This is a genomic window from Microcoleus sp. Z1_B2, assembly GCF_036700325.1.
Classification (GTDB): domain Bacteria; phylum Cyanobacteriota; class Cyanobacteriia; order Cyanobacteriales; family Microcoleaceae; genus Microcoleus.
The window spans coordinates 52,416-110,086 of the sequence record NZ_JAUBOQ010000001.1; the positions used below are offsets into that span (position 1 = coordinate 52,416).

Annotated in this window: 42 protein-coding genes and 1 tRNA gene (1 of these 43 only partly in view); 18 read left to right on the forward strand and 25 right to left on the reverse strand. The window is 45.7% G+C overall.

Annotation, left to right across the window (positions count from 1 at the left end; genetic code table 11):
- Positions 1-175 precede the first annotated feature (175 nt).
- On the forward strand, positions 176-478 hold the full coding sequence (rpsN, locus tag QT984_RS00210) for a 30S ribosomal protein S14 (protein WP_006633844.1): 303 nt from the start codon (positions 176-178) through the stop codon (positions 476-478).
- Positions 479-677: 199 nt separating this feature from the next.
- On the opposite strand, the gene QT984_RS00215 is transcribed toward rpsN, so the two are convergent.
- Positions 678-1,007, reverse strand: a complete 330-nt coding sequence (locus tag QT984_RS00215; protein ID WP_190740107.1) for a hypothetical protein — start codon at positions 1,005-1,007, stop codon at positions 678-680.
- Positions 1,008-1,053: 46 nt separating this feature from the next.
- Here QT984_RS00215 and aat point away from each other — a divergent pair, with 46 nt between their 5' ends.
- The 3 genes from aat to leuS all read left to right on the forward strand — a co-directional run bounded on the left by aat (position 1,054) and on the right by leuS (position 5,352).
- On the forward strand, positions 1,054-1,650 hold the full coding sequence (gene aat / locus QT984_RS00220) for a leucyl/phenylalanyl-tRNA--protein transferase (RefSeq protein WP_445242611.1): 597 nt from the start codon (positions 1,054-1,056) through the stop codon (positions 1,648-1,650).
- A gap of 97 nt (positions 1,651-1,747) precedes the next feature.
- Positions 1,748-2,428 (forward strand): Uma2 family endonuclease, encoded by a 681-nt coding sequence (locus QT984_RS00225; protein ID WP_333272435.1) that lies wholly within the window; start codon positions 1,748-1,750, stop codon positions 2,426-2,428.
- A 368-nt stretch (positions 2,429-2,796) separates the two neighbouring features.
- Entirely contained in the window at positions 2,797-5,352 is a 2,556-nt protein-coding gene (leuS, locus tag QT984_RS00230; protein ID WP_333372712.1) for a leucine--tRNA ligase, read from the forward strand.
- 82 nt (positions 5,353-5,434) lie between these two features.
- Here leuS and QT984_RS00235 read toward each other — a convergent pair whose 3' ends face one another.
- Complete coding sequence (locus QT984_RS00235) at positions 5,435-6,238, reverse strand: helix-turn-helix domain-containing protein (protein ID WP_333055626.1); 804 nt, start codon at positions 6,236-6,238, stop codon at positions 5,435-5,437.
- 171 nt (positions 6,239-6,409) lie between these two features.
- Here QT984_RS00235 and QT984_RS00240 point away from each other — a divergent pair, with 171 nt between their 5' ends.
- On the forward strand, positions 6,410-7,414 hold the full coding sequence (locus QT984_RS00240; protein ID WP_333055627.1) for a site-specific DNA-methyltransferase: 1,005 nt from the start codon (positions 6,410-6,412) through the stop codon (positions 7,412-7,414).
- A gap of 101 nt (positions 7,415-7,515) precedes the next feature.
- Here the strand turns inward: QT984_RS00240 and QT984_RS00245 are convergent, their stop codons facing one another.
- Positions 7,516-8,325: an SAM-dependent chlorinase/fluorinase gene (locus QT984_RS00245; RefSeq protein ID WP_333372716.1), complete on the reverse strand. Its 810-nt coding sequence runs from the start codon at positions 8,323-8,325 to the stop codon at positions 7,516-7,518.
- A gap of 18 nt (positions 8,326-8,343) precedes the next feature.
- On the opposite strand from QT984_RS00245, the gene QT984_RS00250 reads away from it, so the two are divergent.
- On the forward strand, positions 8,344-9,192 hold the full coding sequence (locus tag QT984_RS00250; RefSeq protein ID WP_333055629.1) for a DUF3598 family protein: 849 nt from the start codon (positions 8,344-8,346) through the stop codon (positions 9,190-9,192).
- A gap of 200 nt (positions 9,193-9,392) precedes the next feature.
- Here QT984_RS00250 and QT984_RS00255 read toward each other — a convergent pair whose 3' ends face one another.
- The 3 genes from QT984_RS00255 to QT984_RS00265 form a co-directional block, all read right to left on the reverse strand.
- Positions 9,393-10,070 carry a GIY-YIG nuclease family protein gene (locus tag QT984_RS00255; protein ID WP_333055630.1) on the reverse strand — a complete coding sequence of 226 codons (678 nt, stop codon included), beginning with the start codon at positions 10,068-10,070 and terminating at the stop codon, positions 9,393-9,395.
- Between the two features lie 142 nt (positions 10,071-10,212).
- Positions 10,213-11,076 carry an aldo/keto reductase gene (locus QT984_RS00260; RefSeq protein WP_333055631.1) on the reverse strand — a complete coding sequence of 288 codons (864 nt, stop codon included), beginning with the start codon at positions 11,074-11,076 and terminating at the stop codon, positions 10,213-10,215.
- A 224-nt stretch (positions 11,077-11,300) separates the two neighbouring features.
- Entirely contained in the window at positions 11,301-12,095 is a 795-nt protein-coding gene (locus tag QT984_RS00265) for an ABC transporter permease (protein ID WP_445242994.1), read from the reverse strand.
- A 447-nt stretch (positions 12,096-12,542) separates the two neighbouring features.
- On the opposite strand from QT984_RS00265, the gene QT984_RS00270 reads away from it, so the two are divergent.
- Positions 12,543-13,616 carry a radical SAM protein gene (locus QT984_RS00270; protein WP_333055632.1) on the forward strand — a complete coding sequence of 358 codons (1,074 nt, stop codon included), beginning with the start codon at positions 12,543-12,545 and terminating at the stop codon, positions 13,614-13,616.
- 470 nt (positions 13,617-14,086) lie between these two features.
- Here the strand turns inward: QT984_RS00270 and QT984_RS00275 are convergent, their stop codons facing one another.
- The gene (locus QT984_RS00275) at positions 14,087-14,419 is read right to left on the reverse strand and encodes a hypothetical protein (RefSeq protein WP_333055633.1); all 333 of its coding nucleotides are present in this window, start codon (positions 14,417-14,419) and stop codon (positions 14,087-14,089) included.
- Positions 14,420-14,508: 89 nt separating this feature from the next.
- Here QT984_RS00275 and QT984_RS00280 point away from each other — a divergent pair, with 89 nt between their 5' ends.
- Positions 14,509-14,703 carry a hypothetical protein gene (locus tag QT984_RS00280; RefSeq protein WP_333055634.1) on the forward strand — a complete coding sequence of 65 codons (195 nt, stop codon included), beginning with the start codon at positions 14,509-14,511 and terminating at the stop codon, positions 14,701-14,703.
- Positions 14,688-15,020 (forward strand): type II toxin-antitoxin system PemK/MazF family toxin, encoded by a 333-nt coding sequence (locus QT984_RS00285; protein WP_333055635.1) that lies wholly within the window; start codon positions 14,688-14,690, stop codon positions 15,018-15,020. Before QT984_RS00280 ends, QT984_RS00285 begins: the two co-directional genes overlap by 16 nt.
- 43 nt (positions 15,021-15,063) lie before the next feature.
- On the opposite strand, the gene QT984_RS00290 is transcribed toward QT984_RS00285, so the two are convergent.
- The 4 genes from QT984_RS00290 to QT984_RS00305 all read right to left on the reverse strand — a co-directional run bounded on the left by QT984_RS00290 (position 15,064) and on the right by QT984_RS00305 (position 23,822).
- Positions 15,064-15,225, reverse strand: a complete 162-nt coding sequence (locus QT984_RS00290) for a hypothetical protein (protein WP_333055636.1) — start codon at positions 15,223-15,225, stop codon at positions 15,064-15,066.
- A gap of 54 nt (positions 15,226-15,279) precedes the next feature.
- A complete protein-coding gene (locus tag QT984_RS00295) occupies positions 15,280-16,869 on the reverse strand; it encodes a glycoside hydrolase family 57 protein (protein WP_333036521.1) in 1,590 nt (529 codons plus the stop codon).
- A 103-nt stretch (positions 16,870-16,972) separates the two neighbouring features.
- The gene (locus QT984_RS00300) at positions 16,973-20,185 is read right to left on the reverse strand and encodes an EAL domain-containing protein (protein ID WP_333312917.1); all 3,213 of its coding nucleotides are present in this window, start codon (positions 20,183-20,185) and stop codon (positions 16,973-16,975) included.
- Positions 20,186-20,546: 361 nt separating this feature from the next.
- Positions 20,547-23,822, reverse strand: coding sequence for a PAS domain S-box protein (locus tag QT984_RS00305; protein ID WP_333055638.1), 3,276 nt, complete (start codon positions 23,820-23,822; stop codon positions 20,547-20,549).
- Between the two features lie 542 nt (positions 23,823-24,364).
- On the opposite strand from QT984_RS00305, the gene gatB reads away from it, so the two are divergent.
- The 5 genes from gatB to QT984_RS00330 all read left to right on the forward strand — a co-directional run bounded on the left by gatB (position 24,365) and on the right by QT984_RS00330 (position 30,353).
- On the forward strand, positions 24,365-25,867 hold the full coding sequence (gene gatB / locus QT984_RS00310; RefSeq protein WP_333055640.1) for an Asp-tRNA(Asn)/Glu-tRNA(Gln) amidotransferase subunit GatB: 1,503 nt from the start codon (positions 24,365-24,367) through the stop codon (positions 25,865-25,867).
- 440 nt (positions 25,868-26,307) lie between these two features.
- Positions 26,308-27,474: a pentapeptide repeat-containing protein gene (locus tag QT984_RS00315; RefSeq protein ID WP_333274446.1), complete on the forward strand. Its 1,167-nt coding sequence runs from the start codon at positions 26,308-26,310 to the stop codon at positions 27,472-27,474.
- Positions 27,475-27,513: 39 nt separating this feature from the next.
- Positions 27,514-28,101 (forward strand): Uma2 family endonuclease, encoded by a 588-nt coding sequence (locus QT984_RS00320; protein ID WP_333055642.1) that lies wholly within the window; start codon positions 27,514-27,516, stop codon positions 28,099-28,101.
- A 273-nt stretch (positions 28,102-28,374) separates the two neighbouring features.
- A complete protein-coding gene (locus QT984_RS00325) occupies positions 28,375-29,013 on the forward strand; it encodes a Uma2 family endonuclease (protein ID WP_333055643.1) in 639 nt (212 codons plus the stop codon).
- A gap of 107 nt (positions 29,014-29,120) precedes the next feature.
- Positions 29,121-30,353 carry a pentapeptide repeat-containing protein gene (locus QT984_RS00330; protein WP_333207866.1) on the forward strand — a complete coding sequence of 411 codons (1,233 nt, stop codon included), beginning with the start codon at positions 29,121-29,123 and terminating at the stop codon, positions 30,351-30,353.
- A 165-nt stretch (positions 30,354-30,518) separates the two neighbouring features.
- Here the strand turns inward: QT984_RS00330 and QT984_RS00335 are convergent, their stop codons facing one another.
- The 13 genes from QT984_RS00335 to QT984_RS00395 all read right to left on the reverse strand — a co-directional run bounded on the left by QT984_RS00335 (position 30,519) and on the right by QT984_RS00395 (position 48,925).
- The gene (locus QT984_RS00335) at positions 30,519-30,899 is read right to left on the reverse strand and encodes a response regulator (protein ID WP_333372840.1); all 381 of its coding nucleotides are present in this window, start codon (positions 30,897-30,899) and stop codon (positions 30,519-30,521) included.
- A 127-nt stretch (positions 30,900-31,026) separates the two neighbouring features.
- The gene (locus QT984_RS00340; RefSeq protein WP_333055645.1) at positions 31,027-31,461 is read right to left on the reverse strand and encodes a hypothetical protein; all 435 of its coding nucleotides are present in this window, start codon (positions 31,459-31,461) and stop codon (positions 31,027-31,029) included.
- Between the two features lie 116 nt (positions 31,462-31,577).
- Positions 31,578-31,958 (reverse strand): response regulator, encoded by a 381-nt coding sequence (locus QT984_RS00345; RefSeq protein WP_333055646.1) that lies wholly within the window; start codon positions 31,956-31,958, stop codon positions 31,578-31,580.
- Between the two features lie 57 nt (positions 31,959-32,015).
- Positions 32,016-35,450 carry a PAS domain S-box protein gene (locus tag QT984_RS00350; protein WP_333055647.1) on the reverse strand — a complete coding sequence of 1,145 codons (3,435 nt, stop codon included), beginning with the start codon at positions 35,448-35,450 and terminating at the stop codon, positions 32,016-32,018.
- A gap of 146 nt (positions 35,451-35,596) precedes the next feature.
- Positions 35,597-37,525, reverse strand: a complete 1,929-nt coding sequence (locus tag QT984_RS00355; RefSeq protein WP_333055648.1) for a response regulator — start codon at positions 37,523-37,525, stop codon at positions 35,597-35,599.
- A gap of 352 nt (positions 37,526-37,877) precedes the next feature.
- A complete protein-coding gene (locus tag QT984_RS00360) occupies positions 37,878-38,027 on the reverse strand; it encodes a hypothetical protein (protein WP_333055649.1) in 150 nt (49 codons plus the stop codon).
- Complete coding sequence (dpdE, locus tag QT984_RS00365) at positions 38,017-41,358, reverse strand: protein DpdE (RefSeq protein WP_333372722.1); 3,342 nt, start codon at positions 41,356-41,358, stop codon at positions 38,017-38,019. The genes QT984_RS00360 and dpdE overlap by 11 nt, the downstream gene beginning before the upstream one ends.
- 457 nt (positions 41,359-41,815) lie before the next feature.
- The gene (locus tag QT984_RS00370; protein ID WP_333055651.1) at positions 41,816-42,472 is read right to left on the reverse strand and encodes a glutathione S-transferase; all 657 of its coding nucleotides are present in this window, start codon (positions 42,470-42,472) and stop codon (positions 41,816-41,818) included.
- 227 nt (positions 42,473-42,699) lie between these two features.
- On the reverse strand, positions 42,700-43,647 hold the full coding sequence (gene trhO / locus QT984_RS00375) for an oxygen-dependent tRNA uridine(34) hydroxylase TrhO (protein ID WP_333207872.1): 948 nt from the start codon (positions 43,645-43,647) through the stop codon (positions 42,700-42,702).
- 54 nt (positions 43,648-43,701) lie between these two features.
- Positions 43,702-43,773 (reverse strand) — tRNA-Gly (locus QT984_RS00380).
- 382 nt (positions 43,774-44,155) lie between these two features.
- The gene (locus QT984_RS00385) at positions 44,156-47,677 is read right to left on the reverse strand and encodes a calcium-binding protein (RefSeq protein ID WP_333372725.1); all 3,522 of its coding nucleotides are present in this window, start codon (positions 47,675-47,677) and stop codon (positions 44,156-44,158) included.
- A 254-nt stretch (positions 47,678-47,931) separates the two neighbouring features.
- Positions 47,932-48,099: a hypothetical protein gene (locus QT984_RS00390; protein WP_333312923.1), complete on the reverse strand. Its 168-nt coding sequence runs from the start codon at positions 48,097-48,099 to the stop codon at positions 47,932-47,934.
- A 607-nt stretch (positions 48,100-48,706) separates the two neighbouring features.
- Complete coding sequence (locus tag QT984_RS00395; RefSeq protein ID WP_333231637.1) at positions 48,707-48,925, reverse strand: hypothetical protein; 219 nt, start codon at positions 48,923-48,925, stop codon at positions 48,707-48,709.
- Positions 48,926-49,991: 1,066 nt separating this feature from the next.
- Between QT984_RS00395 and QT984_RS00400 the strand changes: the two genes are divergently transcribed.
- The gene (locus QT984_RS00400) at positions 49,992-53,729 is read left to right on the forward strand and encodes a chemotaxis protein CheB (protein ID WP_333372728.1); all 3,738 of its coding nucleotides are present in this window, start codon (positions 49,992-49,994) and stop codon (positions 53,727-53,729) included.
- A gap of 230 nt (positions 53,730-53,959) precedes the next feature.
- Here QT984_RS00400 and QT984_RS00405 read toward each other — a convergent pair whose 3' ends face one another.
- Complete coding sequence (locus QT984_RS00405) at positions 53,960-55,747, reverse strand: efflux RND transporter periplasmic adaptor subunit (RefSeq protein WP_333372732.1); 1,788 nt, start codon at positions 55,745-55,747, stop codon at positions 53,960-53,962.
- A 172-nt stretch (positions 55,748-55,919) separates the two neighbouring features.
- On the opposite strand from QT984_RS00405, the gene QT984_RS00410 reads away from it, so the two are divergent.
- The 3 genes from QT984_RS00410 to QT984_RS00420 all read left to right on the forward strand — a co-directional run.
- Positions 55,920-56,051: a hypothetical protein gene (locus QT984_RS00410; protein ID WP_333055657.1), complete on the forward strand. Its 132-nt coding sequence runs from the start codon at positions 55,920-55,922 to the stop codon at positions 56,049-56,051.
- Positions 56,052-56,166: 115 nt separating this feature from the next.
- On the forward strand, positions 56,167-57,300 hold the full coding sequence (locus QT984_RS00415; RefSeq protein WP_333055658.1) for an AI-2E family transporter: 1,134 nt from the start codon (positions 56,167-56,169) through the stop codon (positions 57,298-57,300).
- A 162-nt stretch (positions 57,301-57,462) separates the two neighbouring features.
- A protein-coding gene (locus tag QT984_RS00420; RefSeq protein ID WP_333055659.1) for an ABC transporter permease crosses the window boundary here: on the forward strand, positions 57,463-57,671 show its 5' portion. The gene runs 859 nt beyond the window's last position; 209 of the gene's 1,068 nt are visible here — the first part of the coding sequence; its start codon is at positions 57,463-57,465; its stop codon lies off the right edge, out of view.

The window sequence follows — 57,671 nt, forward strand, 5'->3', positions numbered from 1 at the left end:
TTGTGGAACAGGCATCTTGCCTGTTGCTAAAAATGTAGAGTTATTGTGGAACAGGCATCTTGCCTGTTGCTAAAAATCTTGTTGACAAAAGAAATAATTCAAATAAAAGCGATCCGAAATCACCAAAATATAGTAAAATAGTAGATTGTGATTAATCTAAGGATATCAACAGATTATGGCTAAGAAGAGCATGGTCGAGCGCGAGAAAAAGCGCCAGAGACTCGTAGACAAGTACGCCGACAAGCGGGAAGACCTGAAAGACCAGTTTGACCAAGCTAACAATCAGATGGACAAAATGGCGATTCACCGCCAACTACAACAGCTACCCCGCAGCAGTTCGCGGACTCGCTTGCGGAACCGCTGCTGGGCAACTGGACGGCCCAGAGGTTACTATCGTGACTTCGGACTGTCTCGCAACATGATGCGAGAAATGGCTCACGAAGGTCTTTTGCCCGGTGTTGTGAAGTCTAGCTGGTAGCAGGAAGAAAGAAGGCACGACACGGATGATGACACGGATATACGGATGATGTTTTTCTGAAATTGTCGTGTTTCTGGAGATTTATTCTAAAGAAAAAGGAAGAAGGAAGAAGGAAAAAAACTTATAAATAATCGGCAAGATTATGTTTGGGGTTGATTCTTGTTTCAGACTTATGAGTTAAATTTTCCTCCTTCTTGCTTCACTGGCCACAGCATTTATCGATGCCGAGACTTTCGAGTAACAAGTCGCTGACGGCGTTGGCGATCGCAAATTCGCCGTAGAAGCTTTTAGAAAAATCATAGGCCTGCATTTCGGTGACGATCGCAATTACGAGGCTGCCCACGTCATTTTCGCCTTCCATGCGCTGGCGGACATAGATTTGGGCAGCTCTTTTAGCTATTTGCTGGTTGGCTGCTTCTGGGATAAACTCGGAGTCTAGCCATGCCAGCAGCGTTTGTTGGAGCCATTGGCCTTCTTGTTCGGGGTTTTTGGCGGGCGGTAAGGTAATAGGTTCAATGGTTTCAGACATAATTATTCCTAATTGCTAATGTTGACTTTGAAAAGTTAACTGAGAAATGACAACTGATAAATATATGCAATATGATATACCGACAATTATACAAGGATACGCGCAAGGCTATTTCTTGATGGCAAATGACGGCGAGGAGAGTTTGGGGTGGTATTCCAGCCGACAGCGGGCGCTGATTCCCCTGGATGAAAGATTTACCTATCCGAAATCCCTGCGTCGCCAAATCAATCAAAATCGATTTTCGGTGGCTGTGAACCGCGATTTTGGGGCGGTGGTTGAGGGTTGTGCCGATCGCGAAACGACTTGGATTTCTAAGGAGCTCAAGAAGATTTACTGGGGTTTGTATGAGGCCGGTTGGGCTTACAGCTTCGAGACTTGGTGCGGCGACGAATTGGCGGGCGGTATTCTCGGATTGTCGATCGGCGGTGCGTTTATTGGGGAGTCGATGTTTTACCGAATTCCCGAAGGTTCTAAGGTGGCGATGGTGAAGTTGGTGGAGAGATTGCGCGATCGATCTTATCTACTTTTCGACGCTCAAATGAACAACCCGCACTTGGAAAGATTCGGAGCTTATACTGTTAAGGAAAAACTGTACAACACTCTTTTGCAAGCAGCTTTGAAGCGCCGCTGCACGCTATTTTGAATATGTCATGCGGGAAAATGCAGTGCCGTTTCCGACCCCAGTAGCTGCTTCAAACAATAGTATAATTCAGCTCAGATACTTCTCGGAGACAACCACAATGCAAGTCACAACCGAAGAAATTATTTATCCATCCAGCGACGGTCAGCCGATGGCAGATAGCACAATTCAATACAAATTAATTGTCACAATCAAAGAAGGTTGCGAATCGCTGTTTAAGAATGACCCAAACGTTTTTGTAGCAGCCGATTTACTCTGGTATCCGGTTGAGGGCAGACCCGATATTTCTCAAGCACCTGATACGATGGTGGTGTTTGGCAGACCAAAGGGCGAGCGGCCTTCTTACATACAATATCGAGAGGACAATATTGCTCCTCAAGTCGTCTTTGAGATTCGCTCCCATAACGACCGCCAAACCAAAATGAATAAGAAACTTTCATTTTACCAGCGTCATGGAGTTGAGGAGTATTACGTTTACGATCCCGAAAGAAATGAATTAGAAGGCTGGCAAAGAATTGAGGGAATCTTAGAAGTAATTGAACCGATGGAGGGATGGATAAGTCCAAGATTGGGTGTGCGATTTGAGTTGGTAGAAGATAGGTTGGAAATTTATAGACCTGATGGCGAACAGTTTCTTTCCTATGCGGAATTAGAAGAACAGCGGGGATTATATCGCCAGCGTTTACAACAAGAATCTCAAAGAGCCGAACAAGAATCTCAAAGAGCCGAACGTTTAGCCGCCAAACTGCGGGAAATGAACATCGATCCAGATAGCATTTAAGCCGGAATAAATGCTAAGAAACCCGATTTCTCAAACAAATCGGGTTTCTGAGGATTGCGGTTATTTATTCTTTTAGTCCAGGACTAATCAAGACAAAAGAAACCGGGTTTTTTGCGGTTTTGCAGACGGTAACGCGTCTTCTCAGGTAAAAACCCGGTTTCTGACCGCCCGTGCGTAAGGCTTATTCTTTTCAGGGCGAACCGGGATATTTGGTCGATCGCCCCCCAGCTCAAATTACCTATACTACAATATATAATACAGATATTCGAGCCAAAATCCTTGGCGCTCAGAAAAATCAGAATCGAAGCCCCTTGAATGTGTAAAAATACTGAAGCAAACATTACTAAAGCCTACACGGAGCAATTGTTGTGGATTCCAGATATAACCCCCAATCCATAGAAGAAAAATGGCAGCAGACATGGGCTGAGCAAAACTTAGACCAGATGCCAGAAGATACCCAAAAGCCTAAATTTTATGCCTTATCCATGTTCCCCTACCCGTCGGGAAACCTGCACATGGGCCACGTCCGCAACTACACAATTATTGATGTAATTGCCAGACTCAAGCGAATGCAAGGTTATCGGGTATTGAATCCGATGGGATGGGACGCTTTTGGTTTACCCGCAGAAAATGCCGCCATCGAGCGCGGAATTCCCCCGGCAAAATGGACGTATGAAAATATTGCCCAAATGAAAGGCTTATTTCGCCGTCTCGGCATCTCCTTTGATTGGACAAAAGAAGTTACAACTTGTTCTCCCGATTATTATCGGTGGACTCAATGGATTTTCTTACAATTTTTAGAAGCAGGATTAGCATATCAAAAAGAAGCGGCAGTTAATTGGGACCCCATAGATCAAACAGTCTTAGCAAACGAACAAGTAGATAACGAAGGTCGTTCCTGGCGTTCCGGTGCCAAAGTCGAGCGCAAATTATTGCGGCAGTGGTTCCTCAAAATTACCGATTACGCCGAACAGTTATTAAACGACTTAGACAAATTGCCAGATTGGCCCGAAAGAGTCAAATTAATGCAAGCCAACTGGATCGGCAAATCAGTCGGCGCTTACTTAGAATTTCCGATTGTCGGCATGGATGAAAAAATCGCCGTTTTCACCACACGTCCCGATACAGTTTACGGCGTCAGTTACGTTGTTTTAGCGCCGGAACATCCACTAACTCAGCGCGTGACAACCGCAGACAGAAAAGCGGCCGTAGAAACCTTCATCAAAGAAGTCGCCGCCCAAAGCGAGATCGATCGCACAGCCGAAGACAAACCCAAGCGCGGCATCCCCACAGGCGGCAAAGCAATCAATCCTTTCAACGGCGAAGAAATTCCCATTTGGATAGCCGATTATGTGCTGTACGAATACGGCACCGGCGCAGTCATGGGAGTACCAGCCCACGACACGCGAGATTTCAAATTTGCCAATCAATATCAACTGCCAATTAAAGTAGTAATTGTGGATGATGATGAGCTGCCCTTGACCGAAGCTTACACCGAACCAGGAATTATGATTAATTCCGAAAGCTTCAACGGCATGGATTCAATTAAAGGCAAAGCAGCGATTATTCACCATGCCGAAAATTCCGGTTATGGCAAAGCCCGCATCCAATACCGATTGAGAGATTGGTTAATTTCTAGACAGCGTTATTGGGGCGCTCCAATTCCCGTAATTCACTGTCCCACCTGCGGAACAGTCCCCGTACCCGCATCGGATTTGCCAGTATTGTTGCCGGAAAATGTACAATTTACTGGCAAAGGTTCGCCCTTGGCAAAGATGGAAGAATGGGTAAACGTTCCTTGTCCGAGTTGCGGCACTGCGGCGAAGCGGGAAACAGATACGATGGATACTTTTATCGATTCTTCGTGGTATTTCTTGCGCTATCCCGATGCTCAAAATCAAGAGCAAATCTTCGATACTGCGAAGACAAATGATTGGATGCCAGTAGACCAATATGTCGGCGGCATCGAACACGCAATCTTGCACTTGCTGTATTCGCGGTTCTTTACCAAGGTTTTGCGCGATCGGGGTTTGATCAATTGTGACGAACCATTTAAACGCCTGTTAACTCAGGGCATGGTGCAAGCAATGGCCTATAAAAATCCTGTTACTGGCAAATACGTTCCCCCAGCAGATATAGACCCCGCCAATCCCAAAGATCCTCAAACTGGCGAAGCTTTGGAAGTCTTCTACGAGAAGATGTCCAAATCAAAATACAATGGCGTTGACCCCTTGCAAGTTATGGGCAAATATGGGGTAGATACAGCGCGGATGTTTATTTTATTCAAAGCGCCCCCAGAGAAGGATTTGGAGTGGGACGACGCTGATGTGGAAGGGCAATTTCGCTTTTTAAATCGCGTTTGGCGCGTGGTTACAGAGTTTGGTTCACCCCCCCCAGCCCCCCCTTGCGAAGGGGGGGAGAAAGAGGTTTTAAGTAAACCTGAGAAGGATTTGCGGCGGGCGATTCACACTGCAATTAAGGAAGTGAGCGACGATTTGGAGGGCGATTATCAGTTCAATACTGCTGTTTCGGAAATGATGAAACTCAGCAATGCTTTGAATGATGCTAAATGTAAAGATTCGCCAATTTATGCAGAAGGAATTAACACTTTGATTCGCTTGTTAGCGCCTTTTGCGCCGCATATTGCTGATGAATTGTGGCACAATACTGGTAACAGTGAATCGGTGCATACGCAAACTTGGCCGACTGTCGATCCATCTGCATTAGTTACCGATGAAATTACGCTGGTAATTCAAGTTATGGGCAAGACTCGCGGCACAATTCAAGTGCCTTCAGGTGCGGATAAAGCTGCTTTGGAAAAGTTTGCTCGCGAGTCGGAATTGGCTAAGCGTCACCTGGAAGGTAAGGAGATTAAAAAGGTAATTGTGGTGCCTGGAAAGTTGGTGAATTTCGTGGTAGCTTGAGTGTAAAAGTCGCTACCTGTAGGCAACGTATCGTTTCTAGACAAACACAACCTAATCCCCTTTAAACACTATCGGGCAACTATTATTTACTGTAAGAGTAGACAAGTTGCCCTTTTTTTACTAGCTTTAAGGGAATTTTAGGATTGTTTAGCGGCTCGTTTCTTAGCCTCACCTTTTCTTCCCATTCTTTAAATTTAGGTTCCAGCATTTCCGGTGTAAGTTTATAAATCTCTTTGAGAGTTATGCCTTCATACAGTCCAATATACCAAGCTTCTACTCTGCGATACTTGTTAAGTATAATTTCATTCAAATGATGGTGAGTAGTGACCCCACCGCTTCTATTGAGAGCAATATTTATTGTTTTAAGTTCGTATTCTTTTCCTTCAGCATCAATAGCATCGTTTCCTTCACGTCCAGGTGATATCCGCAACCCTAAAAGGATTAATAACTGTAAAGTCTTTCCCCCGTTATCTTGAAAAATATCCGCAATACCATATTCACTAGCCAGATTTTGCAATTCTTGGATGCTTTTCATAGCATTTTCTAGCCGTTTAGCATCTGAAATGCGTTCTGCTTCCGTGGTAACAGCCTCTTCAACAGGCTCTACAACTGACGGAGAAACTGGTTCAGCTATTAGGGTGCTAATGAGAGCTGTACTCTCGCCGCTTTGGCTAAAACTGATTAAATAAGTAGCGGGTACATCGAGCGCTTCAGCTAGAGCGAAAATAACTTCAAAGGATGGCGATCTTTCACCGCGTTCCAATAAGCTGATATAGTCAGTAGTCTTGTCTATGAGTTCTGCTAACTCGTCCTGTGTCATCCTTTTTTCTCTGCGTAACTGACTTACCTTGGCCGCAAATTGTTGTCTGGCTTCTTTGTAATTCATACCCCTCACAATTCATAAAAACGAACTGAAAGTTCGTTTTTTGAATGGTACGAAGAATTTACACACAAAACAACGTACTGAAAGTACGGATTTAGTAAGACTGAGAGTACGGATTTTGATATAATGACAGTAGGCTGTGTCTGTTGTACCTTAAACTAATCTAAATTAAGCATGAGTAACATTTTGCCCGCCCCAATTTACACCACCCAATACGGTCAATCTTATTTGGGAGATTCTCTTCATCTCCTGAATAGTCTTGCTAGCAATTCTGTAGATTTGGTGATTACATCCCCTCCTTTTGCATTGCAACGCCAAAAGAGTTATGGAAATGAAGATCAAGATTTATATGTTGATTGGCTGCTGGGCTTTGCTCCTGAAATTAAAAGAGTTCTTAAGGATACTGGAAGTTTTGTTATAGACCTTGGAGGTGCTTATCAGAAAGGAATACCTGTACGGTCGCTGTATAATTACCGGGTACTTATTAGATTATGTGACGAATATGAATTTAAACTTGCTCAGGAATTTTTCTGGTTTAATCCTTCAAAACTTCCATCTCCTATAGAGTGGGTGAATAAAAAGAAAATCCGGGCAAAAGATTCTGTGAATACTGTTTGGTGGCTTTCCAAAACCAATCAACCTCAAGCGAATATTACTAAAGTCAAAGTAGAGTATTCTGAGAGAATGAAAAAACTTTTGAAAAATGCTGATGAATTTTACACGCCCAAAGAACGTCCTTCCGGTCACAATATTAGCGATCGATTTTCCAAAGATAATGGAGGTGCTATTCCATCTAATTTGCTAGAAATTTCTAATTCGGAAAGTAATTCTCAATACTTGCGTTGGTGCAAAGAGTTTAATGTTAAGGCGCATCCGGCACGTTTTCCCCAAAGATTACCGTCATTTTTTATAAATTTTCTTACTGAACCGGGAGACTTGGTAGTAGATATTTTTTCGGGTTCTAATACTACGGGTTATGCAGCAGAACAATTATCAAGAAACTGGATAAGCTGTGAAAAAGAAAAACAATATGTTGCTGCATCAATATTTAGATTTTTGCCTCAAGAATCTTTTGGGGAAGCGGATACAATATACAACCAATTGTTAACTGAGGAAGCATCAGGAGTGATTTTACCTCAAAATAGGCTCCTTTTTGAAGTTAATAATTATTGTTGTTAATTTGGCTAAATAGTCAAATTCTTATTCAGATATTAAACAGTATATTGAAATCGCTTCTACACGAACCAATTTCCAGCAGAGAGAAACTGAAAAAGATGGTTTTAATTGTTTGTGTCAAAAAGCAATTGCACGATCGCTCCGCATTCCAATTTTAATACTGATTGAGCGCTGCCGCCATTAACGGCAATTTCTACCCAACCGTCAGAACCAGTTATGGCAATTAAATCGCCCGGTTCGCTGTCGCTGTAGGTTTTACCGCTGGGGATGCGAATTGCATCAGAACTATTGCTAATTGTCAATGACCAATTGTTACCTATAATGCAATTATTCGGGATATTAGTAATTAGGTTGCCGAAGCGATCGACATATTGAATGCAGCCTTCTATACCTGTGGCTGTAACGGCACAATTTGGTATCTCTAACTGCACTAAACTCGCAGGGTCGATCGCCTCTCCCAAGTCTTCCAAAGCCACCCCGTTGGCCAAGTGAGCGCCCGCTGCTGCAAAAATATCGCGACCGTGAAAAGTGCTGCTGGGTTGAGGCGATCGCCAGTATTTGGGGTTGGTGAGCTCGACAGATGCGATCGCACTTTCCCGACTCAACACCCCGCTAAACAACCCGTTATCCGGCCCGACAAGCCAGCAATTAGCACATTTAATCGCAACCGGGCGTCTCTTGCTTCCCACACCCGGATCGACGACAGCAACGTGTACGGTTTCCGGCGGAAAATAAGCAAAAGCAGTCATCAAACAAAACCTCGCGGCCGCAATATTTTGAGATGGTATTTGGTGCGTAATGTCAATAACTTTGAGTTGGGGGTTAATTTGGGCGATCGTACCTTTCATCACTCCCACATAAACATCGCTTAATCCAAAATCCGTCAGTAGAGTTATAATTCTATTTTTAGACATATATCCAAAGGTAAGAATATGGTAGCGCAGTGGGAAAACTTTCTGCAAAACTTGGGAGAATGGCACGGTTCCTTCACTCAGCTATCAACGCGAGGAGAGGTACTTCAAGATACTCCTAGCATTATTTCTCTCGAAGGTTTCAATGACAACAAAAATGTGCGATTGAAACTCCGTCGGTTTTCCCCAAATCCCAGCGGTGTCGGCGAACCGGAAGTGAACGAACTTGTTCGAGAATATCAGGGTTTGGGACGGGATATCTTGTTTTTTGAGAATGGAGCTTTTTGTCAGGGAACTATTCAACTAGCGCCTTATTCTGAGTGCGGTGCCGAGTTTGGTTTTATCTACAATTATCGCCGGTTGCGCTTCGTTCAGCTCTACAATACCGACGGCTATTTATCAACACTTACCTTAATTCGGGAAAAGCAGCTTGATAAAAATGTCCCCGAACGTCCGCCTTTAACTGTTGAGGCTTTGCTGGGAGAGTGGCAGGGCGAGGCCGTGACAATGTATCCAGATTCGCGTTCTCCTGATTCCTATTCTACCAATTTACAATTGCATTTGGAAAGTGGCGATCGCCTAATTCAAAAAATTACTTTTGGCAGTAATGGTACTGTTATCAGTTCTAGCGCCAGCATTGACGGTTCTGTATTAAATTTTAACGAAGGTGCTTCGTCGGTGCAAGTTGTGCTGCTTCCTGACGGCGGTTCTTGCACTCTCCCTGTCAAGATTGAATCCAGAAAACCTATATTTTTCGAGGCTGGTTGGTTGGTAGAAACTGACTTGCGGTTTCGGATGATTCGCAGTTACGATGAGCGGGGTGAATGGGTAAGTTTGACTTTAGTTACTGAACGAAAAGTTAGTCATTAATTTTGTAGGGGCGGGTTCACCAACAATTTTTAATTCCCTCCCAAATATTAATAAACCCGGCCCCACCCAACCAATAAATTCTGATTGCGGAAAAGGTTTGTCGGTATCTCGGATGGGTGGGGCGGGTTGCTTAATTCTGCTATTTGATGATATAAACTTTGGCGAACCCGCCCCTACCAATCTGGGTATTTTCGCGAATGTTATTCGCCGGACTTTGTTTCCTGGGTTTGCGAGTGAATCACCGCACTCCAATCATCATTGTTAACAGCCGCTTCCAAATCCTTAGCCTGTTCGCCGTCATTTTTGGCTGCTGTTTCTAACTCTTTGGTAAGAGTGGAATCTGCCATTGCTTTCCGCAATTTCAGTTTCTTTTCCTCATAAGCTTTTTGTTCCTCAGCAGACATAGCAGCGCGCGCTGCTTGGCCTACCGTAGCCGCCCACATTTCGCTTTCAGCACCGTTTCCAGGTGGAAGGCTGCCAATTTCTGCTATCCAAGCATCCCGCAAACTTTCCATTTCTTCCCGCTTCGGGAATTTGAAAGTTTGCACGCGCAGGAAAGCGCAATTTTCGACGCCGTTTTGGGCGATGTGACCGTTGATTGAAAGCAGGATATTTCGCGAATAACCGATAAACTGAGTATTGCGGGAAATATCCATTACAGCGTAAACGCCGGCGACTTTCGCGTTAGTTGCCAAATCGCGCCACGTATCGATCGACATTACTTGCGTGCCGTCATTTTCTAATTCAGAAATAGCAGCGGCTGCGCTGTGTTCTGAGTCGGAACTGTATAAAAAGTTGTGCAGTCCTTCATGGGCGACAGGTACGTTTTGATGTTCAATTGCTACGTCTCGATCGGCATTCACTTGATTAGCTTCCATTAAATTCAATTCCTCAAAAAATGTCAACTTTACTCATTAAATCCCACTTTCAGGGGCGGGTTTTTCAACCCACCCCACAATTAAGTTCTCTTTGTGGAACAGGCATCTTGCCTGTTCTATTGTTTTTTTTGCCCTTACCTACTTAACTTACGGCAATTTGTTGCAATTCCTCGTCAGTCAATTTAACTTCGAGCGCCTGCACAGAGTCCTCAATACTCGATACTTTGGTCGCACCGGGAATCGGAACTATGCAGGGCGATTTTGCCATCAACCAAGCTAATACTATACAGTAAACAGAAACGTTTTTTTCTGCGGCTAATTTGGCGATCGCGGGCATATCTTGCAAGCTTGTGGCGCGGCGGCTTCCTCCTAAAGGACTCCAGGGAAAAAATGTCAGTTTTTCTGTTTCGCAATATTCCAGAACGCCGTCTGATTCGGGCTGTCTGTGCCAAGGATTATATTGATTCTGCACGGAGACAATTTCTACTGTATCGCGGGCACGTTTGATCTGCTCTACAGAAAAGTTGGAAACTCCAATAAATCGAATCATTCCTGCTTCTACTGCTTCTTTTGCAGGTGCTAGGGCTTCCTCGATGGTATAAGCGGGATCGGGTGAGTGATATTGCCAAAGGTCGATCGGTTCCTTGCCGCCCAATGCTTCAAAACTTTCGCGAATTGTCTTGCGTAAATGGTGGGGGTTGCCGTTCCGCGTCCAAGCACCTTGAGGCCGCATTAAGCCGCCTTTAGTGGCAACAGTAACGGCCCTAACATCTCCGCTATACTGTTCCAAAGCTTTGGCAATCAGGTGCTCGTTGTGGTGTTTGTCGGATTGATCTTGGCAGTAGGAATCTGCGGTGTCAATAAGGGTGACACCCAAATCGAGGGCGCGGTGGATTACCGCAATTGATTGATCTTCGGGCGGCCTGCCGCTTAAGGACATTGGCATACCTCCAAGACCGATCGCGCTGATAGTAAAATTACTGTTGCCCAGTTTTTTTCTTTTCATTGGTTTCCCTTCGTTTGCGTGGTTTAGTTCCAGTTTACATTTCCAGGATAAGTTGAAATCTTACATTTATTTAACTATCTAAGTAAATAGAAACAAATATTTTTTAGATAAGCTGTTTTGCCTGGAAAATTTATATTTCAATTCCCTATTCCCCCGTGTCAAATCCTCTCCCTCTCAAACCTAATAGACACTCTAGATGTGCTGCTGCTTACCTACCAGCTTAACTAGCTGGAAGCGCTGGTGTAAAAGCGGAGTGCAAATTGCCAGAAGTAGCGGGAGAACAATAACAGCCCGATCGCCAATATTCCCGCCCCTGCGATCCAAACGATTTCACCTCTCCCCAGCATGGCTTCTGCTGGCACAGTCGTCAAGAAGGCAACGGGAACTACGAAAGTGAAGAAAAATCGATAAGCAGCAGGATAAGCTGCCATGGGAAATCTACCCGCTTCTAACAATCCTTCGAGAACTTCGGTAACATTGTAAATTTTCACAAACCAAATGCTGGTTGCCCCTAACATAAACCATATACTGTAAAGAGTAATAGTTCCGAAGAACAGCGGTATTGCTGTTAAAAAATAGTTGCCGATTGCTACTCCCAATTTGTTGGCAGCATACAGCAACAATACAGTGCCCAAGATTAAATCTGGGATTCCCCAAGGCGAAACTGTGTTTGCAGATAGCCAGAATTGGGAACTGATGGGTTTGAGGAGTACGAAATCGAGAGTACCTTGCTGGACTCGATCGACAATACGGCTGAGATTAGGTGCTAGAAACGTTGACGAAAACCCCTGCAAAATCGTGAAAATGCCTAGTACAACTAAGGCTTCTTCCCATTTCCACCCAGAAAACGTATAACCGGTACGGTAGAACAAAAATAGCCCAAACAAGCTGCCCGCAAGATTTCCGAGGCTGCTGATGGCCGCGAGGACAAAGTTGATTCGGTATTCTAGTTCCGCTGCGATCGCCGCACCCCAGAACAATTTCAGTACGTGCAAATATCGTCCCATGTTTGTCGCCATTTTTTGCCGGGTAAATACTTAAATTCCCATATTGTAAAGCTTGTGTGAAGTTAGCTGCTGTACAGGCTGCTCATTTGACTATAACAATAAATTATTGATACTGCTTACTTAAGTAGTTCTATTGAGAAAAAGTGTTAAGTTATTTAACCAATTTTAAACACAAATTACAATTATTAATCAAAGTCAATCTTAAGCTCATATACTTTGGCAATTTTTAAGCCAACTTCATTTTTTCACAGAAAATATCGACTTAGTGATTAAAAATACTAATATGTTACAAGCCTTAATATTATAAATATTTGACAAACATCTAGCCATACCCAAACGGAACACTTAGGATGGGGCATACGTACTCAAAAGGAATACGTAATCAGTAATGCGTAATTATACGCACAAAAAAGGGATCGAGGAATTGACCTAGCTAACAACACGTAAGGAAAAAAAGACATGGATGCTTTAACATTATCGAGACTGGGCGTCAAGCACACCAAGAGTGCAGTAGCCGAATCGCTGCGGATCAATACAGGATACGACGTGACAAGCCCAGTCACTTTTTACGGGATTGTCAACGAGCGCTGCAATGTAAAATGCCGGCAGTGCGAGTATTGGCGGCTCAAAGAATATAAAGACGAAATGACGATCGAAGAATGGCAAAATGCCCTCTTGAGCGTCAAAGAATTTGTGGGCGAATTTTCAATCAACTTTAGTGGCGGCGAACCTTATATTAAAAAAGGTTTTCTAGACTTGCTGGCCTTTGCGAATAAAAATGGCATTCACGCCGGCGTCACCACCAACGGCTATTGCATGACCAGGGAAAACGCAGCCAAAACTGTCGCTGCTCGTCCTTTTAATGTGAATATGTCAGTTGACGGGCCGAATGCAGAACTGCACGATTATTTGCGGGGTCAACCGGGATTGTTCGACAGACTTTCTAAAGGAATCGGTTATCTGCGCGAAGAACAAGAAAAACAGAACGTCCTGTTTCCGATCAACGTCAAACCGACAATGAACCGACTGAATTTCCGCCACCTCCCGGAAATAGTCACCTGGGCTCAGGGAATTGGGGCGACGACGGTGAACTTCCAACCGGTCAACCGCTGGACGCCAGAAACATACGAGGAATTGTGGATTGAAAAAGAAGACATGGAGGAATTTGCACAAGTAATCGAGCGGCTAATTGAAATGAAGAAGAACGGCGCTCCAATTATGAACAGCGATGAAGTGTTGCGATTGATGATTCCTCACTTTGCCGAAGAAAAAGCTCCTGATTCAACTCGTCCTTGTCGCGTTGGACTGCGAAATTACTGGATTGATACGCGCGGCGATGTGAAATTGTGCGATGAGTTTCCGGTGATTGGTAATGTGAAAAACGCCAGTGCCCGCGAGATTTGGTACGGCGAAAAAGCTCAAGAAGTCCGCCGCGATACTTTGAATTGCGGCAAGCTTTGTCTGATTACTTGTGTCTCACAAAAGACGATTTTGGACAAAGTGAAAATGGGGATGAAGTTATTAAAGAATTGAGGTTTGAGCAGTGTTAATATCGCTTGTACTCCTAGTAGCCGGGTTTGATCGGAAACCCGGTTTTTTGTTTGATGAATTGTCTTCCCGTTCGGTTGGGCTAAAGGACACCGCAATGCCGTTTCCTTACGAATACAATGTTTTGTATCAGTCGTAGGGTGCGTGATGGTGAAAAATCATTGTACCGCAGCCGTTTACTATTGACTGTCACGCACCGCTTTACCTGGGCAATATTTTCCTGACCAGTCGCAGGATTGTGGGGGATATTTTTTTCGCTAGCGGCAGGATAGTCAGTATCAGCAGGTCGAATATTAAACCGAAAAGCCAACTCCAGATAATCGTCGCGGTGAAGGGATGAAGCGGGAGGAAAAAAATCGGGTTGCCCTTTAATGGGTTTAGCTTTGATTAGGGGATAGCTGGCCCAAAAGATTTGTCCGCCGCCGATCGCAGTTTCGACAAAAAAGATGATATTCTCAAGTTGGGGAGATCGCTTTTTCTCTTTGTCTTCCTTCTTCCTGCCGATTTCTATTTGTTCTCGATCGCGATCTTTCTCTTCTTGTTACTTTTGCTTGTATAATTCTATTTGTTTGCGATCGCGCTGACCTTTCCATACCAAAAAGCGATCGCCTGCGCGTTGAGAAAAAGAGATAAAGTGCGATCGACATTTCTACGAAAGCTTCGATGGGATACTCAATAGCCGCCGCGCCGGTAATGAGGGCGATGCGGATGCGATCGGGTAGGTAAGCGAGGATGGATTGAGCGTCAGCCAGAATTGGGCGGGCTGCTTGCGGTTGTCCGTCGGTCATGAAGATTGGGAGCGATCGCAACTAAGCGCTGTTAATCTCAAGGATGCTATCATAGATTAACAGTTACTATGTCTTTATAGGTAAATGACATGAATGCTAAAGAATTGCTCCTTAAAGAAGTGGATAATATTCCAGAATTTATATTAGAAGAAGTTTGGGATTTTTTGCAATTCCTCAAAGCAAAGTATGATAAAGATAAGTTAGAAGCAAGCCTGCTCAGTGAATCTTCTTTGCAAAAAGACTGGTTAAAGTCAGAGGAGGATGAAGCATGGCAGAATTTGTAAAAGGTGATGTGATAGTTGTTCCTTTCCCATTTTCCGATTTAACACAAGCCAAGCGCCGACCGGCTTTAGTCATAGCAACTTTGGCAGGAGACGATCTAATTCTTTGTCAAATTACTAGCCAGAAAATCGCCGATCGCTATGCTATTACCCTTGAAAGTAGTGATTTTAGCGAGGGCGGACTTAACCAAACGAGCAACATTAGACCTAACCGCTTGTTTACCGCCGATCGAGAAATTATACTTGATAAAGCTGGTAAGCTTAAACCTGAGAAGTTGAACGAGGCGATCGCTAAGATAGTTGAAATTATTCACCAGTAATTCTTTTTTGTCAAGCGTTCTTCTGCTTCAAAATGCTGTTTGACTACATTGTGTTATGCGATCGCCTGCGCGTTGAGAAAAAGACATAAAGAACGATCGACCTTTCCAGACCAAAAATGCGATCGCACTCACACTCCCAAGCAAAGCTCGCCCCTCTCATTCCACCCATGGCGATCGCCCCATCATCTATAATTTTAATTAACATCCTGTCCCTCCCTTAAGCAGGGCTGGGGGGACAGGATGAAAGGGGAAACGAGACTTAAAGCGATCGATAAACGCGATAGTTAATTTCAGGGAAAATATTATCAATCTCCTCAACCTTCTCCAACCAACCCGAATCAACTTTCCCTTCTTTCACTTCATCGTAAAGCTTGTGAAAGCGCATTAAGTGCGATCGAGTGCGCCGCACTGCATAGGGAACCATCGTCCCTGTACGCATGATAAACGCCCAGTCAGAAGATTGAGCTAGCAGCACTTCCCGCGCCGCTTGGTTCAAAGCCCGCCACTGCAACTCATCTGCAGGTTCCATGCTTCCCAACTCAATCATCCGTTCCGCAGCTTTGTGCAAGTGCGGGTAAATCCAAGCATTGGTATCGTTGAGCCAATATTCGTGGAAACCCCGGAAACCCCAGCTAGACTGAGACGGGCGGCACACTTGCTGAGTCGGATTTCCCCGCAAATAATCGGCTAAGTGCGTCATCTCGTAGGTATTTTGGTCGTACCAACTCTTGCGGAACAGGTAATCTAAGAACCAAGGCCCTTCGTACCACCAGTGACCGAAAAGTTCGGCGTCGTAAGGCGAAACAATAATCGGCGGACGCTGCATAATGCCGTTGAGGTGTTCGACTTGGCGTTCGCGGTTAAAAGCAAAATTGCTGGCGTGTTCCGCTGCTTTTTCCCTTGCCCAGTAAGGATCGTACAACTGTTTATCGCCTAAACCCAATCCGCGACCGGTGATTTTGTGATATTTAATCCCGGTATTTTTCCGCTGGCCGTTGGGCATGATGTAGGGCTTAATGTAATCGTAGTCAGCTTCCCAGCCCAAATCTTTGTAGAATTCGCGGTATTCGGCGGCGCCGGGATAGCCGACTTCGGAAGACCAAACCTGCTGCGAGGATTCGTGATCCCGGCCGAAGGCTGCGACTCCGCATTCGGTGAAAATTGGGGCGTAGCTGCCGTAGCGGGGACGCGGGCGGGCGTAGAGGATGCCGTGACCGTCTGTGAGAAAGTAGCGGAGGCCTGCGTCGGCTAACATCCGCTCTAAGCCTTCATAGTAGGCGCATTCGGGCAGCCAAATGCCTTTTGGTCGGCGGCCGAAGTTTGCTTCGTAGTTGTCGCAAGCTACTTGAATTTGTGCCCAAACTGCTTCGGGGTACATTTTCATCAACGGTAGGTAGCCGTGGGTGGCACCGCAGGTGATGATTTCGAGGTTGTTGGTATCTTGGTGTTCTTTGAAGGCTTTGACTAAATCTCGATCGTACTTTTCCCAAAAGTTGCGGACTTGAGAGAAATGGGCGGCGTAATGTTCTGCCAAATAGCGGAGGTGGCCGTTTCCGCTGTTGTGTTCGATTTCGAGATCGGCTAATTCTTCGAGTTTGGCCAAGTGGTCGTCGAAGCGGTCTTGCAGCAAGGGGTCGCGCAGCATTGCCACCAAGGGCGGTGTCATGCTCATGGTAATTTTAAAGTCGATGCCGTCGCGCTTGAGGCCTTCAAAGACTTGCAGCAGGGGAATATAGGTTTCCGCGATCGCCTCAAACAGCCATTCTTCTTCTAAAACGTAGTCGCTTTCGGGGTGGCGAACAAAGGGCAAGTGGGCGTGGAGAACGAGGGCGAGGTAGCCAATAGTCATAATGATTTGGATGCCGTAGTTATTAACTGACGCCTGTTAGGGACAGCTTTAAAATATTTTAAGATTTTATGCTGAAACGGGACTCACAAAATGCCGTGTTTTTTTAATGACCTTTCTCTAACAAACTAAATGTCAGCAAATTCTGATTTTCTGCTTGCTGTCGGATTAAGGCTGCTGCTGTTTGAGAGTCTACTGCCTTTGAGAAAAAGAATCCCTGGGCGTACTCACATTTTAACCCTTTTAGTATAGATAGTTGCGATGCTTCTTCGACTCCTTCGGCTACTACATCCATGCCTAAATTGTGGGACAAAGTAACGATCGACCGCACAATTTCTGTGGGGTCAATCCCTCCTTTACTGAAATCGAACTCACCTCCCATCCTGCTAACAAAAGAGCGGTCTATTTTTAAGGTATTGGTGGGGAAGCGGTGCAGGTAGGAGAGCGAGGAATAGCCGGTGCCGAAGTCGTCAATGCACAAGTCTATGTTTCGGGTTCTGAGCTGCACCAGCATTGCTGTTACTGATTCAGAATTTTCTATAAGTACGCTTTCGGTAATTTCTAGTTTTAAACTGCTGCCGTCGAGGTGAGTTTCTGCGAGGACTCGATCGATGTATTCGATTAAATCTGGCTGAGAAAACTGTTTGACAGAAATGTTGACGCTAACGCTCAACGGGGGGTGGCTGGGAAATAGCTGCTGCCACTGGCGGATTTGGTGGCAAGCTGTGCGAAGTACCCAGCGGCCCAGGGGTACGATCAAGCCGGTTTCTTCGGCGATGGTGATGAATTCGCCGGGGGAAACTAAGCCTCGTTCTGGATGCTGCCAGCGCACTAGGGCCTCAAAACTGGTAATTGTGTTAGTGGCGATCGACACGATCGGCTGGTAGTGAATAATAAACTGGGGCGCTGCGGATAAGGGAGGTAAGGCTGATTCGGGGGATGGGGGAAAGTCTTCTTCTGTGGCGGGTTCTTTAATTGATTCGATCGCCCGCCGCAGGTCGTTTTCGAGCTGCAACAGTCGCAAAGCGTGGGCGTGCATGGAACTGTTGAAAACTTCGTGTCGGGCTCTGCCAAGTTCTTTGGCGCGGTACATTGCTGTGTCGGCGTCGCGCAGCAGGGTTGTCGGTTCCAGGTATTCGCCAGAGCTCAAAGCTATGCCGATGCTGGCGGTGATAAATACTTCGTGTCCGTCTAGAAGGAGAGGGGAGGTGATTTTCTTTTGCAGTCGGTTGACAATGCTGCTAGCTTCATTGATGCCCTCGATGTCTTCTAGCAACAGCACAAACTCGTCTCCTCCGATGCGGGCTACTGTATCTCCGGGCCTCAGACAAGCTTCCAGACGCCGCGCGATCGATACTAGCAATTGATCGCCGATGGCGTGGCCGAGGGAATCGTTGACTACTTTAAATCTATCTAAATCGAGAAACAGCACGGCAAACGAGTAGTCTTTGCGCCGTTTTGCCAGCCTCAGAGCGTGTTCGAGCCGATCGGTAAATAGCGATCTGTTGGGCAATCCGGTGAGGGCGTCGTGAAAAGCATCGTGCAGCAGTTGTTCTTCGGCGAGTTTGCGCTGAGTGATGTCGTGACAGTTAATCACGATTCCCTCGACTGCGGGATCGTAGAGCAAGTTGGTGGCTACAGCTTCTACATAACACCAGGAACCGTTGCGGTGGCGGACTCGGTACTCAACTGGGCACTGGCTTCTTTTGGGGTTTTCAATGGCTTTGTGGAGGGTTTCGGCGATCGTAGCGCTGTCGTCGGGGTGAACTATTTCTAAGGCGCTGCGGCCGATCGCCTGGTGGGGCGCGTACCCTAAAATTCGCTTAACCGAAGGGCTGATGTAGCGGAAGATTCCTGCGGCGTCGAGAATGATCGTGATGTCTGTGGCGTTTTCAATCAGCGAGCGAAATCGCTGTTCGCTTTGGCGCAGGGCTGATTCTGCTTGTTTGCGATCGCTGATGTCGAGGGCTACTCCGTCTATAATTACGTCGCCGTTTTCGTTTTTGGAAAATTTAGCGCTGTCTTGCACCCACTTTACCTCCCCCGATCTCAGAACGATGCGGTACTGGCGATCGCACGGCAAAAGACTCGCTCTCGATGCTGCTACGCGGCTGTCAGACGAGCTTTTGTCCTCTGGATGGATGATTTCGGTCAAGAGTTCCGGGCGCGAAATCACTTCTTCGGCCCCGAACCCAGTAACTTCGCGCACGCCCGGACTGATGTAGGGCAGGGAGATTGTGCCATCTGGATGCAGCACAGTGCGGTAGACTGAGCCGGGAATGTTGGCTGCCATTGTGGCTAGCTGCTGCTGGATGCCACAGACTGCTGCTTCGGCGCGCTTGCGTTCTGCCAGTTCGGTTTGGGCTTGTTGGTAGAGTTCGGCTTGGTGGATCGCGATCGCGCACTGATCGGATATGGCTTTGACTAGCGATAGTTCTTCTGTAGTCCAACAGCGGGCCCGATCGCACTGGTAGAGGCAAATTCCTCCCAAAAATGATTGCTGGTATAGCAGCGGTGCGATCGCGATCGAGTGAAACCCTAAAAATTGGGCTGATGCTTGCAGTTCCGGGCTCAGAGTCGATAACTCGGCGAGGGCGATCGTTTCTCCGCGGGCGAGGGAGAAGCGATAGTGTTGGGCAAAGTCGCAATTTAGACCGATCGCCCGTTCTCTGTCGGCTGCCTTTAAGCTCATGTAGCGAATCCCGATCTTGCCCTCAGCATCTGGCTGCAATATCGCGCAGCCGCTGATTTCGAGAGCTTCGTGCAGTTGATCTGCGGTGGTTTGCAGCACTTCGTCGAGTACAAGGGTGAAGCGCATGGCTTGAACGATGCGGTTGACTATCGCTTCACGAGTCGCTTGCCGCTGAATTTGGGCGATCGCTTCTTGTTGCTGGCGTCGCATTTTGTATTCTTGGAGCGATCGTTCTAAGACTGTTGGCAACCTAAACAGCCGCCCTTTTAAGACGTAATCGGTCATTCCGGCTTTGATGCACTCAACTGCCGCTTCTTCTCCCAAACTTCCCGTTACTAAAATCAAGGGTATGTCTTGCCCTAATTCCTGCATTAATTTCAACACTTCTAAACCGTTGAAGCCGGGGAGGCGATAATCTGAGAGTACAGCATCGTACTGGCAATTTTCCAGCAGTTTTCTGCACTCTGTTGCTGTTTCTGCCGTGTCGCACTTAAAATTTACCCCTCCCGATTCTAAGGCGAGCACTATTAATTCCATATCTTCTGCCATGTCTTCGATAATCAACAAGTTTAATGTTGATTCCGCTACCATTTTTAGTAGATAGTTGGTTTCATTTATATCTAACATAAGGTATTGGGGAGGTTTTCAATTGGTTATTTGTGTTTTTGCTAGTAATTTTTTATACTTAGTTTTGTTATTAATTTTATCTCGCTATTTTTAGCAAGATTAATTATATACTCTACTCGCAAGACCTTTATTTAGCACCTACCGTCGAAGGCTGACCGAACCGATTGGGGAGCATCCCAATTTTTAAAAGAGCGTTTTTTAGGAGTACGAGCATCTTGCACCGCCCAGCCTAGATATTTCGCTTCCATCCCTGAGAGTGAACACTCCTGTCATACCAAAATTCGGATGCTCTCACCGATCGTGACTTATTTAAGTCTATAAGAGTTTTAAATTTTTCATTTAAAACTCTTATAGACTTAACTTATGAATCTATATTACCGTTTGAGATTGTTTGCCCTAGTTTAAAGTAAAAGGTGGCTCCTTGACTAGGTAGGCTTTCGGCCCAAACCGTACCGCCGTGGCGGTGAATAATCCGCTGGACGATCGCCAAACCGATGCCCGTACCTTCAAATTCTCTCTGGGAGTGCAGCCTCTGAAAGGCTCCAAACAGGCGATCGGCATATTCCATCGGAAAACCCACCCCGTTATCCTTGACAAAAATCGTCCCATCGGGTAAACCCTCAATAACTATTGTAGCCGGATTGCGTCCGCGGCTGAACTTGACGGCGTTGCTAATCAAGTTGCTGAACACCTGTTGCAGCAAGGTTGAATCTCCCATTACTGTCGGCAAATTTCCGACGGCAAATTCAACGCTGTGGGGAGTTTGGGCCGGATCTGCGACTGTTGGTGGTTTAGTCAATTTAATCGCATTTTGTACCAAACGGCTCAGATCGATCGGAATTTGCCTCAACTCGGTGCGAGTCACCCGCGACAGGGCGAGCAAACCGTCAATCAACAGGCTCATTTTTTGGCTGCTGTCTTCAATTACTTCCATATAGTGAACTATTTTGCGATCGCTCAAAGCCTCAGTTAATTCTAGCCGCTGTTTCAACGCTTCTACAAAACCTGAAATGTGTCGCAAAGGTGCGCGCAAGTCGTGGGAAACTGAGTAAGAAAAAGATTCTAATTCTTGATTGGCAGCTTCTAATTGCTCTGTGCGTTCTGACAAAGCTTGTTTTGTCTCTACCAACTCAGTGATATCGCGAGAAGTGCCAATTAAAGCATAAACCTCGCCGTCGAGATTTCTGAGGGGAATTTTAAAAGTATCGTAGTAACTGGTCTCGCCAGCAATTACAAATTTATCCTGCAAGTGCAGAGTTTCCCCTGTTTCAAATACCTGCGAATTTTCCCTAGAGAATTTGGCGGCTATTTCGGGGGAGAAACATTCAAAAATAGTTTTGCCCTGCATCTCTTTTCTGCTATTTAATCCAGCAGTTTTGGCAACAGATTGGTTGACAAAAGACAGTCGCATATTATCGCTATCTACCACAAAAATGTGGTCGGGCAAAGCATCAAAAAAAATTTCTAATTCTGCAGTACGTTGCGCGACTTGAGCTTCTAAAGTTTCGTTAAGTTCTTTGAGCTCTAATTCTACTCGTTTGCGTTCGGTGATATCTTGACCAATGCCGATACAACTGCCGTCTGAAAGACGAACATTTGCCCAAGAAGTGTCGATAATTCGCCCGTCTTTAACTTTTGTTTTGAAGTCGCTCCACTTCTCATTTGCTGCTTTTATTTCATCCAAAACATATTGACGGTATTCTGGCTGCGGATAAAATTCTGCCAAGATATCACGGTTTTTGATTTCTGCCAAACTCCAGCCTAGCACTTGTTCCCAGTGGCGGTTCACCCAGTTTATTTGACCATTTTTGTCTAATAATGCGAGCATAATCGGCACGTTGTCGAAGATTGTTTGCAGCAGTTCTTTTTGCTGTTTTAATGATTCTTCGGCTTGTTTGCGATCGCTGATGTCGAGTACGGAACCGATAATTTGCCTCATTTGTCCGTCTGGCGTTCTTTTGAAAACTTTAGAGCGAGCGTGCACCCAGCGCCATTCCCCATTTTTGTGTTTGATTCTGTAGTCTCTGTCATCGGTTTCATAGGGATTCCTACTGTGTTTTAGTCGCTCCATACCTGTAATTAGCTTTAACAGATCGTCGGGATGAACTAAGTTGGCTACAGCGTCTGTCCCCAAATCTTGCAATTCTTGGGGAGTGTATCCCAGCATAGCTGTGACAGATTCATTTGCATAAATATTTTGGTTTTTTACTGCATCGTAAATGTAGAGAAAATTAGGTATAGTTGTAACAATACTCTCTAAAAGTTGCTGATGTTTTTGCAGTTCCAATTCTGCCTGCTTGCGCTCGCTCAAGTCCAGCACAAAACTGACGCCTAATTGCTTCGTTCCTTCTAAAAATGTGCTGCCCAGCAGCACCGGAACGCGGCTACCATCGGAGCATATAAATTCTTTTTCAAAGGGAACAACCGTATTTCTAGCCTTCAGTTCGGCAACTTTTTCTGTATCTAAACCCACGTATTCAGGTGGTGTCATTTCTTGCCAGTTAACTTTTCCGGCAAGCAGCTCGTCCCGCGTATAATTTACCGTGTTTAAAAAAGCCGCGTTCGCATCTGTAATGTGGCCGTCAAGATCCCAAAAAATTAAGCCGATAATATTAGAATCTACTATGGCTTTAAATTTGGATTCGCTTTGTCGCAACTGATCTTCGACTTGTTTGAGTTCTGTGATGTCGCGGGAGATGGATAAAACTGTTTCTACTGAATTGTCTTCAGCAAACTCGGGAATGACTCGACAGTGGTAATATTTTATGCCTTCGGAAGTGGGCAAGTCAAATTCTATGGTTTCTTGTTTGCCGCTACCAAAAACTTTCATAAAAGCCTCATCCCACAGGCTGCACAGGTGCGGTGGCATTCCTGATTCTTGGTTGGTTTTGCCAATCAATTTTTCGGCGTGTTTTCCAATTGTTGATTCTACTGCTGGGTTGATGTAAAGGAGGCAGAGTTTGCGATCGAACCGGGCGATAATATCGGTCGCATTTTCGGCGATGGCGCTGAAAGCTTGTTCGCGCCTATGCAGTTCTTCTTGAGCGCGGTGGAAATCGGTTATGTCTCTGGCAAAAGAGAGAATTGAAACTACTCTTCCCGATTCATCGATTAGTGCGGAATTGTACCATTCACAGTAAATTACTGAGCCATCTTTTGTATAGTTGCGGTTGCGGCAAATGTTGCGGGGTTCTCTGCTGTGTAATAGTTGATTTGTGACGGCACACACTTCCTCGAAGTCTTCTTGATGAACTATTGACCATTCGTGCCAGTATTTGCCGATTACTTCTGCTGCACTCCAGCCAAATATTTTTTCTGCCATTGGCGACCACTGCACTACCCGAAATTCTTTGTCCCACTCTACAACGGCCATTGGTGAGTTTTCTAGGTGAAATTCCCGCCGCGAGTTGGCTTTTTTTATTTGAGTTTGAAGTTGCTGCCGGAGTTGCTTCGCCCTGGCGAAGCGATCGCTAATTTCCTGTGTGTTTGCTGAGCCAGTGTTGGCAATGTGAGCAATGGTTTCTGCTGTTTGTTTTTCGAGTTCGTTCCAAGCGAGTTCGAGGGCTAATTCCGCCTGCTCTAGCTCAGTGATGCTGTTCTGAAACAGTCTGGCACTTTTAACTGGAATTTCACGCATAGTTTTGACACTTAGGCAAGTGTTACTTTGAGAATTCAAAATTAAAGCTTAAAAATTAAAAATATGTAATTTCCTGTTAAATTATACATTTTTAATTTTTAGTCTGTGCGTGGAGCTGATCGTTGGAGGCGGGCGGCGTTATTAAATACAGCCAGTCAAAGGATTTGGGGTGCAGATCGATCGGCAATTGTGGTGGATCGATCTAAAACTCTCCTGGGTAAGGGAATGGTGCGGGCAGGAGCTGGCCCTAAGTATATTTTTGCACAGAGTTGTTGTTTGGGGGCGATCCAAAGGCTCTCGGCGTGGCTGCAGCCTTGGGTCGATCGCCAATCTGTAGCAGGGCGTTGCGTATGCAGAGCCCCATTTGTCTCAACTAAACACGCTTGCTCAAAGTCCGTCAGGGGTTTAAACCTGCCGAAATCAGGGTTTGACACGCTTGTTGACACCAATGAAACCGCCCCTACCTACAAATACTCTCCCATCAGTTTGGTCAATAAAAAGCTAAAATAAAATCTAAAGTTATTCAGTCTTTTAAATTGCTTATGACTGCTGCTGCACCCTCTTCGATAAAAAACCGAACTCAGTACGAAGCCATTATCGGCCTCGAAACTCATTGTCAATTAAGTACGAATACTAAAATTTTCTCCAGTTCTTCTACAGAATTTGGCAATGCCCCAAATACTAACATTGACCCAATTTGTATGGGAATGCCGGGAGTTTTGCCCGTATTAAATCAAAAAGTGCTGGAGTATGCGGTGAAAGCAGGGCTGGCTCTCAACTGCGAAATCGCACCTTACAGTAAGTTTGACCGCAAGCAATATTTCTATCCCGATTTGCCGAAAAATTATCAAATTTCTCAGTTCGATTTGCCGATCGCTACTAACGGCTGGCTAGAAATTGAACTGGTGGATGAGACGGGAAATTCTACTAGAAAAAAAATCGGGATCACTCGCTTGCACATGGAGGAAGATGCCGGAAAATTGGTTCACGGCGGCAGCGATCGGCTCAGCGGTTCAACTTATTCAATGGTGGATTACAACCGCGCCGGTGTGCCTCTAATCGAAATTGTTTCGGAACCGGATTTGCGATCGGGCGCGGAAGCTGCCGAATACGGTCAAGAATTGCGCCGGATCGTGCGCTACATCGGTGTTGGCGACGGGAATATGCAGGAAGGTTCACTCCGGTGCGACGTGAATATTTCGGTGCGCCCCGTGGGCAGAAAAGAGTTCGGCACGAAGGTGGAAATTAAAAATATGAACTCTTTTAATGCGATCGAACGGGCGATCGATTATGAGATCGAGCGACAAATTCAAGCGGTGGAAAATGGCGAAACCATCATCCAAGAAACCAGGCTGTGGGATGAAAACAAGCAGTGTACTTTCAGTATGCGGGTTAAGGAAGGTGCGAGCGATTATCGGTATTTCCCGGAACCGGATTTGCCTCCGATCAAAGTTTCGACTGAGCAATTGCAGGATTGGCAAGCTCAACTGCCAGAATTGCCGGCAATGAAGCGCCATCGCTACGAAACTGAGCTCGGTCTTTCTCCCTACGACGCGCGGGTGCTGACTGACGACAAAGCGGTGGCGGAGTATTTTGAAAAATCGATCGCCGCCGGTGCTGTGGCTAAACAAGCTGCCAATTGGGTGATGGGCGATATTACTGCTTATCTGAAAAATGAAAAACTGGCGATCGCAGAAATTCCTTTCCAACCGCAGGATTTAGCTGAACTGCTGGGGCTAATTGAGGCCGGTACGATCAGTGGCAAAATCGCTAAGGATATTTTGCCGGAGTTGCTGGCAAATGGTGGTTCGCCTCAAAAGTTTGTTGAAAGCAAGGGTTTGATTCAAATTTCGGATACTGGGGCGATCGATCGAGCGATCGATGCGGTGTTAGCCGCCAATCCCAAGGAGCTCGAACAGTACCGAGGCGGTAAAACTAAGCTGCTGGGCTTTTTTGTCGGCAAGGTGATGAAGGAAACGGGCGGCCGGGCCGATCCCAAACTGACCAATGAGCTGCTGGCGGCGAAGCTTAACGCCCCAGGTTAAGCATTCGTTAAGGGGATCGTGTAGCGGATACAGCGGCGGGCGATCGGTTTTTCCTGACCTCGCCCTTCTGGCGGGATCGTAACTTTATAATTAATCTACATTTCTTTACAACATCTTCACGTTTGGGGGTGACACCCCTCATCCCGATAGTGTTATATTGTGTTATGTAGATGCACCCTGATGGCAGAGGGAGTTACTTAGGTAGCTCTCTCTTTTTTTTTTGTCTTTTTTTTGTACGGACGTGAAAGTACGGATGGGGGAGAGGGGGATGGGCCATACTGAAATCTTGCACCATTCTCAATCAGCTTTTTATGAACAGGCTTTCCGGCCTGTTCCACAAAGAGTGAATTTTCTCGTGGAACAGGCATCTTGCCTGTTAAGCGAGAATGGTGCAATATCTCAGTTAATATCAGCTTTAGTTATTAACTAATTTGGACAGTATGAGCGAACAAGCTAGCGAGCTAATCAAGCAGGGGATTTCGCAATATCAGGCGCGTCAATTTGAGGCGGCGCTGGATTCTTGGCAGGAAGCGCTGGGGCTGTATCGCTCAATGGACGATAAGCGCCGATCGGGTGCGGCGCTGGGTAATATGGGTGTAGCTTACGAAGCGCTCTTGAATTATGCTCAGGCGATCGACTGCTACCAGCAACATTTGATGTTAGCGCGGGAAATTGGCGATCGCCGGGGCGAGGCAAATGCTTTGGGAAATTTGGGCAATGCTTGCTGTGCTCTTGAAGATTTTTCTGGTGCTATTGATTACCAGCAGCAGCGTTTGGCGATCGCGCGGGATACTGGCGACGGGCGCTCTGAATTGGAAACTTTGGGCAATTTGGCGCTAGCTTACGATGCTAAGGGAGATTTGCCTGGTGCGATCGAATGCTATCACCAGCAGTTGTCGATCGCGCGCACCAGCAAGGACGATCGCATTGAGCGCAATGCTCTCAAGTATTTGAAGCTCGGCTACAAGTATTTAGCAGATTATGACAAGGCTAACCAGTACCGACAGGAGCAATTGGCGATCGTCCGCGAACTGTTTTTAACTGATAAAAATAAGAGTTTTGTACAACTTGCAGAAACAGTTGGTTTGAATCCGATTGAGGATTTTGCTGGGGCTAATTTAAGCGGTTTTGACTTGCACTACGCTGATTTTAACGGTGCAGATTTGCGCGAAACCAACCTCCGAGGCGCAGACTTGACTTTGGCCGATCTCAGCGGTGCTTTGCTGAGCGCTGCTATTTTAATTGATGCTAATTTGTGCAATGCTAATTTGCGGGATGCTGAACTCAGCAGCGCCAATTTGAGCGGTGCTGATTTGCGGACAAAGCTGCCCAGGGCGAATTTGAGCGGTGCAAATTTAACCAACGCCAATTTGAGCAGTGCTTATTTACCGAATGCGATTTTAGTAAATGCAAATTTGACAAATACTGATTTCAAGAATGCTGATTTAAGTGGTGTTAATTTGAGTGGAGCGAATTTAAAAGGTGCTGATTTGAGCCGCGCTGATTTGAAAAATACTGTAGTTAAAAATGCGAAGTTTTTGGGTTGTGTCGGAATTGCGGAAGCCCTGAAGGTTGAATTGATGGCACGGGGCGGGATTTTTGAGTAGAATGGGAAATGTTGGTAATTGTAGAGGGTAAGAAAAGCTATGACTGCCGTAACTGCAAAACGATTCTCGATCGCCGAATATCACCGTTTGGGAGAACTGGGATTTTTCGCCCCCGATGAGCGAGTTGAATTGATTCGCGGAGAAATTATCAAAATGGCTGCAAAAGGTACGTTTCACTCTGTTTGTAATTCGCTATTGCTTAAAAAATTGTACCCACTGCTGGAAGAACGAGCGATCGTGCGCGGTCAAGAGCCGATTATTTTGTCGGCTGATAGCGAACCAGAGCCTGATGTTGTTATTGCTCGCAATCGTTCTGATAATTATTTATCTTCTCACCCGGAGCCTGCTGATATTTTGCTGGTAATTGAGGTTTCCGATTCTACTTTGAAATACGACAGGAGAACCAAGTTATCTCTCTATGCTGAATCGGAAATTTCTGATTATTGGATATTTAATTTGGTAGATATTCAACTGGAAATGCACAGCGAACCTTATCAAAAACAAAGAGGTGGTTTCGATTATCGAGTCAAACGAGTGGTTTTGCCGAATGAGGTTGTGGTAATTCCAGGTTTCCCAGATTTGTCTCTCGATTTATCTGCGGTATTTCCCGCGCAGAGTGGTGACTAAATATTCTGGCTCGATAGCACATATTTTAACTCAGTAATTAAAGAGCGATCGAGCTTTTTTCGATGATATAATCTAAAAGTGCAAATGAATGATATTATGTCCGGTCGATTACCCCTAATAGGGTAGGGGCGGGTTCACGAAAAATATCTGCCAATAATTGACAATCTCAAAAACCCGCCCTTTTAATCGCTATCATCCAAAACAATTTGGTTTCTGACCCCCGATTTATTCGCGGGAGAAATCTAAAATCTAAAATCTAAAATCTAAAATCAGATGACAGCTAAAACTCTTGCTCCACCCGAACAAATTGTCGAGCTATCGGGTATCAGTTGGCAAACCTACGAAACTTTGCTTGCCGAAATTGGCGATCGGCAAATTCGACTGACATATAGTCGTGGCAATTTGAAAATTATGGTACCCTCCCCAGAACACGAACGCTTCAAAACAATAATGGGTCGATTTGTTGAAACCTTAGCGGAAGAATTAGAGGTGAGAATTGAACCCCTTGGTTCCACAACTTTCAAGCGTCCTGAACTTAGCGGTGCAGAACCGGATGAATGTTTTTACATCCAGAATATTAGTGCAGTTAAAGGCAAAAAAAGAATTGACCTGAGTCAAGATCCGCCGCCGGATTTAGTGGTGGAAATTGATATTACCAGCCGTTCGGAAAATACCTTGCAGGTTTATAGGGATCTGGGAGTGCCGGAAGTTTGGATTTATAATGGATCTCGACTCAGAATCAACAGATTAGAAAATGGAGAATACGTTGAGGGCGAACTCAGTTTAGCATTTCCCAGCGTGGCTGTTTTAGAGATTGTCAGATTTTTGGAACAAGCAGAAACAATGGACTATTTGGAATTAGTAAAAGCATTTCGGAATTGGGTAAAAAGTCAAATTCAGCAAAACCAATGAAGGGCGGAGGAAATTAAACAAAATTTACAATTTTATCCACGAAAAAAAGCTGTGTTGTGATAAAATAGAGATGATAAACTAATTTAAATATCAATTACAGGCTGGTAGTGCCAGCAATTCTACCCGATATGCGATCGCTAGAGTCTCACAACAAATACCCAGATTGCTTGTGGATGCAATTTGAAGCAATTCCAGTTCCATCGGTTGCACCCCAAACCCAGCAGCTCGACATTCACTTGAGCCTGAATTTTAACGAGCATTGGGAACCCCTGCTAGGTGGTCGCGTCAAATTTGGTCTGCAAGGCGGGACGCTCAAACTCTATCTAGAAAACTGCGAAATACCCGTAGCCTCACGTCAGTTAGTCGGTTCTTTCAAGCTTTTGCCAATAGAAGAAACCCTGCCAATTCCAAGCAGTACAGAAAATTTAGTAACCGAAAGTCAGCGGGAAGTTCAGGGCGGCGAGGATTTGGAAAAAATTAAGGAGACAGAGAGCATATTTTGTCACGTTTCCACAATCAGCGATGATACAACCCCAGCTTGGATTTTTGCAGTGGAACAGGGCAAATCAGTATTAAAAGGTTTGCTAAAAAGCGCTAAGCTGGGAGAAATTACTGCCAAAGAATTTCGGATGGCAGCGGCTTTTGAAGTTGCTAAAGAAGATATTAATCTCACAGATGCGGAGGGTTTGTGGCCGCACGAGATCACGCCAAATCAACATTCGGTTTTAGAAAGAATCCTGACTATATACCTGCAAGCAAATAAACTCCAACCTGCCCTCAGTTGGGCGCTATTGTCCTACAATTTGCCTCCGGTTGAACCGCGCGAAGGGGAAATTGTGCCGGAAGCTGAATCCCAATTGCAGGAAATGGTCGATCGCATTATTTCCGCTGAAACCGACAACTTTGTAGAGTTGGCAAAAATCGCCAATCTCAATCCAGCACTTGATTTCGCGGGTAGCAGCTTGCGCGGAACTACTTTAAGTGCAGTGGATTTTAGCAGCGCAAATCTCGATCGGGCAAATTTCCGGGGTGCAACCTTAAACGATGCCGATTTCAGCGACGCCAACCTGCAAAATGCCAAATTCGGCGGTGCAGATTTGAGTGGGGCTTTCTTAGGAAATGCTGATTTAAGCGGTGCAGATTTGCACAAAGCAAGTCTAGCTTTAGCTAACCTCAGCGGTGCTAATTTGAGCGGCGCAAATCTGCTGGAAGTGAACTTAACAAATACTAATTTCAGTGGTGCGAATGTCGAGTCAGCCAGATTCGGGAACAATTCAGGAATCGATGAGGAGATACAGGTGAATCTACAGCAGCGAGGCGCGATTTTTGAAGAGGTTTAGCCCGCAAGTGCGAGAGCTCTTTTATTATATTCATCCGCCTCCATCGTGGCACGGGCGTCACGCCTGTGCGATGGAATTTCACCTTTAAACTATCGATTGAAGCAGCAACTCTATGAATTTAGAGTTAAAGTCTTAAAAATCCTGCGTCTGCCATACCGGGGAGTGTCAATCATCCCATCCCAAAATCTCTGCCACTTTTCCCGGCAGGGTGGTGACTTCAAATGGTTTGCGAATTACCCCAGCAACGCCCATTTTGGCAAATTCAGCCATATCGCTTGACATCACTCTTGCTGTCAGCAGAATCACTGGAATCGATCGAGTAATCGGATCGGATTGGAGGATCTGGTACACAGCAAACCCATCCATTCCGGGCATTGATATATCCAGCAAAATAGCATTAGGTCGTTCTGTTTGTAGGATTTGTAAACATTCTTGTCCTGATTCGGCCACCAGCGTGTTCCATCCCCCGATGTCTTCCAGGCACAACTGTATCAGTTCGCGGAGGTGTTCTTGGTCGTCAACGATGAGAATTTGCTTCCCTTTCATCTTGTTTTCGGGCAGGAGACTGCCATCATAATTAGCTAATTGCAAAGTGTTCATTTTATTTGGGTTGATTAAAAATCAATCTTTCGGTTGCCAATTGGGTGTCAAATACCCATCTTTAAGCAATCGCTCAAAGATGTGTATTTGAGAGTTGAATCCGAACTTCGGATTGCTCAACTCTCAACTCTTTAGCAATCTGAAGTATTAAACCATCCTGGTCTATTTCAGCCGCATAGATTTCAGGATGTAGGCGGTGGGGCAACGGAATGAGACTTTGAAATCCACTAGGAAGGAAATAACCTTCTACTACAGCCGATTCGGTAGGTTGACCTTGGATTAAAACAGTTTCTGGAGTGATTTGGAGATTCAATTTGACAAGATGAATGTCAGAGATGTGAACTTTAACGATAAGTGTCGCATCCTTTTCTTGAACTTTAATGCCTGCGATCGGTGTTTCCTCTGTATGAGCAATCCCAAGCGTGGATTGCTGACAAGCAGTGGGCAAACCGGAAAATGAATCTGCGAGATCCTGATTTATATCATTCAAAACCTGAAAAGCATTCATCGAGTCTCCTCCTAATGCAAAGAACTGTTAGCTGAATAACAGGAGACTAAATAGCAACGGTAAGGAATTGGTAAAGATTCCGTTCTTGTTACAAAAATTTACAAAACTGGTAAAATTTATTCATTCCATCCCAAAATCTCTGCTACTTCTTCCGTCAAAGTGATGGGTTGGATGGGTTTGGCAATTACCCCAGCTACCGCCATTTGGGCAAATTTAGCCCGATCGCTGGGCAAAACTTTCGCTGTCAGCAGAATCACTGGAATCGATCGAGTAATCGGATCGGATTGGAGGATCTCGTACACAGCAAACCCATCCATTCCCGGCATAGATACATCCAGCAAAATAGCATTGGGTTGTTCTGTTTGCAGTATTTGTAAACATTCCTCTCCCGATCGTGCCCCCACTGTTTTCCATCCGCCTAAATCTTCTAAGCAGGCTTGCACAAGTTCCCGAAGGTGTTCTTCATCGTCAACAACTAGAATTTGTCTGTGTGTCATCGGATTTGGGATTGCAGATTTTGGATTTGGGATTGACGGTACAGATGAATCTAAGCGTTATTCAACTGTGGCTAAGGGTAGGGTGAAGCAAAATGTGCTGCCTTCACCTAAGATACTTTCGGCCCAGATTTTGCCACCATGCCGCTCCACTATACTGCGACAGATTGCTAAACCTAAACCTGTGCCTCCTTTTTCACGGGAGTCGGAGGCATCGACTTGCTGAAATCGCCCAAAAATGAGTTCTAGTTTATCTGCAGGAATGCCTCGCCCGCGATCGCTAACTTGGAAAAGCACAAAGTCTGTCTGGTTTTCGGCACTCAGATGAATTGTGGAATCGGCAGGTGAGAATTTAATCGCATTACTGAGCAAATTTGTTAAGGTTTGGACGATCGCATCTCCTGTTGCCCAGACTTCTGCATCCGTGGGGGTAACGATTAATGATATCTGCTGTTGAGTAGCGATCGCCTGAGTGCTATCTACCGCTTGCTGCATCAAATCGGCAGCTTTGCAAACGGTTTTTTCCACAATTGCCCGCCCGGAGTCTAGGCGCTCCAAATCTAAAATATCATTAACCAGGTTCACTAAACGATTGGTATCGAGGAGGGCGATTTCAATCATGCGTCTAGATTTTTCCGGCTTTTTATCATAAACCCCACTTTTTATTAGTCCCAAGGACATTTGAATTCCTGTCAAAGGAGTGCGAAGTTCATGGCTGACAATGCCAATAAACTCATTTTTAATGTGTTCGAGCTTTTGTCGTTCGGTAATATCTTCCCCAATGCTGATAGTTCCAATGATGTTTCCCTCTGAATCTTGCAGCATGGTATTGTTCCAAGCAATGAACCGTTCTTCACCAGATTTTGTCAAGATAAAATTTTGATAATAAGGATGAAATTTATGGCCTAAAACTTCCGAAAAAACAATTTTAACTGATTCTTGAAGAGAACCGGGTAAGAAGTTTTCAAACCAATTTTTTCCGATAACTTCTAGGTTAGTATATCCCGTAATTTTTAAGAAGAAAGGATTGACATAATTGACATTTGCCTCTATATCAAGTCCGACAACAATCAACTGCACGTTATCCAAGAGCGATCGCCAGCGTCGTTCGGCTTCTCGGATCGTGGCTTCGGCTTGCTGACGTTCTTGCAGTTCGACCTGAAGTTGTCGGTAGAGTTTGGATTGCTGAATGGCGATCGACAATTGGCTGGCAATCTGTTCAAGTAATTCTATTTCCCACGATTGCCATTGACGAGGTGCCGTATTTTGGTAAATAGCTAACAAACCCCAGAGATTTTCTCTCAAAAATATCGGAAAAACTGCATAACTTTTTGCTTGCAATTGTTCCACTAGCTCGATATGACATGGTTGAATTTCAGCGCAGTAAATATTATTAACCACAAAACTTTCATTATTTCGGAATCGACCGCCGTGAGTTTCTTGCAGATAGGTATCTGCACAATTTTTTTGAAGATCGCTTCCTATCAGTTGTACCCAATCCTCACCAACTGACTCCACAACAAAATCACCACTCCAATCAGGATTAAAGCGGTAAATGGCAGTGCGATCGGTTTGTAATGTCTGCCTGATTTCAGTAACAGCAGTATTTAGAACCGCATTCAGATCCAAAGATTGGCGAATCCCTTGAGTAATCCTCCAGAGCAAATTTTCCTTTCGGGATTTCTGTAGTAAGGCTGCTTCCGCCTCTTGTCGAACTTCTTCCAGGTGCTTCGCTACTGTGATATCTTGATGAACGGCCACCAGAACATCGCCATAGTCGGAATGATTGAATGCAGAGCAAGTTGCACTACACCAAAATGGAGTCCCATCTTTCTTGACATTCTGGACTTCATAACTAAATTCACCCCTTTGTAAAACAGCAGATCGAATGGCTTGATTTACCTCTTCAGGGCTGACCGATTCGGTGGCATAGTTGAGAATCGAAACGTGGTGACCGTTGAGTTCGCCAGAGTCATAGCCAAACATCTGCTCAAATTTAGGATTGGCATAGACAATAACTGCATTATCTGCTCTTACTAAACAAATGCCTTCCGCCATGTTGCGGGTAATGACAGCCTGAAGCTCCAGCATTTGTTCGGCTTGTTTAAGTTTAGTCAGATCGCGCAGAATAACGATTATCCCGACAATATTTTCGCCTGTATCACGTAAAGGTGTATAAGTAACGCTCAAAAATTGCCTGACTAAATTGGGAGAAGTAAACCAGTTTTCATACTGAATTGTTTCGCCATCCAAACATCTGTCTAACCGAGGTTTTATCATATTATCGAACACATCTGCATCCAGGATATTCCTAACATAATTTCCGATAACTTCGCTTTCAGATTTGTTGCACCAAGTCAAATAAGCTTGATTGACTATTTGATAAATATAGTTGCGATCCATCAACACAATCCCATCTGTTGTATTGAAGACGATGCGTTCATATTGGCGGAATGCTTCTTCAGTCCGTTTGCGATCGGTGATATCAAATACGCTAGAACGACTCATCATGAAGTTACCTGCTTCATCATAAATTGCTGTAGCATTTAAGTTGAACCACATGGGTGTTCCGTTTTTCTTCAACATCTGAAACTCTACATTCTCGATCCAGCCTTGTTTTTTAAATAAGGGAAAGTTTTGATGAAAAATATTTTTACTTTCAAGTGTCATTAAATCAACATATTTAGTTTTGTATACAATTTCATCGCTGGTATAGCCTAACCACTTCAGTTCCGTATCATTAATCATAATTATTGTTCCTGCAGCATCTAGGGAATGATAGCCACAGGGAGCATTATTATAGAGGTCTTCAACTTGATTGATATATTGTTGGCAGCTATGGTTGACTTCAGTGAGTTCTGCCGTCCGTTCTATGACTCGTTGTTCGAGTTCAGTATGGAGTTGTTGTAGAGCAATTTCTGCTTGTTGGCGCTCTCTCACTTCCATTTGTACTTGCTCAAATAAATCAGCTTGCTGAATGGCAATTCCAGCTTGAGTTGCTAGCTGTCCCATGAGTTCAATTTCTGATGCTTGCCATTCGCGAGGTGCTGCACAGTGATGGGCAATCAATAATCCCCAAAGTTCTTCTCCCTTAAGGATAGGAATAACCAGGTTAGCTCTAACTTGAAAATTGGCCAGGAAGTCCGGGTGACAAGTATCAATTCCGGCAGTATAAATATCTGATTTAGATGTGAATAAGCCTTGTTTGAAGGATTCGATATAGCTTTCAACCAAGCAAGGCTCCTGTATCTGAGTGGATAAGATTGGTGTCCATTCTGAACCAACTGACTCTACGACCACTTTTGGGCTCCAGTCGGGAGCAAATTGGAAGATAATTACGCGATCGCATTGCAGAATGTTTCTGAGATCCGTTACCGTAGTGTTGAGAATATCTTCTAGTTTGAGGGATTCGGAGGGAGAAAGTGCTGTTTTAGCCAGGATTTGCTGTGGCTGTTCTTGCCCTTTCCCATAATTTTCATCAGTAGGTTCTATCATCGATCTACTTAATTAATTAAATTTTTTAGATTGAGGCAGAAACTGGGTTTTTAGCCTTCGTGGATAAGTTATATTTAAGTATTTGAGGACTTACGCAATCATCCCAGGTATGGGGGCAACCACGGGGGGTTTGCCCCTACAAAAGACTATATATTCAGGCTATGCGTAAGTCCTATATTTCTCGGTTTAAGTAAAGGACGACTGCGCCTGATTCGGCTGAGTACCCGCGTGACTAATTCAGGCCCTAGTACCGGCTTGGTAATAAAATCATCGGCTCCCGCTGCAAAGGCTTGTTGCAGAGATTCTGGCTCGGTATGGGCTGTCACCACCAAAATCGGTAAATTTTCCCATTGGATATCTTGTCGAACGACTTGACACAATTCTAAGCCGCTGACGATCGGCATTTCTAGATCCAGCACTATTAAATCGGGCTCTGTGCTAATTAACACATCCCAAAATTGCTGTGGTTCTTTGAGGGTTGTCACCTCAATTCCCCAAGGAGTCAGTAACGCTGATAATGTAACCAGGATCACAGGGTCATCATCTACGATTAAGACTTTGGCTTCAGAAGTTTTGGGAGTGGGTAAAACACGGGAAATCGCTCGAAAAATTTGCTCGGTGGTTGCAGGTTTGTGGAGAAATTGCTTAGCACCTAAGCGCGATACAGCTAAGCGATCGGGAAGACTATCTCGTCCGGTAAAGACAATTATAGGCAGGTTAGGCGATCGCTCGGTCAGTTCTCGCAGTAGCGTCAATCCATCTTCCTCTGTCTCTGCAAAACTTAAATCAAGTAACATCACATCCGGCATTGACAGAGCAAGACGCGATCGGGCTGCAGTAATATTCGGCGCAATTTTGATCCGAAATCCCCAAGTTTCGGATTCTACTTTCAATCGCTCCGTTAATGCAGCATCATCATCAACTACCAAAACCCGATAGTTAAAAATTGAAATATTAGAAACTGGTGCAGCCGTTGCTCTAATAGGTGTTTTGGCTAATTCCTGCTGTAATCCTGTCACCAATTCCGAGAATCGAGTAATTTCCTCAGCAGTCAAAGAGCGATCGTTTATGAGCAAATTCTCTGCATAGCGTGCAAATTTCGATCCTTCGGGATAACCAAAAGACCCCAGAGAACCGACCAATTTATGAGCTTCATGTTTAGCCACTTGCTGTAATTCAGTCTCTAACTTTCCGGCTAATAAATCCGTTTTTGCCTGCTCCAATACAGCAACTTGTTGGTTGAAGCTTCCCCGAAACCGCTCTAAAACTTTGTCGCTCTCAGACTTATCTACCCCGCGAAATTGATGTTTGTGAGTGCGATCGCTCCCAGGATTATTTGAACAAGACGACGCAGATTGGGGGTAAGGTTTCAGTCGATAGCCCATGCCATAAACTGTTTCGATGATTTCTTCAGTTAAACCGCCTGCCTTCAGTTTCTTTCTGACATCCTTAATATGAGTGATAATGGCGCGATCTGTTGGTGCGTCGTCAAATCCCCACAGACGATCCAAAATAGCATGGCGGCTAAAAATGCGATCGGGATTCCGCAGTAATAATTCCAGCAGATTATATTCTGTCGGTGTCAGTGAAATTATTTCTTCGCAAAACGTCACTCTACCAGACTCTAAATCTAAACAAAGCTCTCCCCAAGTCAATGTATTAGCCGCTGAATTCGGAGTAAAACCTCCTGGGGAAAGTGCTTTACTGCGTCGCAACAAAGTTCGGATTCTTGCCAGTAATACTTCCGTAGCAAAAGGCTTGCTGATGTAATCATCGGCTCCCGCATCTAAAAGAGCCACCACCTCAGCATCTGAATCCTTTGCCGTCATTAACAGGATCGGTTTGCAGTAGCCTTGCGATCGCAATTGCCGACATAGACTAATTCCATCGAGTTTGGGAACCTGCACGTCTAACACAATTAGATCGTACTCAATTGCTGCTGCCAACTCTAGGCCAACTTGTCCGTCATTTGCCCGATCGAAGCCGTAATGATTTGCTTCCAACACATTTGCCAGTGTTGCACTCAGCCCTCCATCGTCCTCTACGAGCAGAATTTTTATCGGAGACTTCTTCATTTTGGCTGTGCGGTTAAATTGCCATGCGATCGACGCGCTTTAATGTCAGGCCGAAGCGTGGCTTTTTACTAAATAACTGCTACTTATTACTACTCCTTTTATCTTACCATTTTTGCAGTCCCATCGCCTAAAAATTGCTGTCACTTCTGCAGTTTATACCAATTTAATGTGAAGTTGCACATATCTCGATCCCCCTCGCATACCCCCTACTCCCCCTGATTGTTGGAGAGTAGGGGTTGACTTCGAGAAGAATCTTGTCCCACCCTATGTAGGGGCGGGCACGGGGAGTAGGGGTAGCACCGCCCCTACAAAGGGGGGATCGAGATATGTGCAGACTCATACAAAATTGGTATTAGATAAAACCGATCGCCCCTTCCTTCATCTGCGTCCATCCGCGTTTATCCGCCTGCATCTGCAGTTCAAAAAAAGCGTGAAGCGAAGCTATCCCGAAGGGAATCGCCCCAAAAAGAGCGATCGCCCTCCCAAACAAATTATCCTTCATCCTCCGACTTTACAGCAGCAGGAGGACGCCCAGAAATCACAATAAACCCAACAGACTCAAGAGTCATGTGCGGGCGGCGAATACCAGCTAAAACCGCTTGACTCAACAAACTTTCCGTTTTGATTTCATCAGCTAAAACCGATGCTAAAAGTTGTTCGGATTTAGAAAGTCGATTCAAGCGCAACTGCAATTGATTCACCCGGTTTTCGAGTTGGATAGCAGCAGTAACAGCGAAACTATTGCACATTTCCACAAAAGCCGATCGCCCGCGCAGCAACTCCTCAGATACCACCCGCCCCTTTTGACAAAAATCATCCCATTCTAGCGGATCGACAAAACTGTCAATCAGCGACGTGCGATTTTTCGACAAATTGTAATCCCGATTCGGCCCGCCTTTTCCCTTATAATCCCGCTGCAAAATCGCTAGATTTTCCGCATCTTCCACCAGAGACATCTGCTCGCTGCGAGCATCTACAAACACAGTTTCAAAAATTGGGATAAACAAAGCATCAGCGCGGCGCTGCAAAGCTTTCAAATTGTAATTTTCGATATTTTGTGCTTGCAAAACTTGCTCTGCCGGCTGCACATCAGTCTGGATGGAATAATTAAACTGGAAGCCGAACCACTCCTTTCCAGGTGCAGCATCCCAACTTTCATCATGCCGCCACATGGCAAAAGCTTGACCGCGATCGTCCCAGCGAATATAAGAGCTAATTGCATCGATCAATCCCTCACCAATGCGGTAAAGAGCGACATCCGCATTCTGATGAGCAATACGGCGATTGTAACTACCATATTGCTGGCAATAAGGAACCAATCTGGTCATCAAATCCTTCGAGGGAATTAACGTTTTTTGAGTAGGTTTATAGCGCATCAACCCCGATACACTCGGATGTTCGATTTGTTTGAAGTGAAGAGCTTGACACAACCAACCTTCAGTAGCCCGCTGCATTTCTTTATGCTTAGCATCGCAGTTATCGAGAGATTCAAAATACTGAGATGCGCTGTCATCAAGAATATCAATTTCATCGAGAACGTACTGTTCGTCAATTTTGATTTTCTCTTGTTCGATTTCTGTTTTAATCGCTTCAATTTCGCTGGATAAGCCCTTGCCTCCCTCAGCAAACAACTTTTCTTCTAGTTTGAGAAGTTTTTCCTCAGCATAAAACTGAAGGCTGGCAATAGATTTGTTGAAGATATCAAACCCATCTTTTAAAACTTGAAACCAAGCTTCGTGGGGACTCTCCGGCAAATCCGGGCCTGCAAACAAACAAAATTGCACTCCCATTTTGCTGCCAATGCGATCGACTCTGCCGAGTCTTTGTTCTAACTGGTTGGGAAACCACGGCAAATCGAAGTGAACTAACCAATCTGTCAATTGCAGATTTACCCCTGCTTCAGCCGATCGATCGCACACTAAGATAAAACAATGGGGTTCAGTCTTAAACCGCTTGAGACTAGCCTCAACATCATCAGCCGATTTGCTCGTGTCATGGCTGGCGATCGCATTTTTACCAAAGATTTTAGCTAAATTTTCCGCAATCTCTTTACAAGTTGCAGTAAAACTGGTAAAAATCACAATTTTCGGGAAACGTTCGCCCGGAATCGGCCGTTTAATTTGCTGTTGAATTCTCGACAGCAAATCGCGAGGTTTGCTGTGATACTCGCGCGGAACCTTCAAAGCAACTGCCAAAAATCGGAGAATGGCGATTCGTAACAAACTCAGTCGATCGAGTCCTTCCTGGGGCTTTTCCAGGGTATTGAGCAAGGTTTCCAGCATTTCCCTTTCTTCGGGAAACAGCTCCGTTTTGGTCAAAATTGCCGTGTCATTTTGTCCAAATTCGCGATCGAGTTCAGGAGTCGATTTTTTCTGCAAGCGAGCTTTGACAACCCGTTCTAAAACATTCAGCCAAGTACCAGAAGCGCGGAAAAACAGCAGAAAAATTCTCTGATATTCGCTCGACTTGGGAGCGACTGTGCGCCATTTATCGAGTACGCTTTGAATTTCCGACCACTGTTCATCATTCAGATCGTACTCAGTTTTGGGGACAGAATCTCGATCGAAAATCACATCTTCAACCGCATCCCGGCGGTTGCGAAGGATGCGACGATGCAGGCGGTAGGTATCTCTAACGTGAGTACGAATAGCTTGGACAAGGCGAGCCTGTTCTGCGGTTTCTTTAGTTTTCAAACAACTTTCTAACTCAGTTGCCAATCCGATTAAATAATCATCTTTGGCAAAAATAGTGCGAAGTTGAGCGAGTTTTGTTTGCAAAACAGCAGGCTTGGCATTTTCTCGGAAATCCAGCAAAGCGCGGCCGATTTCTTGACGGTTTTGCACCTGTTCCTTAAAGCTTTCCAGGTCATCAAGACGGTAAGTTGTCGGATCTAACAAGTGCAGCATCGTTAGAAAATCTTGCTCATGGCCGATAACTGGCGTTGCAGATAATAACAATACATTTTTGCTTTTCTGAGCTAGTTTCTGACAGAGTTCAAAGGACTGCTGCTGAGTACGATCGCTCGAATGTGCCATTGCCGCCACATCATGCGCTTCATCCACAATCAGAAAATCTAGATTAGCATTGCGGCTAATTTGATTGATGTCGCTAACAGCAGCAAGCTGCACTCTGTCAGCAAAATGAGACAAATAGAATTTATTTTCCAACTCCTGCCGCCACTGTTCGAGCAAGTATTTCGGAACGAGTACCACAGCGCGTCCGTTGGGTTCATCTAGCAGAAATTGGCGGAGAATTGTCCCGGCTTCTACTGTTTTTCCGAGTCCTGGTTCGTCTGCCAATAAATAGCGCACGATTGGGTCTTCTAGGACGCGCCGGACGACTTCAACTTGGTGCGGATAGAGGTCTATGTTAGCAGAAATTAAACCTGTCATGCCGCGGCTGACGGCCCGCTGTTCGATCGCAGATTGAACAAATGCCAATCGGCGATCGTGAAAATACGGCGTTTCTTGGCCTTTGACTGCTAAAATGTCGATCGGATCGGCGATCGGGATATTGCAGCGAACGTAAAGTTCGGTTTCAACAGCTTGCAAACTTTGGCTGTCGGGGAGGTCAATTTCGTACTCTAATTTATCTTCATCCCAATCATAAACTCGCCCAATTATCCATCTTTCCTGAGTTGTACTCCAGAGGTAGCAGCGGGTTTGGCGTTGAAGTCGGGCTTCTTGCAGTAGACTTAAGGGCACGGTTTTGCGGATGCGATTTTTAACTGAGCAAAAATATTCAACTACCGCCTCGATACGCGATACCTCGACAACTTTTCCGACTCCCAAATCGTTTCTGGGCGATCGAACTAATGAACCAACATCAATCATAATTTCAGCCTGACAATACTTACTAGAATACAGTAAATCCTTTTCCGTTAAAAATTTTAGCAAAATGCGATTTTTGCCGCCGTCACTTTTCTAGTCAAATGACAGTCAATCGATTTTAGATTTTAGATTTTAGATTTTAGATTTGAAGCATTGACACCACGGATAAATACGTTCGGCAAGTTTCATCGGATACACGTTTTTGATTTCTCCGTCTTGAGTCTCCGAAGGAATGAATCACGTGGCGGGTATCCTCGATGCTTTCGGTCAATCTGGCATTCGGAAAACAATAAGTTTAGCATGGTAACTAACATTTTGGGCATTGAATAAATATGCTGACAGCGAATAAGTATAATAGGACTGACGCACCTACTACGATTTTCTGTTCGCAGAAAACGTAGTGAAACAATCTCAAACCCTTGATTCAACGCCCTTTAGTGCCTAAGTCCTGAATAACTAATTACGAGGAAGGAAAAATAACGCCTAGATTACCTGATTCCCATTTCGGATATTTCTGCATAACACTGCTATAAATTTCCGACTCTGTGAACCCTGCTAACCAAGCTTGTAGCCCAGGCCAAGGCTGTTGGTTGAACCAAGTTTGATCAGTATGAGCAAATTGACGCACAAAAGGTGCGATCGCCATATCAGCCAATGCTACATTGTTACCAAATAAATATTTAGTCGCGCTTAACTGTGCATTTAGTCGGCCCAGATATAAAGAACCTTCATAACGATGTACTTGGGCATCAACACCGGGATAACGATCCGGGTACTTATAACGGTCAAGATGATATTTAAACCTATCATCAAATAGAGCAATTAGTTCCAGCATTTCTGTAACAGAACCTTGCTGTGGCATCAACCATTTTTCAGGATCGTGTTGTCTCAATGCCCACAACATGATATCGATACTTTGATCGAGTACACGCCCGTCAATATCAATCAATATTGGTACAGTACCTTTGGCAGATACCTCCAACATCTCTGGTGGTTTGTCTCGCAAAACAACTTCCCGCAACTCACACACCCGATTGCTAACCATCAAGGCCAAGCGCGCGCGCATAGCATAGGGACAGCGGCGAAAGGAATACAAAATCGGGTATGTTGCTGACATGTTATATGTTTAGTCGATCGCGCGATCGGGTTTTTCGGGTCAGAAACCCGGTTTCTTTCGATATTTCTCGTCGCCAAACAAGATTTTTCGTAGAAACCGGGTTTCTTGGACTTTAGTTTTAATACTATAGCAATCCTAAATCATTTGTGAATTTCTAACTCCCTCCCCTTGGTAAGGGGAGGGCTGGGGTGGGGTAAAAAATTTACGACTCATTTAGGATTGCTATATTAGTCGCAGGCTTCATCTACTTTTTCCTTCCCATCGTAGCGCGCGCCTATATGTACTTGGTTGCGACGCTTAGCAAGCTCAATCTGACGTTGACGTTCATATAAAGCTTGTTTTTTGGTTTCTGTTTTTGAGTCATGACAATGAGGACAACTCACACCAAGTACAAATAATTCAGAAGCCTTATCTTCCTGACTAATCGGGTGACGACAACCGCGACAAAGTTCATAGTTACCCGGCTTTAAGTCCTGACCAACAGAAACCCGTTCATCAAAGACAAAACATTCACCTTCCCAACGACTTTCTGCTTCCGGCACCGTTTCCAAATATTTTAAAATTCCGCCTTCGAGATGATAGACTTCCTCAAAACCTTGACTACGCAAAAAAGCAGTCGATTTCTCGCAGCGAATACCACCCGTACAAAACATTGCCACCTTGGGTTTATTGCGTAAAGCTGTTTCCCGCCGCACCCATTCAGGTAACTCGGAAAAGCTTTTTGTTTTTGGATTAATAGCGCCTTCAAAAGTACCCATAGATACCTCGAAATCGTTACGCACATCAACCACGACAACATCGGGATCGTCAAGCAGCTTATTCCACTCATCAGGCTTAACATATTTGCCCGCCATGAGGCGGGGATTAATGTCCGGTACTCCCATCGTGACTATTTCGCGCTTCAAGCGTATTTTCAGGCGGTAAAAAGGTGCTTTTTCCGAGAAAGATTCCTTGTGTACCAGATCCGCAAAACGCGGGTCACTACGCAAGAATGCCAGCACTGCGTGTACGCCCTCGGACGAGCCGGCAATAGTGCCATTAATGCCTTCTTGGGCCAGCAAGATAGTGCCTTTAACGTTGTTGTTGTTGCAACAATCGAGTAGCGGTGCTTTCAGCTCAGCAAAATCAGGTAGTTCAACGAACTTATATAAAGCAGCGGTTAAGAAATAAGCCATAGATTGAATTTATAGCACTAATTAATTTCCATAATTATATGAAAATTCAGTCAAAGCGGACGGTGGGACTCGAACCCACGACGTTCAGCATGGGAAGCTGACATTCTACCACTGAATTACGCCCGCGCTTAGGGTTTTTTAGCTGTTTTTACTTTGTAGCAATTACGCTCAAAAACGACTATAAAACATTATACACCTATTTTCTGATTTGGATCAGGCGATTTTGAGTGTAACAGGACTTAGGCACTCCGACCAAAGAAACCGGGTTTTTTACCAAATCTAGCGGTTTCAACAAAGTATTTTCGTAAAAAACCCGGTTTCTGAGCCCCATGCGTAAGTCCTGTGTCCATTTTGCGATCGCCGATCGCCCATCCACCGCACAAAAAAAGTCCTGCACCAAAGGCAGGACTTAATCTAACTTAAATTTATTAGTCTCAAGCGAGAGGGACTTCGTTTGACAAGAAGCGGTTTCAACCGCCGATCGATCGAGGGGAATCGAACTTTGCCCTTAGACGAAGCGCAAAGAGTTGCTGTCAATAGCCAGGAAAGAAACTGATTGGACGATCGCAATCAATTCATCCGATCCCGAAGTCTTCTTAAAGATAGCGGTTCCAGCAGGCAATCCTGCGGGAGACTCACCTAACTGATAAGTGCTAGGAGCACCTTGAAGTTGGAGGATATCTTCGATGGGGTTGAAACCGACAATCAAAGCGTAGTCGCCTGCGCCAGTGCCGGTATCGTTGCCATCGTTGTAATAGAACTTGGTGGCATCTCCCAGCAAGAAAGTATCATTGCCTTCAGCGCCAATCAGCGTATCGACTTCGCCCAGCCCAGGATTAGCAGCAGTGTAGTCAACACCAACGAAGATGTCGTTACCTTTTGTGCTGTAGAGGAAATCGTTGCCGCTACCGCCAAACAACACATCATTATTTTCACCGCCGTACAGAGTATCGCTACCCTCGTCGCCGAGTAAAGTATTGTTGCCGAGTTCGCCTGCGAGGACATCGTTACCAGCGCCGCCAAATATCAAATCGTCAGCTTTGCCACCTAATGCGGTATCTGCACCGTCGCCGCCGACAAGGGTGTCGTTGCCGAGGTTGCCAAACAAGAGGTCGTTGCCAGCATCGCCGAATACACCGTCATCACCTTTGCCGCCAAATAGGATGTCGTCGCCGCCATTGCCTCCCACGGTGTCGTTGCCCTGGTTGCCATACAAGATATTGTTAGCTTCGCTGCCAACGATCGCGTCGTTGCCGCTGGTGCCGAGAATCTGTGGCAATTCGCTTGGTGCGGGCCGGTTGGTGAATGTGAGTGCGATCGGAAGTGCGATCGTCTGAGCTGGCGCGGGAGTGAAAACGGGTGTGGGTGTGGTAGCCGGTGTGGGCGTCGTAACCGGTGTGGGTGTCGGTGTGGGTGGCAGCGGTGGGAGTGCAACCGGTGTTGGCGCGGCGGGTGTCGGCGCCGTGGGTGTTGGCGCTGTGGGTGTTGGCGCTGTGGGTGTTGGCGCCGTGGGTGTTGGCGCCGTAGGTGTTGGCGCCGTGGGTTCCGCAGTCGCCTCTGGTAAATTAGCCGCGAGAATCTCGCTACCAGCGAGATTGCCGACAGTTTCGATGAAGCCAACACCTTCGACAGTCGCCGATGCACCGAAGAAGTCGGAAATTACAATGTCATCCGTAGCCCTGACTACACCGTCTTGATTGATGTCGATCGCTAAACTCGTGCCTTGGCGGGCCAAGCCTGTATTTCCCGATGACAGCGACAGTGACAGGGTAGGGCTGGTACTGACATTACCGTTAAAATCAACAAAGTCTAGGCGATCGATACCGCCTGTATCCTGAATCGAAATTTGATTTGTTCCCTGATCCTGTCGGATTTGATAAAGATCGTTACCTGCACCGCCTCGCATCACACTGCCATTGCCAGAGTTGGTATAGAGCGTATCATCGCCAGCACCCCCTTCCAAGGTGCTACCATTACTACCACTGAGATAGTCATTGCCATCTCCTCCTAAGATGAGGCTCTGGAAGCTGCCAAGGAGGCTGTCATTACCCGCACCGCCATCCAAATTGAAGCCGTTTACCAGCGTGTCATCTCCATCGCCACCAGCCAGACTGTCTTTGCCAGCGAAACCTCCATCCAGAAAGTCGTTGCCGATACCTCCATCCAGGGTGTCATCGACATTGCCGCCAAGAAGGCTGTCATTTCCGCCACCGCCACTGAGGCTGTTGTTTCCTCCGCCGCCGAGCAAGCTGTCGTTGCCATCTAAGCCACTGATGGTGTCATTGCCCTCAAGCCCTGAGATGTTGTCATTAGCCGCAGTGCCGGTGAGGTTATCGTTGCCTGCTGTTCCCGTTATGCCACTGGTTCCGGGTGCTATCGTAGCCTCAGTCAGATTAGCCGCGAGAATCGCAGTACCAGAGAGGTTGCCCACAGTTTCGATGAAGCCAGCACCTTCGACAGTCGCCGATGCACCGAAGAAGTCTAAAATCACCACCTCCTCTCCAGCCCTGACTATCCCGTCTTGATTGATGTCAATCACTAAATTAGTGCCTTGTCGGGTCAAGCCTGTATTTCCCGATGACAACGACAGGGATAGGGCAGGGCTGGTACTGATATTACCGTTGAAGTCAACAAAATCTAGGCGATCGATGCCACCTGTATCCTGAATTTGAAGTGGAATCTTCCCGTTATCCGGCATGAGATAGCGATCGTTACCTATACCGCCTCGCAACACATTGCCAAATCCAGAGAGCGTATCATCGCCAGCACCTCCTTCTAAGGTGCTACCACCAGTACCACTGAGATAGTCATTGCCGTCTCCCCCTAATAGGAGGCTTGGGAAGTTAGCAAAGAGACTGTCATTACCCGCACCACCATCCAAAGTTGAAGAGGCGTCATTGCTGCCTTGGAGCGTGTCATCTCCATCGCCACCAGTCAAACTATCCTTGCCACTGAAACCTCCATTCAAAAAGTCATTGCCGACACCCCCATCCAAGGTGTCATTGCCGTCATCACCAAGCAGGCTGTCATTGCCCCCACCTCCACTGAGGCTGTCGTTTCCTGCACCACCAAACAAGGTATCGTTGCCATCTAAGCCAGCGATGGTGTCATTACCGTCAAGCACTGTAATGTTGTCATTGCCGACAGTGCCTGTGAGGTTATCATCGCCGGGAGTACCAGTGATTGCATTGGTTCCGGGTGCAGCCGTAGCCTCAGTGAGATTAGCAGCGAGAATTGCCGCACCAGTGAGGTTGCCCACAGTTTCGATGAAGCCAACACCTTCGACAGTCGCCGATGCACCGAAGAAGTCGGAAATTACAATGTCATCAGTAGTCCTGACGATCCCATCTTTGTTGATGTCAATCTGTAAATTAGTGCCTTGTCGAGTCAAGCCTATATTTCCCGATGACAATGACAACGACAGGGACTGGGTAGGACTGGTACTGATATCGATGCCAAAATCATCAACAAAGTCTAAGCGATCGATGCCACCTGTATCCTGAATTTGCAGTTGATTCTGGCTAAAATCCCGCAGGAGATAGCGATCGTTGCCTGCACCACCTCGCGCCACCCTCCCACTGCCAAATCCGGCAAGCGTATCATCGCCAGCACCCCCTTCTAAGGTGCTATCACGATCGCTACTGAGATAGTCATTGCCGTCTCCTCCTAAGAGGAGGCTATTGAAGCTACCAAAGAGGCGGTCATTGCCCGCACCGCTATCTAAAATGCTAGAGCCACCGCCGCCTTGCAGCGAGTCATCTCCATCGCCACCAGCCAGACTAATTTTGCCGAAACCTCCACTCAGAAAGTCATTGCCGATACCCCCATCCAGGGTGTTATCCCCGTCACCGCCAAGGAGGGAGTCATTGCCCCCACCTCCACTGAGGTTGTCGTTTCCTGCACCGCCTAGCAAGGTGTCGTTGCCCTCTAAGCCAACTAAAGTGTCATTGCCCTCAAGCCCTGAGATGTTGTCATTCTCAGGCCCGCCGATAAGATTGTCATTTGTCAATGTACCAGTCAATACTGCCACGTTTTTTTCCTGCTTACGGTAAACAGGCGAGGGCTAATTTTACTTAGCTACTACACCCTAATTATCTATCAGTGCTTTTTCCCAAAAATTATGCGAATTTTCCAAAAAACTTTTTTTTGCACAATTTGTTTCATTGGCGACAAAAGATGCTATGATTTATAGCCTCTGTTCACCACAAAATAACGAGACTTACAGCACTTTGAGATAAAACCCGCCACAAAGAGGGTAAACTTGAAAGATGTAAAAAAAGCAAATTATTTAGAGATAGCTGCATATTCTATTGACTTACTACAGAAGATACTAAGTGCGTGGCCAAACAAAGAAGGCACACAAAGAGACTTAGCAAAACGATTTAAAGTCAGTCGATCGCTCATAGGTGACTTTTTGCCTCGGTATTGAGAGACGGCCCAGATAGCTGCCATGACTCTCTTGAGGGGAGCGGCGCTCGAAGCTTAAAAGTAAATACGAAGAATTGTTAAAGATAATAGTGACAGAACACGGGTGATATATATGCGAGAAATTCACTCTTGAAATCAAAGAGCGCCAAGGCATAGAGGTAACGAATGAGAATTAAATAACTTCCACTCTTGAAAGTGGGATGGGCCTAAGAGCCAGTCCAAAAAGGACGGGCTCTTAGGCCCATCCCACAATAACAATTAAAATTGTAAGTTATTTAATTCGCGATCTTAAGTATACAGCACTTTCCAGGTAAGTGAAGTACAGAGAAACCGGGTTTCTTGAATAAAACCGGTTTCTGGCGAGAAATCCAGAAGAAACCCGGTTTCTGGGGTGTACTTTATAAACCTGGAATCCGCTGTATCAAGTTTGTCCCGCACTTTTAACCTCTTAAAATTAAGGCGTAAAAAAAACTTTAGTAGCGACTCAGCCTCGCTAGAGAACTTGTACAAAAATTGCGCTATGAATGAAAGCGTTGGCTAGATACTATACACATCAAAAACCACGTATTTATTGATGAAACAGTGGCAGCGATCGCACAACCGAGCTATTATACTGTGGCGGTGCAAAATGTCATCGCCTCGCTTCCGAACATTGACAAAGAGTTAGCGGCTTCGGATCGCACATTCCGATCGCGCGATCGAACTGCATCATTTTTAACAGCGCCGCCCAAGCTTCCGCAGTTTGACTCTGCCGCAATCCCATCGCCACGATCGATCGCAGCATAAACTCCCCATCCTTCACTTTTCTCAGCAACATCCGTAGCGCCACCGCAGAATCGCCCTTTCTCACAAGCCCTTACCCGCCCGCAGCCTGTCTTGAGAATCCCAATTTTGCAGCGCTGCTGGGATTTCCCTAATTTCCCTCAGCCAATTCCCATATATTTTTGTTACTTTTATTTAAGATTTTAGCAAAAAGTGCCGGATTTTGGGAAAATTAAAAAAATTAAGTTATTAGAGTGTGTCTGCAAATTAACAGCCTCCAACTTCAACACCAGAAGAAAACACCAGAAGAAGTTCAGAAATTAATTGCTGAATTTGATTAATATTGGCAAGCGCTAATCGACTATAATCTGGAAATTACTCACAAGCTAAAAATGCCCCAGCAAGAAGTGAGGAAGTAGTGACAAAAATAATCCAGAGATAGTATCGACGGGGCGCTAGCGAATTTGCGTGAAGCGAAGCTATCCCGCTATTAATTGCCACAGCCTGCCTAATACCAATTATCCAAAATCTTGCAACAGTTATGAGTTTTTGGTTTGTTTCCTGAAACACTGTATGCACCGATGCGGATCTGTGAGATAGTCGCTTTTTTTGATAACTTTTCTAGGGCGATGCGCCCGGAGCGCTACTGTTGCATGATTTTTGAGAATTAGTTAGTATAAAAACGAGATTAATTTGGACTTTGTAGGAGATTTTTTTATACTTAATTGTACTATTTCATTTCCCCGAAGATTCTCCCTAGCCCCACTGCTTCATCAAGGTGGACAAGATTCTGCTTTAAAATTGATTGATGAGTTGGCGGATTTAGGGGAAATAAACTCTCTGGCAAACATTCAGAGAATTGCTACGATCGCAGAATGTGGTAAATTTACTCCCGCTCAACTTTCAAGAGTACAATTAATACAATCTCTGAGGGATTTCAACCCTCACGATTGTCCCCATTGATGGAGATATTATGGCTCTAAATAATAATAATAATAATAATTTGAAAATCGCTCGATCGCACACGCCGAGTGCGCTTTAATATATCCGCAGGTAGATAGCTAATTCTTACTTTTATGATTTCTTATAATATATAATAAAAATAAAAATCTACCATAATACTTACTTAAAAAAGCATAAATTGGGTATAAAAAATGACTGAAAAAAAGAATTCCAAGAAATCTCCACCTAAAGCTGGTATTAAAGCTCGCAAGCAGCAAAACAATCAAAACGACTTATTTCCTGTAGTCGCAATAGGAGCCTCTGCAGGTGGATTGGAAGCCTTTATGGAATTACTGAGCCATTTGCCGATCGATACCGGCATGGCGTTTGTAATAATTCAGCATATGTTGCCGAGTCAGGAAAGTGTGTTGAGTGTGATTCTGGCTCGATCGACCCTGATGCCTGTGCATGAGGTGACAGATGGGATGCTCATAGCACCGAATCAGGTCTACGTTATCCCCCCGAATTTCAGCATGACCATCGAGCGATCAGTGCTGAAGCTAACGCCTCGCGGCAGACGAAAGGGGGTATTTATGTCCGTCGATATTTTTATGTTTTCCCTCGCCGAAGAACGGGGGAACAAATCCATCGGCGTCATTTTGTCCGGGGGCGACAGCGATGGTGCCCAAGGGTTAAAAGCGATTAAGGCCGCCGGCGGTATTACTTTTGCCCAATGTGAAGAATCGGCACAAGTCAGCAGTATGCCGAATACTGCGGTGGCTACGGGTCAGGTAGACTTTATCTTGACACCGGAAAAAATTGCCCAGAAAATATCAGAGATCGGCCGTCATCCCTACATTGCAGAGTGGCCTGCGACAGAATCGACTATCAGCGAAGATGCGATCGCAAATAAAGATGCGATCGCCACGATCTACAGTTTGCTGCGGGCGGCTACAGGAGTTGACTTTACTAACTACAAGCAAACCACCTTGAAGCGGCGGATACATCGGCGGATGTTACTCTACAAGCTCGAACGCATTGAAAATTATGCCGAATATCTCCAAAACACCCCAACAGAAGTAACCGCGCTGTATCACGATGTCTTAATTCATGTCACCAGCTTTTTCCGCGATCCCGAAACCTTTGATGCCTTAAGCAGCAATGTTTTTCCCGCAATTGTCCAAGATAAATCGCCGAAAACACCGATCCGAATTTGGATTGCCGGCTGTTCCACGGGTGAAGAAGCTTACTCGATCGCCATTTGCTTGCTAGAGTTTTTAGCAGCTCGCTCTACTAACCTGCCGATTCAGATTTATGCCACAGACATCAGCGAAAGTGCGATCGCGATCGCCCGCAGTGGCTTTTATACCCAGGCCCAAGTCGCGGATATTTCACCTGAACGCCTAAATCGCTTCTTTGTCCAAGTCGAGGGCGGATACCAAATCGCTAAGCCCGTGCGGGAAATCTGCGTCTTTGCTAGACAAAACCTGATCGCCGATCCGCCCTTTTCCCGGATGGATTTGATTACCTGTCGGAACGTGCTGATCTATCTGGGACCCCCGTTGCAGAAAAAACTGCTGCCAATGTTCCACTATGGGCTTCGGCCCGCAGGCTTTTTGCTGTTAGGCACTTCGGAAACGGTGGGAGACTTTTCAGAATTCTTTGCGCTATTCGACAAAAAGAACAAAATTTATACTAAAAAACAGTTGTCGCATTGGCTCAGCATGGATTTAAATGCTAACAACTATCCTCTGACACCCCTCAACCCTCCACCGCTGCAGACAGAAAAGCTGGACGAAATCGAAATGGAGAAACAGGCCGATCGCATTGTTTTGAATCACTATGCCCCTGTCGGGGTCGTGATTAACACAGCCAGCGAGATTGTGCAATTTCGAGGACAGACGAATGCCTACCTAGAACCGGCCCCCGGTAGGGCGAGCTTTAGCCTGCTGAGAATGGCAAAAGAAGGATTGCGTGTGGAACTGCGAACTGCAATTCAACAAGCCTCACAGCAGAAGCAGCCGATCGCACGGGCAGGCTTGCAAGTTAAAGAGGGCCAGATCATTCGGCAGATCAGAATTAATGTGATTCCATTCCAAGCCGGCGCTGTGGTAAAAGACTATTTTTTAGTGTTATTTCAAGAGGAGTCCCCGATATCTGTAATGCCTGCTGCTGATACTGACGATAGTAGAGTCAACTCCGATCCTTCACCCTGTGAAAGTCAGGAGATTGCAAGGCTGCTACAGGAACTGAAAACCACAAAAGAACATCTTGGAGCGATCGTCCAAGAACATCAAGCAGCTAATCAAGATTTGAGAGCCGCCAACGAAGAGATTTTGTCAAGCAACGAAGAGTTGCAAAGCATGAATGAGGAACTCGAAACGGCGAAAGAAGAAATTCAGGCAACCAATGAAGAACTCAACACAATTAATGACGAATTGCAGCGGCGCAATGTTGAATCAACTCAGGTAAGCAACGATTTAGAAAATCTCTTGACCAGCATCAATATTCCGATCCTGATGCTGGGAGGCGACCTGCGAATCCGCCGGTTTACTCCCGCAATCGAACGCATCTTCAACTTGATTTCTACCGATGTTGGGAGGTCTTTGAGCGACATCACTCACAAGTTGATAGTACCGGACTTAGAGCAATGGATTTTAGACGTGATCCGCACGCTGAATTTGAAAGTTCAGGAGGTTCAAGATCGAGACGGTCGTTGGTACGATCTGCATATTCGACCTTATCGGACGATCGACCACAAGATTGATGGGGCTGTGCTGATGTTGGTGGATATCAACGAGCTAAAAGTGAGCGCCCAGCATTTGATGGAAGCGAAAAATTACGCCGAAACGATCGTGGAAACCGTGCGGGAACCGTTGCTAGTGCTAGATCTCGACCTGCGGGCAATAACTGCCAATCGTTCTTTCTACGAGACGTTTCAAGTGATGCCGAGCCAAACTGAGCATCGCTCATTGTTCGATCTGGGTAATGGACAGTGGAATATTCCCAAGTTGCGATCGCTCCTCAAAGAAATTCTGGCAGGTAATCCCCAGTTTAAAGATTTTGAAGTCGAGCAAGACTTTGAACACATCGGGCATAAAATAATGCAGCTCAATGCCCGCAAAATGCCTCCGCTTGGCGATACACAGATGATCCTGTTGGCGATCGAGGATATCACGCAGCAAAAACAGTTAGAGACTGAACGCAGCCTTCGGATACAAGAACAATCGGCTCGTGCGGCGGCTGAGGAGGCCAACCGCGTCAAAGATGAGTTTTTGTCCGTCCTCTCTCACGAACTGCGGACACCGCTCAATGCGATGATTGGCTGGGCACAATTGCTGCGCGTGAAAAAATTTGACGAGGCTAAAACCCAGGAGGCGCTAAAAACGATCGAGCGCGCCGCCAAAGCACAAAACCAACTCATCGATGACATCTTAGACGTTTCCCGGATTACCACCGGCCAATTTCGGCTTAATGCTTCTGAAATTGAGCTCAATCCACTGGTTGAAAATGCGATCGCGGTAATTCGTTTCGCAGCAGAAGCCAAAAATATTCAACTTGAATCCAGGCTAAGTCCTTTACAACCAAAGATTTTGGGCGATCCAACTCGCTTACAACAAGTGGTGTGGAATCTACTTTCAAACGCGATTAAATTCACCCCAGCCGAAGGCAGAATTGACATCGCATTAGACTACATTGATGGCATGGCTCAAATCCAAGTTACCGATACTGGTAAAGGCATTGACCCTGATTTTCTCCCCTATGTGTTCGATCGCTTCCGTCAGGCGGATAGTAGTTTCTCTCGCAGAGACTCAGGATTAGGGCTAGGATTGTCGATCGTCCGTCATTTAGTAGAACTCCACGGCGGTACTGTTACCGCCACAAGTCCGGGTGAGGGACAAGGGGCAACGTTTACCGTGAGGTTGCCGCTACGAGCAGATATGCCCTGACAGTTAGACGCTAATATTTACCAAAGACATAATTGATATGAATTCCGGTTACACCGTCCGTGATTGTTGACTGTTGACTGTGCTTTATATTATGCAATCCCCGTAGACGTGCGTAATCGAAATATTGGCAGTGGTTATCGGGGTTCATCAGCGTTTATCTGCCTTCATCTGCGGTCAAAAAAGGCAATAATCTCTAAATAACCCTAACTCTAAATAACCCTAACCCATAACTATTTACCAACCTTAACCTCAGCGCCATCCTTCAGAAAACCAGTCCCAGTAACAACCACCCGATCGCCCGCCTTCAAACCTTTTTTAACCACCACCTTAGCAGCAGTCAAATCGCCCACCGCACCCCCGGAAATTTCCCCAACTTCCACCTTTTGAGCCTGCACCTTGTCCTGCCCGACAAGTTTATAAACCATAGAACTGCCGTCAGGTTGCGGCAAAATAGCTTTAGCAGGCACTTTCAAACCTTGAGCCGTTGTCGTCGAAATGGATGCGCGCAAAAACATTCCCGATCGCAAAAACTCGCTTGTCGGCAAATCAATCTTCACCGTAGCTTGCCGATTTTGCGGGTCAACTACCGGCGAAATTTCTCGCACAGTTCCTGACAACTTAATCCGCTTGTCAGAATCCGAAGTAATTTGCACTGCTGTTCCCGGCCGCACTTGCGAAACCTGACTTTCCGGTACTTTCAATTGTAGTTCCAGCTTGTTGTCGCGAATAATCGAAAATAGTTTTTGACTTCCCGAAGAAACATCGCCAACTCGACCAATTCTTTCAGCCACAGTGCCACTATCCGGCGCTCGAACAATTGTTTGTTCTAGTTGAGTTTGTAACTGTTTGACTTGGGCATCATTGCTGCGGACAGTTGCTGCGTTATTTCCGACATTTGCTCTGGCACTGCTGACACTCGCTCCGGCCGTATTCACTTTAGCACGAGCGCTGGCGAGGGCCGCTCTAGCCGTACTGATATTAGCTTCCGCAGTAGCTACTCTAGCAATAGAAGATTGCACTTCTTCCGCTGCTTTATTCTGTTCTTGCAAAGCTGTATTCAAGTCAGCTTTAGCTTTGTTCAAATCTTGAACAGCAGTCTGTCGCTCTGTCTTGCGTCTTTCCAAATCTTGCCGACTAATTACTCCCTGAGCCGCCAAATCTTGGGTGCGATTTACTTCTCTTTGAGCTTGATCTAATTTAGCCTGAGCGGAGGCAATGCCAGCTTTAGCTTGAGTGACACCGGCTTTAGCTTGTTCCACACCAGCCCTTGCCTGCCCCACGCCTGTTTTGGCTTGCGCTGCGTCAGCGATGGCTTTTTCAACGCCTGCTTGGGCTTGAGCCACGCCTGCTTGGGCTTCTTGTTGGGCTGACTCGGCTTGCTGTACCTGAGCTTGGGCTTGTTCTACCGTAGAATTGGCCGATTGTACTCCCGCCAGCGCTTCGGCAATTTGCGATCGTAGCACCGAATCGTCCAAAACCGCCATCGTCTGACCTTTTTCTACCACATCCCCTTCATTCACCAACACCTGTTTAATTTGCAAACCGTTGGCTTGTGGTAGCACCGGTAGCAAGTCATAGGCTGCCACGGTGCCCGTCGCTTGCAGAGTTTCACCCACCTGGGCAGATTCCACAGGCGCGACTGTCACCGTCGGAGCAATCGCCTGCTGAGTTGCCGAGGGAATTGGAGCTGCAGGCGGCGAACTCTGATTGCCCCCAGTCAATTTTACTGCTAGCAACGTTGCAGCCACGCCAATCCCTGCGCCCGCCAACAAGGCAGGCCACCTGATTTCTTTGCTGGGCCCAAATTCAGTTACTTCTGGTTCCCAAACTTGTTCCGCCTCAATTTCTGGAACTTCCAGCGCCACTTCTCGTTCATCATCCTCACCGGAGAATTGCCAGGGAGATTTGTCTGAGACTTCACTTTCAGCTACATCCACTGCTGAGTTCCTTTCGCGCCCGCTCTCCACGGGGGAAAGGGGTTGCTTTTCTTCGGCTTCTGAAAAAACTTGATTAGTCACGGTAGTTCCTCTCGCCAGTATGAGCCTGTGCTTTTGATATTGTAAAGAAAGATTACGATAATATTTACTTTATTTTAGCGGAGGGCCTCTGGATTAACGCTTCCTCCTTTTGGGTGAGTCTGGCGCACTTTCACCCTACAATGGCGATTTTAATTAAATTTGCTCAAAGTTTGTGCGATCGACATTTAATTTGATCGGTCTCTGGGGCATACTGAATATTAGCGTGATTGCCGATCGTGGGGTCGATCGGGCTGGCATTGTCTGTCCCGAAGCGGTTTTGCCGTCACCAGCTTATCAATACTGAGAGCATTTAGTCTAATCTTGAACTGATTATTGCTAATCTATACTCTAATGTGTTTCTCGTAGAACCCGACAAATCGGGTCAGGAAATTGTACCAGTTTAATTGACAAAAATCACAATGAATAGCGTCTTTTCTCCCGTCCAACAGTTTCTAATTACTTGGCTACTAATGCTAGTGACGGGATGGTTTACCCTGACTGCTGTCAGTTATGTTGGGGAACTGGTCAGCATTTTAGTAACAGCGGGACTCATTGCATTTTTATTAAATTATGCAGTAAAAAGACTGCAAGTATTTTTGCCTCGGGGAGTAGCGGCGGGGCTGGTTTATTTAACAGCAGGTGTGGTAGTAATAGTAATCGGTTTAACTATTGTGCCGCCCGTGTTCAGCCAAGCGAGACAGTTGGGGGTGAGGTTCCCGGATTTGCTGGAGTCGGGGCGACTGCAGCTAGCTGAATTTCAAGCCTGGAGTGCCGAGCGCAATTTGCCGTTTAACGTGCAAATATTGGAGCAGCAGTTATCAGCGAAAGTGCAGGAACAAGTGCAGGCGCTCGCAGGTACGAGTTTAGGCTTAGTTGTCGGTACTGTTAACTGGTTTTTGGACTTGATTTTTATTGTGGTGATTTCCTTTTATATGCTCCTAGACGGGCAAAGAGTTTGGCAGGGTTTGACCAGTATTTTTTCCCCAGACATTCGCTATGTTTTAACAGAGACTTTGCAGCGAAACCTCCAGCGATTTGTATCGGGACAGTTATTGCTGGGACTATTGATGGCCATCTCGTTGACTCTGGCTTTTTGGTGGCTGCAAGTTCCGTTTTTTCTGTTGTTTGCCGTGTTTATAGGATTGACGGAAATAATTCCGTTTATTGGAGCAACTTTGGGAATTGGCACTGTTAGTATAATTGTAGCCTTTATTGATTGGTGGCTGGCGCTGCAAGTGTTGGTAGTCGCGATCGGTCTCCAGCAAATCAAGGATAATTTAGTAGCTCCCCGAATCATGGGCAATCTCACCGGATTGAGCCCGGTAATTATTTTCACAGCTTTGCTGTTAGGAGGTAGAGTGGGAGGATTGTTGGGAGTTATCCTGGCAATTCCGCTCACTGGGGTTGTAAAAAGTATAGTAGAAATTGTACTCAATCCCAAATTGCCACCCCAAACAGGCTCGTTTTTCTACAATCCTTTTAGCGGCGAGGAATTGGGGAAAATACCCGAAGATGAAACTAGAATAATCTTGGTCGCAGATGAACAAAAGTAGTCTAATTGTTGTAGTAAGTAATTCAGTTATGAATTTTTTTATTATTCAGTAATTAATTTTTGGCTGCTGAGTTCATCAATAAAAAACTAAAGTCTCTACAAATAACTTTAAGCACTTTAGTCTTGATTACTAACCAACTTAAAATCTCAAACCTAAAAACTTATGAACTGGTGGCAAAATCTTAGAAAAAATCCTCTAGCTCGGTTAGGAGCCGTGCTACTGTTAATTTTTTACACAGTCGCACTTTTTGCCGAATTTGTGGCACCTTACGACCCCTACGACTCTCAATTAGACGGTTCATTATTGCCGCCGACTCAGATTTATTTAACCACCCAAGACGGGCGATTTATCGGGCCCCACGTTTATCCGAC

Bases quoted from the DNA above. Each gene is read 5' to 3' on its own strand.
- rpsN (WP_006633844.1), top strand. From the start codon at position 176: ATGGCTAAGAAGAGCATGGTCGAGCGCGAGAAAAAGCGCCAGAGACTC.
- QT984_RS00215 (WP_190740107.1), bottom strand. From the start codon at position 1,007: ATGTCTGAAACCATTGAACCTATTACCTTACCGCCCGCCAAAAACCCC.
- aat (WP_445242611.1), top strand. From the start codon at position 1,054: ATGACAACTGATAAATATATGCAATATGATATACCGACAATTATACAA.
- QT984_RS00225 (WP_333272435.1), top strand. From the start codon at position 1,748: ATGCAAGTCACAACCGAAGAAATTATTTATCCATCCAGCGACGGTCAG.
- QT984_RS00235 (WP_333055626.1), bottom strand. From the start codon at position 6,238: ATGAATTACAAAGAAGCCAGACAACAATTTGCGGCCAAGGTAAGTCAG.
- QT984_RS00240 (WP_333055627.1), top strand. From the start codon at position 6,410: ATGAGTAACATTTTGCCCGCCCCAATTTACACCACCCAATACGGTCAA.
- QT984_RS00245 (WP_333372716.1), bottom strand. From the start codon at position 8,325: ATGTCTAAAAATAGAATTATAACTCTACTGACGGATTTTGGATTAAGC.
- QT984_RS00250 (WP_333055629.1), top strand. From the start codon at position 8,344: ATGGTAGCGCAGTGGGAAAACTTTCTGCAAAACTTGGGAGAATGGCAC.
- QT984_RS00255 (WP_333055630.1), bottom strand. From the start codon at position 10,070: ATGGAAGCTAATCAAGTGAATGCCGATCGAGACGTAGCAATTGAACAT.
- QT984_RS00260 (WP_333055631.1), bottom strand. From the start codon at position 11,076: ATGAAAAGAAAAAAACTGGGCAACAGTAATTTTACTATCAGCGCGATC.
- QT984_RS00265 (WP_445242994.1), bottom strand. From the start codon at position 12,095: ATGGCGACAAACATGGGACGATATTTGCACGTACTGAAATTGTTCTGG.
- QT984_RS00270 (WP_333055632.1), top strand. From the start codon at position 12,543: ATGGATGCTTTAACATTATCGAGACTGGGCGTCAAGCACACCAAGAGT.
- QT984_RS00275 (WP_333055633.1), bottom strand. From the start codon at position 14,419: ATGACCGACGGACAACCGCAAGCAGCCCGCCCAATTCTGGCTGACGCT.
- QT984_RS00280 (WP_333055634.1), top strand. From the start codon at position 14,509: ATGAATGCTAAAGAATTGCTCCTTAAAGAAGTGGATAATATTCCAGAA.
- QT984_RS00285 (WP_333055635.1), top strand. From the start codon at position 14,688: ATGGCAGAATTTGTAAAAGGTGATGTGATAGTTGTTCCTTTCCCATTT.
- QT984_RS00290 (WP_333055636.1), bottom strand. From the start codon at position 15,225: ATGTTAATTAAAATTATAGATGATGGGGCGATCGCCATGGGTGGAATG.
- QT984_RS00295 (WP_333036521.1), bottom strand. From the start codon at position 16,869: ATGACTATTGGCTACCTCGCCCTCGTTCTCCACGCCCACTTGCCCTTT.
- QT984_RS00300 (WP_333312917.1), bottom strand. From the start codon at position 20,185: ATGTTAGATATAAATGAAACCAACTATCTACTAAAAATGGTAGCGGAA.
- QT984_RS00305 (WP_333055638.1), bottom strand. From the start codon at position 23,822: ATGCGTGAAATTCCAGTTAAAAGTGCCAGACTGTTTCAGAACAGCATC.
- gatB (WP_333055640.1), top strand. From the start codon at position 24,365: ATGACTGCTGCTGCACCCTCTTCGATAAAAAACCGAACTCAGTACGAA.
- QT984_RS00315 (WP_333274446.1), top strand. From the start codon at position 26,308: ATGAGCGAACAAGCTAGCGAGCTAATCAAGCAGGGGATTTCGCAATAT.
- QT984_RS00320 (WP_333055642.1), top strand. From the start codon at position 27,514: ATGACTGCCGTAACTGCAAAACGATTCTCGATCGCCGAATATCACCGT.
- QT984_RS00325 (WP_333055643.1), top strand. From the start codon at position 28,375: ATGACAGCTAAAACTCTTGCTCCACCCGAACAAATTGTCGAGCTATCG.
- QT984_RS00335 (WP_333372840.1), bottom strand. From the start codon at position 30,899: ATGAAAGGGAAGCAAATTCTCATCGTTGACGACCAAGAACACCTCCGC.
- QT984_RS00340 (WP_333055645.1), bottom strand. From the start codon at position 31,461: ATGAATGCTTTTCAGGTTTTGAATGATATAAATCAGGATCTCGCAGAT.
- QT984_RS00345 (WP_333055646.1), bottom strand. From the start codon at position 31,958: ATGACACACAGACAAATTCTAGTTGTTGACGATGAAGAACACCTTCGG.
- QT984_RS00350 (WP_333055647.1), bottom strand. From the start codon at position 35,450: ATGATAGAACCTACTGATGAAAATTATGGGAAAGGGCAAGAACAGCCA.
- QT984_RS00355 (WP_333055648.1), bottom strand. From the start codon at position 37,525: ATGAAGAAGTCTCCGATAAAAATTCTGCTCGTAGAGGACGATGGAGGG.
- QT984_RS00360 (WP_333055649.1), bottom strand. From the start codon at position 38,027: ATGAAGGATAATTTGTTTGGGAGGGCGATCGCTCTTTTTGGGGCGATT.
- dpdE (WP_333372722.1), bottom strand. From the start codon at position 41,358: ATGATTGATGTTGGTTCATTAGTTCGATCGCCCAGAAACGATTTGGGA.
- QT984_RS00370 (WP_333055651.1), bottom strand. From the start codon at position 42,472: ATGTCAGCAACATACCCGATTTTGTATTCCTTTCGCCGCTGTCCCTAT.
- trhO (WP_333207872.1), bottom strand. From the start codon at position 43,647: ATGGCTTATTTCTTAACCGCTGCTTTATATAAGTTCGTTGAACTACCT.
- QT984_RS00390 (WP_333312923.1), bottom strand. From the start codon at position 48,099: ATGGCAGCTATCTGGGCCGTCTCTCAATACCGAGGCAAAAAGTCACCT.
- QT984_RS00400 (WP_333372728.1), top strand. From the start codon at position 49,992: ATGACTGAAAAAAAGAATTCCAAGAAATCTCCACCTAAAGCTGGTATT.
- QT984_RS00415 (WP_333055658.1), top strand. From the start codon at position 56,167: ATGAATAGCGTCTTTTCTCCCGTCCAACAGTTTCTAATTACTTGGCTA.